Origin of the sequence: Arthrobacter sp. WCS2018Hpa-7, assembly GCF_031843805.1 — a bacterium.
Taxonomy (GTDB): domain Bacteria; phylum Actinomycetota; class Actinomycetes; order Actinomycetales; family Micrococcaceae; genus Arthrobacter.
This window is the reverse complement of the sequence record NZ_JAVTJB010000027.1, coordinates 1-55,227: the sequence shown is the minus strand read 5'-3', so window position 1 is coordinate 55,227 and position 55,227 is coordinate 1. Positions and strand designations below refer to the sequence as shown.

The window sequence follows — 55,227 nt, the reverse complement described above, 5'->3', positions numbered from 1 at the left end:
ACGCCGGCATGGACCGCCTCCACGGCGCCCCCGAAGCCCTCGCCGCCCTCAAGAAATTCGACTTCCCCGCCTCCCAAACCAGCTTCGACGCCGCCTTCAGCAGCAAAGACTAGCGCATGCCAGTTGACTTCGAAATAGCCTTCACGGCCACTACTCGCGCAGGAATGGAGAGAAAACTGGATGCTGCCCATGAAAAGGCCACGAAACGGGCGCTTCTTTTAGGGAAGCAGGGCATCATCATTACCCGCCATAGTGATTACGACTTCACGGTAGCCCTCACAGACAGCGTACCGTTCGGTACCACCCGGGAGCGCTACGCCCAAGAGTCAGGAGCCCCGCGTGACGACTAAAGACATCGGTTATGAGAGCTTGTTCAACGGCGATAATTTAGCTGGCTGGCGATCGATCCCGCGAATCTATGGAACGTCATACCCTGGCGGTCCGAAGGTTCTCGAACTATTTGACAGCCGTGGGATTGCCCGCCCAGTTGAGCCGGAGAAACACCCCGCGCATTGGTTTGTTGAAGACGGCATGCTGATCGGTGAACAAGAATTCCCTGGCAGTGGCTTTGGCGGTTATCTGGTGACCGAGCGGACCTTCGGTGACTTCGAACTGGTCCTGGAGATGCGGCCGGACTGGCCAGCGGACACAGGTGTGATGGTCCGGAGGAAACGCGACAGCTGGGAAGGCTTCCAGGTCTTGGTGGACCATCGCCCTTCCGGTGGCATCGGAGGGTTCTTCGGCAACGGCCTGGCAAGTTTCTCGGCTGTGCCGTTCGCTATCGACGCTGCGACTGACGCCGACGGCCGCCCGACCGGCCTCATTCCTGACGACCCCGCCACATCGGTGGAGCCTGTTACGGAAGATAAGCGTGCTCGTCTCAGCTATGCGGCCGACGTCGGGGATTTTCTCAACGTCTGGCGCTGGAATGACTGGAACGAACTGCGGATCCGCTGCGTCGGCGCCCTGCCGATCATCACTACATGGATCAATGGCCTAAAAATCGCCGAACTTAATACGGCCGCGCTTAACTCCCCCGATTATGATCCCCAAGCGGTTCTTGGCGTCCTCGGCGAACGCGGGCACATCGCCTTGGAAGTCCACGACAACGACTCCATGTTCGGTGAAACCCGCTGGGGCCGAGGCGCGCGGTGCCGCTGGCGCAATCTTCGTATCAAGGAGCTAGCCGGAGGATCCTTTACAAGCACAAAGCCAAAGTCGAAAGCCCAGGACAAAGCATGACCGCCGCAAAATCCGATGTCGTTATCCAGCCTCGTGAACTGCGACAAGGCCAACGGTCCGAAGTTTGGATCGCCTCCCCCGATTCCGACGATCCTACGCTGATATTCGAAAGTGCCGACACCCTGCTGGAAGCTCCCAATTGGACGCTTGACGGCAAGTCGCTGATCCTGAACGGAGCTGGGCACCTCTGGAACCTTGATATTCGTTCTGGCGTCCTCCAGCAGATACCACTTGGCGGCATCCCCGACCTGAATAACGATCATGTTCTTGCACCGGATGGGACAGGCATCTACCTGTCCGCAAATGACGGGCACATCTACTACGCATCCCTCGTGGGGGGCCCAACACGGCGAGTAACCACAGAGGACGGAGCATTTCATTTCCTCCACGGCGTCAGCCCGGACGGCACGGAGTTAGCGTTCGTCGCCATAGACGCAAGTGACTTCACGCTGCCAGGGCGACTCATGAAGTTGTCGTCCGACGGCGGTGCTGCCGCAGGGATTGACGTCGGACCAGGCCACTGTGACGGGCCAGAGTACTCACCTGACGGCAAGTGGCTGTACCTGAACACCGAATCATTCTCAACCTCTCCAGGCCATGCCCAGCTTGCCCGTATCCGTCTCGATGGAACAGGCTTCGAACAGGTGCTCGATAGTGACACCGTGGACTGGTTCCCTCATGTCTCCCCTGACGGGCAATACGCGAGCTACCTTCGCTTCCCCACCGGAACCGAAGGCCACCCGGCCGACCTGCCGGTAGCCGTCGTACTTGTCTCAACAGACGACTGGCAAACTCCGTTGCAAGCTTGGTCCGTGTTTGGCGGCCAAGGGACGATCAACGTCAACAGCTGGTCACCAGATTCCACGCGTTTGGCCTTCGTGGCCTATCCACTCGACACCATTTCTACCAACAACTGAAAGTGAACCATGATCAACACTTCTGCGCGCACCCTCCGATGGGGAATCCTTGGCACTGGCCTTATTGCAGGGATACAGACGAAAGATCTCATCGAGAACGACTTCACAGTTCAGGCTGTGGGCTCCCGCAACCTGGCATCGAGTCAGACGTTCAGTGCTGAGCACGGCATCGCCACCGCACATGGCAGCTACGAGTCGCTGGTGTCCGATCCCGAGGTGGATATCGTCTACGTCGCCACTCCTCATGTCTTCCATAACGCCAACGCCATGCTTGCACTTAACGCTGGGAAGCACGTCCTTGTCGAGAAACCGTTCACGGTCAACTCCAACGAAGCATCGGCACTCGCCAACTTGGCCGCAAGCAAGGGTCTGGTGGTTCTCGAGGCAATGTGGACGCGTTTCCTTCCCCACATGGTCCGACTCCGTGAGCTGATTCAAGCCGGCGACCTAGGCGAGGTGCGGAAGGTGACTGCGGATCACAACCAGTCCTTGCCCACAGACCCTACACATCGGCTCAACGACCGCGCTCTCGGAGGTGGCGCCCTATTGGACCTAGGCATCTACCCCGTATCTTTCGCTGTTGACCTCCTCGGCACCCCTGCGAAGATCCACGCCGACGCATCAATGACGCGCACCGGTGTCGACCGACAAACCTCCGTCGTTTTCTCCTACGACGGCGGCCAACAGGCTATCTTGGACTGCTCACTGGACTGCGCCGGCCCGAACCGCGCAGCAGTACTGGGCACCAAGGGATGGGTCGAGATCGACTCGGTCTGGTACGGCGCTACGGCCTTTACGAGGTACGATTCCTCGGGAAAAATTGTAGAACGCTTTGATGAGCCGGTGAAAAGCCGTGGGATGCAGTTTCAAGCTGCTGAAGTGGAACGCCTGGTTCGCGATCGCGTGACGGCTGGGACCATACTCCCGCCTTCCGACAGCGTCGCAGTCATGACGGTCATGGACGAGATACGCCGCCAAATTGGCCTGGTGTATGACGCTGACCAACGCGTCTCAATCTCCGACGCATGAAGCCTGTTGTACAACCCGAATCATCAGCGGTGGCGCGGTACAGGCGCCTGTGTTGTCTGACCGGCAACACAGGCGTCTCAAAGGGCACCCAGTTGTAGCAGTTCTGTGGACCGCTTCACGACTCTTAGTCATGGCGGCCCTAAATCATGGTGGCGGCACACGAACGTAACAATCGGCAGCGGATGACGCATATCCACTTGACTGATAGCATCAAACAACCGGATTTTCACAATCCGCTTTTATACATCCCCCTTGCAACAGCAAACGACGCCCGAAAGTGCTTGTGCTTGCAAGTGACCTGGGTTACAGTTTGGATCGCAATGACGTATAGTAGTTCATAATCCCGAACAAGTCAGTTCGAATCGGGTGAATAGACTGCACGTCCCTTTCTGTTTCTTCGACAAGACGGAGGCTCGCGATGGCGCGAAGCTATTCTCGGGGTATCACAGCATTAATCGTGGGTGTCACCCTGTCCTCGATGGTGCTCACCGGCTGCGACTCAGGCAGTCCTGGGGCTTCAACTGCGGGAGGTACGCAAGCCGCGTCCTCTCCTGAGCTCGAAGCCGTATTCAAGGGCAACGAAGGAACTCCACCCGTAACTTCACCGCCGCCTGCAAAGGGCAAGAGCGTTTGGTGGATTTCCTGTGGTCAGCAAACTCAATCGTGCGCCTCATACGCGGCCGCCGGCGAGGCTGCCGCGAAGGCTCTTGGGTGGGACTTCCATCTCGCCGACGGCAATCTGAACCAGGCAAACGGCTATGCGACTGCAATGCGTACAGCTTTGGCCGCCCGACCGGACGCCATTATTCAAGATGCTTTCTCCTGCACAACTGTTCAACCCGAACTGCAGCAGGCGAAGGAACTCGGCGTACCCGTGCTCGGTTTGGAGACGTTGGACTGTTCGGATGCCGGAACCGGCCCCTCATTGTTCACGATTCCGATGATCTATAGCGAAACCTATCCCGATAACAAAGCTTGGTGGACTGGCTGGGGCGCATGGTCTGCGAAGTTCCTGGCAGCTGATTCCGGTGGCACCGCCAAGGTAATCACATCGATGGGGCAAGGAGACCCGCAGTTTGACTTACTGAACGGTGGTTTCAAGAGCGAGCTTGCAAAGTGCTCAGGATGCTCCATTGCCACTGACGTCTCATGGACAGTCACAGATCTGGCTCCCAACGGCCCTTGGGTCACAGCACTGAGAAATGCCCTCATTAAGTATCCCGATGCCAACTACGTCTGGTGGCCTTTCGACACAAACGGCGTAGACGCTGGCGGTGCAAAGGCAGTCTTGCAGGGCGGCAGCAAACCCAAGGTCGTCTCTGGCATCGGTACGGCCCCCGCACTTGACTTGGTCCGATCCGGGCAGATGCACGCTGAAGGTGTTGCACGTTCGTCTGAGTGGCTCTCATGGGCCGCCATGGACCAAGTGAATCGATACTTCAACAAGCAACCGTCAGTCCCTCAGGGCGTCGGGTTCATTTCCATCGATAAGAACCACAACATGCCTGAGCAATCAGGTGACGGATACAAAACAGCCGTTCCCTTCGAGCAGCTCTACAAGAAAGCCTGGGGAGTCGGCTAACCGTGGTCAGGCTTGGCAACAACCGGTCGAAACCCGGATGGGGCGGCGCAGCCAGCGCCGGCCCATCCGGTCCCGACGAAGTGATTGGAACAAACGAAGTGACCGAACCACTTATTGTAGGCGTCCAGGGGACACAAACGGCATCTACCGAAGTTCCCCATGCACTGGTAATAAGGGGGCTGTCAAAAGTCTTTCCCGGGACTCAGGCGCTAAAGGACATCGATCTTGACGTCCGTTACGGTGAAGTTCACGCTTTATGCGGAGGAAATGGCTGCGGAAAGTCCACGCTGATCAAAATCCTCTCCGGGTTTGGCCCAGCCGACGCCGGGACCGTGAAAATTGGTGGCCACCAGCTCGAAGCATCTGACCTTGACGCTAAAACGTCCTACGAGCTCGGGTTTCGGGTTGTTCATCAAGATCCGCCACTTTACCCGGATTTGAGCGTCGCCGAAAACATCGCCCTGGGTGCCCGCTACCCAACCACCCCATCCGGGCGGGTCTCGTGGCGTAAGGTCAAGCAAAGGGCTGAGGAACTGATTCAGCGCTATGGCATCCAGACAACTGCCGAGACACTCGTCCGTGATCTCCCTGTCTCGGTCCGGACGCAGGTCGCCATTGCGACAGCCCTGCAGGACGTCGATGCCAAGCCCTGCGTAGTAGCGCTCGACGAGCCTACCGCTGCGCTGCCCGCCGCCGAAGTCCAGGTTCTACTCGCAGCCATGCGCAGCCTGGCGGCATTAGGTCACGCAATCCTGTTCGTCAGCCATCGTTTGGACGAGGTTCTAGCGGCAACTGATCGGGTAACAGTCATGCGCGATGGACGCGTTTACAGGGACCACCGCACCAGCAGCCTAACCGAGGCCGAACTCATTGAGTCGATCGTGGGACGCACTGCAGCGGAGCTTGAACCTCGCCGCTCGCAAGCCTCAGCATCCGGCGACCCCATTTTGACCGTAACGAACTTGGGAGCAGGTCCGGTTCGGCACGTGACTTTTGAGGTCCGTCGCGGAGAAGTCCTTGGGGTGGCAGGTCTACTCGGCTCTGGTCGCACGGAACTACTACGGGCGTTATATGGCGGCCTCAAGAAGGATGAAGGTGAGATCAAGTTGGAAGGCAACGTGGCCAATTTCAACAGCATGGATCAAGCCATCCGGGCCGGAGTGGTCATGATCCCTGAAGATCGACCCCGTGCAGGGGCATTCCTGGATATGACGGTCGATGAAAACATGGATGTCTCTGTTTTGGGCCGCTACTGGAAGGGCCTCGGGTTTCGCCGCGAGTCAATGCGTCGAGATGCCGAAGTCCTGCGCACAAGATTTGGCGTGAAGGCGGCCTCGGGAGCATCTCCCATGCGGACACTGTCCGGTGGCAACCAGCAGAAGGCCATTCTTGCTCGGTGGTTGCGCCGTGAGGAGACCTCCATTCTTTTACTGGATGAGCCCACGCAGGGTGTGGACGTGGGGGCACGCTCTGATATCTACGCTCTCGTCCGCCAGGTGACGGCCAACGGAGCCGCCGCGATTGTAGTCAGCTCTGACTTTGAGGAACTCGCGCAGTTTGTCGACAGGGCCGTGATTCTGCGAAACGGACGGCTAACCGCCTCCGTCCCTAGTGATGAGCTGACAGCCCACCGCCTTAACGAACTCGTCCACATGAAAAGTGGGGATAACAATGACTAGTACATCTGAGCGCGCAACCGAGCGCACCATCGGAGCCAACCGCAACGTTCGAAACTACCTGGAGAAGGCAGGACTACCTGGCTTCCTGGTACTACTTATCGCTCTCTTCGCATTGATGCCCAGCACGGGCGAGCATTTCCGCTCCCTGCCAAATATCCAGAACGTGCTCGGCTATCAGTCAGTGACGGGGCTGATAGCTCTTGCCATGGTGATACCGCTGGTCGCCGGCTACTTCGATCTTTCGGTCGCGGCCGTCGCTGGGCTGTCCAACGTGGCGGTTGCCAGCCTCGTTTCCCAGCATGGTCAACCAGTGTTTGTAGGCATCATTGCCGGAATTCTGGTTGGGTTGCTGGCGGGTGCAATAAATGCAGTCCTCGTTGCGGGAGCAAATTTGGATCCCTTTATTGCAACGCTGGGAACATATATTTTCTGGTCCGGAGCGTTGGCCCTCTATACCGGCGGCCAAACTATCTCCAGCAACATCCCGCTGGACTTTTCACTCTGGACCACACAGAGACTACTGGGTATTCCCCTTCCCTTCTGGCTCCTCCTCGTGGTGGCTGTTGCCTCCTGGTACTTCCTGAACCAAGTGCCTTTTGGACGGAAACTGACAGCAATTGGCAGCAACGAGCTCGCTGCGCAACTTGCTGGTATACGAACACGCCGGGCTGTGGCTTTGACCTATGTCGTGGCCGGAGCTTTGGCCGGCGTAGCAGGGGCACTCTTGACATCCACCAACGGCGGCGGTGACGCAACCAGCGCCATCTCCTACCTGTTCCCAGCCCTTGCGGCTGTCTTTCTCGGTAGGACCGCCATTCGCCCGGGACACTACAACGTATGGGGAACCATGTTCGGATTGTTCCTCGTCGCGGTGGCAGTCAACGGATTTACCCTCCTGGGCGTTGCGAGCAGCGTGACACAAATGTTCAACGGCGCGGCCCTCATCGTCAGTGTGGCCGTGGCCACCCTCAGTGTGAAGGCCCGCGAAAGAAAGGCAAGAGAGATGCAATATCAAAGTTTGAGGGCATCGGCATGAGCTCGGACATATCGGGTACATCGGAAACAGCTGACGATTCCATTACTGGCGTAACACTCCCTCGGCGGGTAGTGACAGGAGAACGTGCGGATGGACGGTCCATTATCAGTTCCGATGAGGTTGTCACCGACTGGACACATCGGCCCACGGGGCTTTCTGTCACGGAGATTTGGAGGGCTGACGCTCTCCCAGTCAAAGCCAACGCCGACGCCTCAGGTCAACCCGGCGTGATTGCTGCCCCCGCAGCCTCCGGGTTAGCCGTCCGTTTTGCAGTTTTCCCGCCGGACCACCAAATCGATGCACAGGGCATGGCCGACTACGAAGCATCAATGAAAGACCTCTACGGCGACCAAGGAACCGAGCGTCCGGGCAATGAGATAGCCGGAATGCACCGCACAGAGACTGTAGACATCCTCACAGTCGTTGAAGGGGAGATCTGGTCAATCATGGACGAAGGGGAAGCATTGCTCCGGAAAGGCGACTGCATGGTGCAGCGGGGCACACGGCATGCGTGGAGAAACCGATCCGACCGTCCGTGCACGGTGGTCGTTGTCGTTCTGCCCGCGTCGCTCTCGCAAACAGAATAAGCGGTCCCGTCCGGCCCTACGTGGAGCGGAGTTTCCTCCGTTGCGTGGAAGCTCCAAGCAGTAGAAACAACGAAGTTTTATTGAAAGGACGTAAACATGTCGCGCTTGGACAAAGTTGTCGACTACGCGGTAGAGCGCGATGTAGCACCATTCGTCGTTGCAATGATCGCGGGCCGCGATGGCATCAAGTGGGAGCATAGCGCAGGGCACGCAAACACCACCCATCTAGCCAGCCCAGATACCGTCTTCGGCCTATTTTCCATGACAAAGGCTATCGGCAGCCTGATGGCAATTATGGCTGTGGACCGGGGATTGATCACCTTGGACACACCGGTTGGTGATGTACTGCCTGACTTCGACCGACTCCAGGTACTGGAAGCAATGACACCGGAAGGACCCCGGTACCGGAAACCGAAGACGCGGGCCAACCTCCGGCACTTACTGACTCACACGAGCGGGATGGGCTACGAGGCCTTCTACCCTTTGATGGCTGAATACGCGCGGGTAACCGGCGCTCCATCCGATGTGACTGGAACCTTGGAGTCGTTGAATTATCCGCTGTTGTTTGAACCCGGTGAAGGATTTGCCTACGGCATATCGACTGATTGGGTGGGTGCCCTGATTTCGAAACTCGATGGGCGGCCTATCGAACAGTTCGTGCAGGAGGAGATTCTGAATCCGCTGGATATGACCAGCACCTTCTTTGAGCGGACCCAAACGGGAGACCGCCTTGCGAATCTCGTCCTCAAACATGAGGACGGAAGCTTTGAACCCCACGAAATGTTCCCAGCGCCGAATCCCGAAATTTACCACATGGGAAATGCTTTGTACGGCAGTGCGCGGGACTATATGTCTTTCCTTCAGCTTGTATTGAACCGCGGTGTGCACAACGGCAAACGTGTTGTAGGCGAAGCCGCCATGCAGCTGATGTTTGAGAACCAGCTGGGGGCGGTGAGTCTTCCGACGCCTGTACTCAAGTCGTATATTCCGAATATCTCTTACGATGTCGAACCGTGCCCTGGCCTACGAAAGACTCACACAGCTGCGTTCTTCCGCACCGAAGACGCAGTCCCGGGTATGCGCGCTGCAGGTTCGCTGACGTGGGCAGGGGTGTTGAACACCCACTACTGGATTGATCCGGATCGTGAAATTGCCGTCCTCTTCATGACGCAGATGATGCCTTTTTGCGATCCCGACTTCATGACGTGCTTCCAAGACTTCGAGAGAGCGGTGTGCGACGAATTTCCACCGAAGTCCCCAGGGGTTCAAGCAACCCTTCACTCAGCAGGTTGATCTCGGCCACCAGCACGGTGGCGATGTATACAAAGTAGAAGGAGTTAACGAATGAACGGGCTTCATGGGAAGACCATTGTGGTTACAGGAGCAGCTAGCGGAATAGGTGCCGCAACAGCGAGAAGGCTGCATGCTGAGGGAGCTTTCGTCGTTGCGACAGACCTCAGCAGGGACGCGGTCGAATCGGCCCTGGCCGATCTTGAACCGCAAGAGCGAGTCTTGGCGGTCGGAGCGGACATCACGGACTTCGATCAAGCCGCTGCGGTGATTGAGAGCGCCAAGTCGAAGTTCGGGTCGTTGTATGGGCTTGTCAACAGTGCTGGTATACGAGGAGTCGGAAGTGTCTTGGACACCACACCCGAAGAGTTGGATCGCGTCCTCTCCGTCAACCTTGCGGGAACTCTGTACGCCTGCAGGGCATTTGCGAATGCGTTGACTACGGATGGCCAGGAGGGGGCTATCGTCAACGTGAGTTCGTCTGCAGGCATTCGGGGAAACCCTAACCGGCTGCCTTACGCGGCATCGAAGTTTGCGGTTGTCGGCGCCACTCAAACCATGGCTTTGGAGCTCGCGGCGTCGGGAGTGAGAGTAAATTCGGTCGCACCTGGCATGATTCGGACACCTATGACAGCTCCCATGTTCAAGGATCCAGCCAACGTTGAGCGAATCAAAGCTGCTCACCCCCTTGGCCGTCCAGGCGAACCGGACGAAGTGGCTGCAGCCATTGCATTCCTCTTGTCATCCGACGCAAGCTTCATCACTGGAGCCATACTTCCTGTGGACGGAGGGCACACAGCAGGCGTGCCATCGTTCGGCGGACGCCAGTAGCCAGAGGATAGAAAAATATCAGCCTAGTCATCCATGACTGAGCACAGCCGGCCCGCATAGTCCAACTAAGGACTATGCGGGCCACACTTGTGAGTAGAAAGGGTCACCCTGAAGTATTCATGCTAACTGTCGCCGCACTCTCGCTCCCTAAATCAGACACGGACAAGAATCCTAGGCGTGCAGCTTTAGGCCACGGGAATCTCGGGGCTGCCTCTCGAGAAAACTTCGATCACAACACCCTGCGCCGTGATAGACCTTCAATTTCGGACAGAAATCGTGAATGCGGCACGAGTCCCAGGTCCTTGGCCACTGCGGCGGCGCTAGATACCCGGTTGAACGATGCCCTTGTCCTCTTAAATGTGCTCTCGCCTGAGGATCGCTTTGGATTTCGTGAGGATCCCTGAGGTCGGCTCCGGCCGAAAAGTGCTCTAGAGCTCCTCTGAGCGCCATTATCGGCTGAAACGTCGTCAGCCATAGTGTCAGCAGAGGGCGGATCCAGTCATGGATGCCCGTTGGTTATCACTCCTACCTCCACGCAAATGACTCAGCGGATGGCGACTTACGTCGCCATCCGCTGAGTCTGCGGTTCGATTAGTTGAACCGCTTCCCGTGGACGGCCCTCGGCCGTCGAGGTGCTTGTTGCGAGACAGTGCGTGCCGACTCCGGGAAATGTGTGCAGGCTTAGCGCGTGCCAGGAATCTGAAAGTTAAAGACTCCCGAATCGAACTTGTTGTATGCCTCGTAATCCACCAGGTCGTAGAGACGTGCCCTAGTCAGCATCTGCGGAACCCGTACCTCCTGGGTGCCGAGGCTCTTCAGCGTTTCGAGGACTTGTTCTGCGGCGCCCATGGCACTGCGGAGCAGGGTGACCGGGTAGATGACCATGTTCACGCCGACGCCTTGGAGCTGGTCGACGGTGAAGAGGTCGCTTTTGCCGAATTCGGTCATGTTGGCCAGGATGGGCACGTCCACGGCGTCGCGGATGGCCTGGAACTCGCTCAAGTCACGCATGGCTTCGGGGAAGATCGCGTCAGCGCCGGCATCCACCAGTGCTTTGGCACGGTCCTGCGCGGCCTGGATTCCTTCGACGGCGCGGATGTCGGTGCGGGCCATGATGAGGAAGTTCGGGTCGCGGCGTGCGTCTGCTGCGGCGCGGATGCGTTTGGTGGCGGTGTCGATGTCCACGACGTTCTTGCCGTCTAGGTGGCCGCATCGTTTGGGGTTGAATTGGTCCTCGATGTGGCAGCCGGCCAGGCCCGCGTTCTCCAGTTCCTGGATGGATCGGGCCACGTTCATGGGTTCACCGAAGCCGGTGTCCGCGTCCACCAGTGAGGGCAGGTCCGTCATCCGGGCGATCTGCCCGGCCCGGGTGGCTACCTCGGTGAGAGTTGTGAGGCCGATGTCAGGCAGGCCGAGATCGTTGGCCAGGACGGCGCCGGAGATGTAGACCCCGGCGAAGCCCTTCTCCTCGATCAGCCGGGCCGAGAGCGGATTGAACGCGCCCGGGAACTGCTGCACGGTCCCGGAGGCCAGGAGCTCCCGTAGCTTGACGCGTTTCTGTTCGGGGGTGACTTTGGAGTACAGCATTTAGAACAGTCCCTTGGGTGCTGCGGCGAGGTCGATCACGCCGGGCGCGGCAGTGATGTTCAGTTGGTCCAGTTCGCCTTCGCCCAGTTCAGTGACGCGCTCGACGGCGGCGAGGAACCTTTCGATTTCGGCTTCCTCCACCAAGCCGGCAGCGAGAGTGCGGAACTTGTTGACGTACTGCTCGCGGGCGAACGGCCGGGCACCGAGAGGGTGGGCGTCGGCCACCGCAATCTCGTCGGTGACAACCGACCCATCCGTGAGGGTGATGACAACCGTGCCGCCGAAGGCCTTCTCTGCGATGTCCAACGAGTGGTACCGGCGCGTCCATTCAGGGTCTTCCACGGTGGTGACCTTGTGCCAGAGTTCCACGGTGTCCGGACGGGCAGCACGTTCGGGGGCGTAGGAGTCCACGTGGTGCCAGGCGCCGTCCTGCAGGGCGACGGTGAAGATGTACGGGATGGAGTGGTCCAGGGTTTCGCGGGACGCAGTCGGATCGTACTTCTGGGGATCGTTCGCACCCGAGCCAATAACAACGTGCGTGTGGTGGCTGGTCTTGATGACCACCGAGACAACGTTCTCGGGGTTCTTAAGCTCGGGATACTCACCGTTCAACTTGCGGGCGAGGTCGATCCACGCCTGGGCCTGGTACTCGGCAGAGTGCTCCTTGGTGTAGGTGTCCAGGATGGCGCGCTTGGCTTCACCGGGCAGCGGCAGCGGAACCTCGTAGGAGGCGTCCGGGCCATCGAGCATCCAGGCGATCACACCGTCTTCGCCTTCATAGATCGGCACAGGAGAGGTCTGGCCGCGCATGGAACGGTCCACGGCTTCGACTGCCATTTTGCCCGCGAAGGCCGGGGCGTGGGCTTTCCAGGTGGAGATTTCGCCCTTGCGGGACTGCCGGGTGGCCGTGGTGGTGTGCAGGGCCTGGCCTACGGACTGGAAGATCGTTTCAACATCCAAGCCCAACAACGTGCCGATACCGGCCGCGGCGGAGGGGCCGAGGTGGGCGACGTGGTCGATCTTGTGCTTGTGCAGGCAGATGGCCTTGACCAGGTTCACCTGGATTTCATACCCGGTAGCGATGGCACGGACCAGATCCGCACCGTTGGATCCCACGTGCTGGGCAACGGCCAGGATCGGCGGGATGTTGTCACCCGGGTGGGAGTAGTCAGCGGCCAGGAATGTGTCGTGGTAATCGAGTTCACGCACGGCCACACCGTTGGCCCAAGCGGCCCACTCCGGGGAAACCTGCTCGCTGATACCAAACACTGCAGCACCCTTGCCATTGGCACTCGGCGCGTGCGTCAGTGCCTGCGCACGGGCCGCGACGATCGGCGCCCGGTTCAACGAGGCGATAGCCACCGAAGCGTTATCGATGATCCGGTTGATCACCATCTCGGTGACCTCAGGGGATACCTCGACGGTGTCAGCGGCGACCACAGCGATCTTATGCGCCAACTGCTCCTCGCGGTGCAGGTTCTCTTCGCTCTTGTATACACGTACCTTATGCGGCTCAACCATGAGTTGCCTTTCTAAATCCGGAATTATGCTGTTTTGACTTGATGTGGTTCAGGCTGTTGCTCAGATGGACCGAAGTAGCTGCCGCAGCGAGTGCTACATCGCCTTGAGCGATCGCACCAGCAATGGCGGCGTGCTCGGCCGCGGACTGTCGGAGCCGTGGCACATCCTCCGCCAGCAGCCGACGGAGCCGGACCATGTGTGTGCGTAATCCTTCGAGCGATCGCTCCAAGAACGGGCTACAGGCCGCTGCATCGATGGCTGTATCCAATTCGGTGGCAAGGTCGTAGTACCGCCGACGTTGCAGGGCATCGTCACCCAGGAGAAAGTGCGAGGCTGCGAAACGTTCCCTTAGAGTCGCGAAACGGTTCCTTTCACCGCGTTGAGCTGCCAAGGCCGCAGCCTTGGACTCCAACGCTTCGCGAAGCTCAAACAGCTCCTCCAGTCTCGTCAACGAGACATCACTGACAACAACGCCTCTCCCCCGCTGAGCCGTGGCGAGTCCGTCGGCAATCAGCCGCGAAAGGGCCTCCCGTAGCGGCGTACGTGATACGCCCAGCCGGGCCGCCTGCTGGACCTCCCCTAGCACCGTCCCGGGCACCAATTGCCACTCAATGATCTCCGCACGCAGCACAGCGTAGGCTCGTTCGCTTGCCTTCACGCAACCACCCCTTGCTGGACTGTCAACTGCATTCATTGATTTGATGACCTAACGTCCAATGACACGACGCAACATGGACAAGAGGCGGGATCCATGCGGAGGCGTTTCCTGCAGCTCGGCTACAGACCCTTCGGAATGGCCCGTCCATCCGTCCCAGAAGTACCAATACCCTTGGTCGTCCGGGTCCATATACCAACCAACCGACTCAATCACTGTCCACCCGGCCCACCCGCAGTCATTCCGCCACTTCCTCCGCACGCTTGGCCACAGCAGCCTCAGCAGCGTCAGGTGTGTACCCGTTGACGTGGCGCTCATCGGGACCGTTGTACTCTGACAAAGGCCGGATAAGGGCGTTCGAAGCAGCTTGCTCCATAATGTGCGCCGTCCAGCCTGTGATTCGTGCAGCAATAAACACCGGCGTAAATGTCAACGTGTCAAAGCCAATGAGGTTGTAAGCCGGCCCCGAAGGAAAATCGAGGTTCGGATAGATGCCCTTGCGGCCCACGAATTCTGATTCCAAGGAGTTATACAGCTCAGCCACATCAGGACGGTCGAAGTGTTCAACAAGAGTGTCCAGAGCGGCCTTCATGGTAGGCACCCGTGAATCACCACGCTTGTAGACCCGATGGCCGAAGCCCATGATCTTGCGTCTTGAGGCCAGGGCGTCATCCAACCAGCCGCTAACCTTGGCGGCGTCCCCAATCTCGTTAAAAATGTGAAGTACAGCCTCATTTGCTCCACCATGAAGCGGCCCCTTCAACGCTCCGATCGCGCTGACGACAGCTGAGTACAGGTCGCTCAGGGTGCTCGTGACGACACGCGCCGTGAAAGTTGAAGCGTTAAAGGAATGCTCGGCATACAGGATCATGGAACGGTTGAATGCATCGACGACAACCTCGTCGGCTTCCTCACCGAAGGTCATCCAGAGGAAGTTGGCTGCGTAGTCGAGATCGTCCCGGGGCTCGATCGGCTGCTGGCCCCTGCGGCGACGCTGACCATATGCAACGATTGCCGGCAGAGAGGCGAATAGACGAACGCTGCGTGCCAGGTTGTCCTCGGGGGTGCCGCTGGCTTCGAGCACGGACCCCGATCCTGCCAATTCCCGTGAGCCCAGGAGGCTGACTGCGGTGCGGACCTCGTCCATGGGATGGGCATCCAGCCGCACTAGGTCGATGGCAGCCTTGACATCGGGTTCCAATGCGCGGTGGATCCGCTCCTCTGCTCTAAGGTCTGCGAGTTGCTCGGCATTCGGCAGCTCTCCGTTCCATAGAAGGTGTGCCACAGCTTCAAATGGCTGCGTGGCCGCAAGCTCCTGAACAGGATAGCCGCGATAAAGCAGCGAATTGGTGTCGGGGTTTACCTTGCTGACGGCGGTGTAATCGACCGTGACTCCTGCAAGCCCCTTTTTGATGTCGGTCATGGGAACTCCTTGATGGTGTTTGGATTCAAGAGTTGATGCCGGCCACTTCAAACGAGGGCTGGCGGTTGGGATTAACGCCCGAATAGCGCCTTTGCCCCTAGAATGTAGCTCTCAAGCCCAAGGAGACCGGCCAGCTGGAAGATCTCCAGGATTTCGTCACGCGTCGCTCCAAGGTCAAGGGCATTACGAATGTGGCGACGTAGGCCGATTTCATAATTGTGAGTCACAGTGGAGTCAATACCAATGCAGATGAATTCCCGTTCCTTCGTGGAGAGTTTGCCGTTGTTCCACGACTCTGTGGATACAGCATCAAGGGCGTCGTAGTAATCCGGCATGAGCTTGGCGATAGCCTCGCGGTCGGCGTTCCAGAACCCCCGTGAGTCAATGAAAGCCTGCTTGGCTTCTTCAAAAGCTGCGCTAAGGCCTTCATCATCCGGCTGGTCTCCACGCTTGGCGAGCTCGTCCTGAAGGATGGGCACCGAAAAGTACAAGGCATGATTTGCCACCGCGACGATCGTCATGAGGACATCGATTACTTCACCGGCCGTCGCTCCTGCCGCCATGGCACGTTTGATGTGTCGTTCAACGGCATCCGTGTTCAGGCTGGTAGCCGAGGCGTGCATGCCTAGGAGTATCAGTTCCTTCATTCGAGGCTCCAAATGGGCACTCTTCATCGGTGTACGCCAATAGTTGGATGCAACCTCAAAGGAAGTCCACGCTGAGTCCCGGAAAGCCTCCACATCTGCTACTTCTGAAATGACGTCACCCAAGGATGTCAGGTCTGCCGTCAACGTTGTCGGCTTGGTTTGTTCTTCCATGTGTCTTACGGCCCTCTCGTTTCTGCGTGGGAACGCAGCTAGAAACCAATCTTTATCAATGCGCCGCCGTCAACGGGCAGCGAGGCACCGGTGATGAAGCCAGCTTCGTCGGATGCAAGGAACAATGCCGCGTTTGCGATATCCCAGCCCGTGCCTACATGGCCCTGCAATGGGATGAGTGTTCGGCGCTGGGCAATAATCTCTTCACGCGGAGTGCCGCTGAGCCTGGCTCGGGTGTCTACAGCCATGGCTGTTTCCACGCGTCCCGGCAGTATTGCGTTCGCCCGGATGCCGTATTGGGCGTTTCGCATTGCGAACTGCTGCGTAAACGCGATAAGTCCGGCCTTACTGGCCCTGTAGGCAACGTTAGGAGTTTCAGTCTCGATGGCTGACATCGAGGAGACGTTTAATACGACACCTGACCGTTGCTCCCGCATGATCGGCTCCACAATCTGCGCTGCCATGACAGCTCCCCGAAGATTGATCGCTAAGACTCGATCAAATGACTCTTCTGTGATTTTGTCCAACGGCCCATCGCCCGCGCCGACGCTAACGCCGACGTTGTAGTGGAGAATATCGATGCGTCCCCACCTCGACATGGCGAAATCGATGGCGTTGCGGAGCGAGTCCACGCTCCGGACGTCGGCTTCGAAAGGTTCACCCTCTCCCTGACCGGAAATCCTTAACGTCTCACGTGCTGAGTCGATGTCACGGTCTACCGCGAGAATGGACGCCCCTTCTTCAAGGAAGCGCAGAGCAGTCGCCCGCCCATTACCGATCGACTCTCCAGGGCTTTGTCCCGCCCCGATGACGACGGCGACTTTGTCGGCAAGTCTGTTCATGACATTCCTTTCGGGCCTACAACAACGTTGTTTGCTGGCTCTAATATCGGGACAAATGAAACGCCTGCAAGTTCGAGCTGCACCCTGGACGTCCCAAAAAGCTTTCCATAAGTGTACATCATTAGATACGTGCGTTCATCAATATGAACACGCAATTTCAAGGTTTTGAGGAAACTCCGCTTCCCTCTGCCATCATGCGGGCTGGGTTCAGATGCCTCGGATCAGTCGAGGTCAGTCCGAAGTTCTACGCCGGCCAGCTTTTCGACTACATTTGCGACAGCCTCCACATGGCTTTCTCGTCCCTCAATTCCCATGGCAACCTGGTACAACTCCCTGCTCAGGCTTCCGAAGAAGGTCGGAACACCCTGAGCTGCCCCCAGTGCTACTGCTAACTTCAGGTCCTTGTGGGCTAGTCCTATACTGAAGCCGCGCTCACGATCACCATTGAGGATCAAACTTCCCTGTTGCTCCAGGTACGCATTGCACCCGCCACCGGCGATTAGCACTTTGAGGGCGGTCGCAGGCGCAACGCCGTTGCTGGCGGCGAGGGTTAGGGCTTCCAGTGAAAGCCACCGCTGGGTGCACGACAAGAGATTGTTGACAAGCTTGATTGTGTGCCCTGCACCAATGCCGCCGACGTGCGTAATTGTTGGGCTGATGGATTTCAGTACCTCTACTGCGCGATCTTTCACATCCTCGTCGGCGCCGAGCATAATCGAGATAGTGCCTGCTAATGCGGCGGGGGCACCACCGCTCACTGGGGCGTCAACGAATGCTATGTCTTTCGACGCCAACCCAGCGGCGATTGCCCTGGTTGCTTCAGGATCACCGGAAGTCTGGTCAATAATAAGAGACCCGGGTGCAAGGGTTTCCGCCAGGCCACCTGAGCCAAAAATGACAGAGCGGACGTGTTCTGACGTGGGCAGGCACAACAAAACAGTCGTACAGGCGCGGCCAATTTCTGCAACACTGGTGCACTGCAGGGCGCCTTCGTCCGCCAACCTGGCTACGGCAATGGTGGACATGTCAAAAACATGTATCTGGCGCTGGCTTTGCAGGCGGCTGGCGAGTGCCCCGCCCATGTCGCCCAAGCCGATGTATCCGATCTTCACTTTTCCTCGTTTTCGATTGTGTGACTGGAGCAAGTCCCACCACTCGGGACTCATGGATGTGCGCTAGCTAGCCGGAGCTAAACCACTATCCTCGGGACACCGTGCCAAACAGCCTTGCTACGGCAGCAATGACGAGCGGCCGCGCGGCAAACCAAGCGCCTGTGACAACGGTCAGAGAGGCGATAAAAAACCAGAATCCAGTCCAGCTGACGCCATCGGTCGCCGCGTACATGTGGTTTAGATTCCGCAGGGCACCCGTCGCGAGGACCAGAGTTATGTGCGCTACGGTAAAGCCCACGAAGTAGATCATGGTGGGAAAGTGAAGGGCCCGGGCCATCTCAATTGAATAGGCCTTGCTGAGCTTCTTGGCACTAGCCGGCCATACCCCCGACATACGCACGCCGGTAACCGCCGCAAGGGGTGCCGCAATGAACACGGTCACAAAATAGCTGAGTTGCTGCAACGAATTGTAGTTAACCCAACCGTTTTCAGTGGGCCAGTTGAGTGACACATACTTCAGGGCCGCAGTCAGCGCGTTGGGAAAGACTTCCCAACTGGTGGGCACAATTCGCATCCACTGCCCGGTCGCGACGAGTAACACCACGAACACGAAGCCATTGACGAGCCAGAGCAGATCCAAGGACTGATGAAGCCAAAGTGCGAGGCTGATTTTTCTTGATTTGTTACGCCGCGACGCCCAAACAACGGGCGGGCGCTTTTGATAACGGACAGTAAGCCCTGTACGCACGATCATGACCAAGAAGAACATATTGAAGAAGTGCTGCCAGCTCAGCCAGGCCGGCAGTCCGATCGGAGCCAGCGCGGGCAGGTGGTACTCGCCGGGATATCTAGCGACGAAGTCCTGCATGAACTGCAATTCGAGGAGCCACCGGACAAACAGCACCGCCAAAGCCGCGGCAACAATTATGCCGAGCCCAAGGGCGGCGGGCCTTGACCATCGACGGCGAACTTCCGGCTTGTCGCGCGCCGGTTCCGTCGCAGCTCCGCCGCTCATATTCGTCTCAGCAGGACTTTCGTTAAGAGCATCATTGGGTAGGGAAACTGTCGCGGAATCCGCATTTCCCGAACCTGATGCATACCCAGATCTCTTCAGTTGCCCGGAATCCTGCGCATTTACGGCTCGCGTTGTATTTCCAGGCCCTTTGAGCGGAATGGAAGTGGCAAGATCCAGCCGAGCCCCAAATCCTTCCGGCGGCCAAGGCTCTCCGTTACCGCGCCTAGGAAGGCCGCGGCGCAAAGAGACACCAGTTGGCGGCGGACCGGAAGCGGCACGCCTGTCAGTAAGACGGCTGACTTTGGCCGGCGCCGCTACACCAGTCACCGCACCGGCGGCCGCGGGTTCAGCATCCTCGACATAGCCACGTTCTTTTGCAGCGGGAGCCGCCACCGGGTGTGAAATATTCGTGGGGGGCCACTGCACTCCTCCGGAGACGCGGGGAAGACCACGTCGGACCGGGGAGCCCTGCTCAATCACCGCAGTGGATTGTGGAGGTGCCTCCAGCGCAACCATCTGTGTTGTTTCCGCCTGCGGGCTCAGCACCACCGAGTCGGATGCAAATTTTCCGGCTTCGGGCCAGGATTCTCCACCGGAAAACCTGGGAAGCCCTCGCCGTATGGAATGCGTTCTCGACGCCATGGGCTAAGCCTTCTTCGCTTCCAAAGCCGAAATCAGCTGTGGCACAACGGTAAACAGATCACCGACGACTCCGTAGTCGGCAATCTCAAAAATCGGGGCCTCGGCGTCCTTATTGATGGCGACGATGGTTTTTGCCGTTTGCATCCCGGCTTTGTGCTGAACAGCCCCTGAAATGCCCACAGCCACATACAGTTGCGGCGATACTGAAACGCCGGTCTGCCCCACCTGGTGAGACTGCGGGACGTATCCCGCGTCCACGGCCGCGCGGGACGCCCCCACTGCCGCCCCCAGAACATCCGCCAGCTGCTCTACCAAGGCAAACTCGTCGCCGGAAGAGAAGCCCCGGCCGCCTGAAACGACCCTGGCAGCTCCACGCAAGTCGGGACGGGATGAATTTGTAGCTGCGGGCTCGAACCCCTCGATGTCCGCTGCCCGCCCTCCAGAAGGAACAGCGGTCAGCGCTTCTATCTTCTCCGGCCGACCAGCCGCTCGGGCTTCAATGGATCCTTGTCGAACTGTTACGACAACGGCCCCGAAAGTAGCAGCAGAGTCAATTTGGTACGACCCTCCATAAACGGAATGACTCGCAAAGATGCCTTCTTCATCGCGCGAAACACCGACCACGTCCATTGCCAACACCGCTCCCGTCCGTGCAGCATAACGGCCAGCTATGTCCCTGCCGTCCACGGAGTTCGCCATAAGTATCGCTTGGGGTTTCACCAGCTCTACAGCCGCTACCAAAGCATCCACCGAAGGCAGGGTGAGACCCTGCCCGGGGACGGCCGTCAAGACTCGCTCGGCCCCCAGCGAGCTGGCCTCGGATGCACTTGTGGCCTTGTCTGAAAGAACCAGAACCACAGGCGTCCCGAGGGAAGATGCGGCGCCCAGCAGTTCGGCCGATGACTTGGCCAGATCTCCTGTCGGGGTCGTATCCAACAGGACCAAGATTGAATCAGCAGCAAATTCTGACATTTTCGGATCTCCTAAGCGAGGCGGTTCTGCAGAAGGAAGTCAGCGAGCTTAAGGCCCGCATCGCCGTCGTCGACAATCTTTACGCCGGCGCCCCGCGCAGGCTTCTCGTTCGCTGCGATCATGATGGATCGAGGCGTTTTCGTTGGGTCTATGTCTACATCCAGATCAGCCAGACTGAGTGTCTCGTATGGCTTTCTCTTGGCTTCCCGGATGCCCTTGAGTCCTGGGAACCGAGCCTCGGGCATCGACTCGGTGATCGAAATGACTGCGGGGAGTTGAGCCGATACTTGCGCGACGCCGAACTCTGTTGCACGCTGACCGGCAATCTTGGACTCGTCAATCTGTACGCTGACCAACGCCGTTGCCTGGGGTACGCCCAGAAGCTCGGCAATCATCGCTGGAAGCACTCCCCCGGCCCCATCAGTGGACTGGTTTCCGGCGACGACCAAATCAAAGCCGGCTCGTTTGATGGAACTTGCGAGCACTTCGGCCGTCAGGCCAAGATCGGCTCCAACGAGGGCCTCGTCCGCAATATGCACAGCCGAGGTAGCTCCCATTGCAAGAGCCTTCCTCAGGGATGCCGACGCAGTCTCCGGCCCCATCAACATTGCAACGACTTCGGACCCGACGCCCGTGTCGGCGAAGCGCAGCGCCACCTCCAGTGCGCGCTCGGAAATTTCATCCATTACGGAGTCCGACGAAGAACGGTCGGTGAGGCCGGTTTCCAGAGACAACTTTCGGGCCCCGTACGTGTCCGGGACTTCCTTGACCAGGACGATGATCTTCATGGGGTTCCTTCCAACGCCAATGTCAGTATCGACGTAATTAGCTCAGGCCTTGCGCGAATCTCTAGCTAAGACTGTACCATATTAGGTATGGACGTACCATATTACGAATACAGTGCGGTCGAAGGAATGAGCCTGCGTTCGTCGCTGAGCCACTCACCTTCGGCCCGCGGGTACGGCCACGGAGCTGAGGCTGGCCTCGCTGCAGGATTCCGCTATCGGTCCGCGTATGCTTATATACGAGTCAGTAACTACGCTGCAGCTAAGGGAGGCCTTTAAAATGCCAGCAAGCCTCAACGGAGGAGCCGTGGCGGCCGAACATCGTACCGTCGGCCGCGTTATGACGATTCTGGAACTAGTCATAGCCAACGGTTCGCGCGCCATGAAGTTGGGCGATCTCTCCACGGCCCTCGACGCCCCCAAGTCCTCGCTGCATGCCCTGACGAAGGGGCTCGTCGCCACCGGCTATCTCCGCGAAGCCGACGGTGGCTATGTTGTCGGGCCAGCCATATCTAGCCTGATCTCAGCAGAGACCGTGACTGCGCAGTTTGCCTACCGACACATACTTTCCGAACTGTCGGAGCGCTGGAGTGAGACGGCAATGCTTTCAACACTCGTTGGGGACTCAGTCGTCTACATCGACTCAGTGGAACCGGAGATGTTCATCCGCGCGATTACCCCTCTTCATCGAAGGCTCGTACTCTGGCCGCGCAGTTCGGGCAAGATTTTCTTGGCCTTCATGGAGGAGAAACGCTTTGAAGGTTACCTGCGCCGTCACCATCCAGAGCCTTCCAACGCCGACTTCGTCCGGGCAGAGGTGGCCACGACCAGGGAAACGCAGATCGGAATAAACATCGGACAATCGGGTCAGGACCATATTGGCCTAGCCGTTCCGGTTGCTGTCGGAAATTCCCCGATCACCATGGCCATTGCGATGGCCGGCCCACGGTCCCGTATTGAAGGCAAAATGGACGAGATGGCTGCCGACATGTTGAGAGCGGCCAAGTCCATCTCCGGCTGAAACGCCTGCGATATTTTGTTGAAGCTACCCAAAAACGATGCCCGAATCCGTGATTGCAGATTCGGGCATCGCCTTCTTCGATGGCAACCGGACAACGCCTCTCACACGTCTCACGGCTTCTTAGCGACCCTGATACTCGGGAGGTCGCTTCTCAAGGAAGGCTCTCATTCCTTCTTTTTGGTCTTCCGAGTCGAACAGAATCTGAAAAGCTTTCCGCTCCAAGAGCAGGGCCGTTTCCAAGGGTACGTCTGCACCTGCGCGGACGACTTCCTTGATTGCCGCGACGGCCAAGGGGGGCATCTTAGCTATCAGCTTAGCCATCTCGGTGGCCTGAACCAGCGCTTCGCCCTCGGGCGCGAGCTCAGAAACCATGCCCATGCTGAGACCCTCGCTCGCCACGACATGTTTGCCCGTGAGTAGCAACCGCATGGCCTGGTAGCGGCCTACAGCCCGCAGCAGTCGTTGGGTACCTCCCGCTCCGGGGATCACTCCCAGCAGGATTTCCGGCTGACCGAATCGGGCGCTTTCCGAGGCGATGATGATGTCGCAACAAAGTGCCAATTCGCAGCCACCGCCCAAGGCATAACCCTCCACAGCAGCGATAAGGGGCTTCGGGCAAGCTCGCAATACCGTAAACATCCTGTCGGTAACACGAAGGGTGTGCTCAACGGGTGTCAGGTTCTCCATCTCCGCCACGTCTGTACCGGCAACGAAAGCGCCACCCGCGCCCGTTATGACAATGGAGCGAACTGAGCTGTCGGCACCCAAGGCTTCGACGGCACGCGCCACGTCTTCCTTGACTTCGATATTCAAGGCATTGCGGCGCTCGGGCCTATTAATGGTCAACAGGGCAACGCCGGGCGCTGCCCATTCGACGATGAGACTGCTGGTGCTCAGTTCAGACAACACGTCTTCAGCCTGGACATTGGTCAATTGTTCACATCCTTTGATCGGGAATAGTCAGGGTTGCGGAGCCGTTATCAGTCGTTGGAACTGATGACGAGGCCGTCGACGGCGACCACTCCTTCGCCTGTCGCCAGGACAAGCAAGGGATTGATCTCGGCATCGGAGATCAGGGCCTCAGGGTCGTGGGCCAGTTGTGATATTGCAACGACCGCGTCCGCGAGTGCATCGGTGTCACCCGTGGGAAGCCCACGGTAGCCGCGTACCACTGCCAGGCCTTTGACTTCGTCGATCATCGATCGCGCTTCCTCGAGACCAACAGGGGCAACCCGAACGGCAATGTCTTTGTACACTTCCGCGAGAATTCCGCCGACGCCAAGCACCACTACCGGGCCGACTTCAGGATCCCGCCGGAACCCGAGGATGACTTCCGCCAGTCCCGTCTCCATCTTCTGAACCAGAACTCCCTCGACCTTGGCATCGGGATGGCGTTTGGCTACGTTATCCCGGATGCGGGAAATGGCCTTGGCCAGTTCGTCACCATTGCGGATTCCGAGCACGACGCCGCCCGCATCAGTCTTATGCGGGACGTCCGCAGACAGGATTTTAGCGACCACCGGATACTCTATTTGCAGAGAAGATATTGTGGCACCATCCTCCTCCTGCACGACGACCGAGGATGCCGTCGGGATGGATAGCGAGGCGAATATTGCTGCCGAGTCACGCTCATTCGGGCGACGGCCATTGAGTCCCGAAATTGTGTCCGCGATGGCGGCCAACGCTTCGGTGTTAGAGGCCGGGGGCTCTGAGGGCTGCCTCCATTGGCTCCAGGCCCTGATCGCGTCGGCGCATGCTTCCGGCGTCCGGAATCCTGCGACACTGGCTTTACTCAATTGTTCAAGAGCCGCTGTGGCATGCGGAGCGAAGAAAGCGGCCAACGGCTTACCGGGGCTTGCAGCGCGCACCAATGGGCCCGCCGAAATTTCGGGCTGAAACTGTGCGGAGCTTCCTGCAATAGCCAGGACCAGATCGCAGTGGTCAGAAGCTACCAATTCATCAAGAACTGCACCGTAGACATCTGCGCGGGTACCCGCATGAGTCAGGTCGGTGAGTGGGCCACGCGGAATGTCGATTCCCTTCGCCGCAAGTGCGTCCACAACTTCATCGCTGGGAGAAACTACGTCAATGTTCATCAAGCCAAGACGGTCGACGACAGTTGCCGCGCCTCCACCCGTAGTAGACATGACGGCCACACGATGCTGCGCTGCCGGACGCTTGCCGGATACCAAGGCAGGAAGCTCAAACATGGTCTCCAGGTTATCGACGCGAAGAATTCCGTGGGCGCGGAAAAATGCGTCGCCCACTTCTGCTGACCCCGCCATCGCCCCCGTATGCGAAGCCGCAAGCCGTCGTCCGACGTCGGAACGTCCGAGTTTATAGGCGATGACTTGCTTACCCGATTCAACTGCACGCCGGGCTGCCGAAGCGAGGCGAGGGGCATCACGAATCGTCTCCAAGAACAGCAAAATCGTCTCGGTTTCCGGATCGTCCACAAGCCAGTCGGTGAGTTCGCCTACGGTGAGGTCACTTTCGTTGCCGATGGAGACGACTTTCGAAAAGCCCACACCGCGGCCAAGTCCTCGTGAAAGCAGTCCACCTGTCATGCTCCCGGATTGCGAAATAACGGCAAGCGGGCCAGAGGTGATTTCCAGCTGCTCAATGGCCGCATTGACTGAAAGCGCACTGGAGGGCTTGGTGCTGAGAACTCCGCTGCAGTTGGGGCCGAGGATACGAACTCCGCCTTTTCGAGCACGGGCAACCAATTCCTCCTGCCGGCGCAGGCCTTCGGGACCGGCCTCAGCAAAACCATCGGCATAGATTGTGGCTACCGGAACCTGACGCTCGATGCATTGTTCGATTGATTCAGCCACGGCTGCCGCCGGCACCATGATGAAGGCATGGTCGATGGTATCTGGCACGTCAAGGAGGCTGGGATATGCCTTGTCGCCGAAGATCTCATCACGGTTCGGGTTGATCGGCACAATCTTGCCTTCAAAGCCATGCCGCCTCAGAGATCTCTGCGGCCGTGAAGTATGCTTTTTTTCGTCGCTGGAAGCGCCAACGAGCGCTATGACCCTCGGCGAGAAGAGACCGTCAAAGACGCGGCGGTCTTGCTCGCTGAGACCTGCCTGTTCCAGGCTGCCTTTTAGTCGCGGCATCTCTATCGCCTCTGTGAGAATCGTCGACCGAACACAGATTCGGCGATGCGGTTGAGCAGCATCTCGATGGTGCCGCCAGCAATCATCCACCCTCGGGTGCGTCGCAGGCAGTATTCGACAAGCATCTCATCGCTGTACCCCATGCCACCGAGAACCTGAAGTGACTCGTTTGCGACATCGAAGCCAGTACGGTTACACATGACTTTGGCAATCGCTGTCTCTTCTGCGGAAGGGAATCCGGTGTCGGCATTGATCGCTGCACGATAAAGCAAGAGCTGGGCACCATCCAACTTGATTTTCATGTCCGCGAACTTCCACTGCAAACCTTGGAACTCGCACAGCGGACGGCCAAACTGCTTGCGCACGAGCGCGTGTTCCCTGGCCAGTTCGTAGGAATAACGGCCAAGCGCAAGAGCACGGGCGCTGTTGCCGATTCTCTCGACGTTGAAGCCACTAATCTGCTGCTTGAAGCCGCCTTCGCCCAACAGCACATTCTCAGCAGGAACGTAGACGTTGTCGAAGTACAGGGGGTTCCAGTCCTCTCCGCCCATGAAGCTCGCGGCCGCGCCGAAGCTAAGGCCCTCGGTGTCACGCTCGATGAGAACAGATCCGATGCCATCCGCCCCGGGGCCAAACCTGACATACACCAAAAACAGGGAGGAGTGGAGCCCGTGAGTGGTGAAGATCTTCGTGCCGTTGATCCGGAAGCCGTCACCATCGGGAGTAGCCGTCGTCGTTAGCTCGGTCACTGCGGAACCGGCGTCGGGTTCCGTCATGGCAACGCAGATTAGTCCACTACCATCCAGCAGCGGGGCAAGGAAGCGCTTCTTCTGCTCCGGAGTTGCGAAGTTTGCGAGGACGCGGAGCGCACCAAAGTTGCCAGCTTGAACGACATCTGCGCTGCGGGGACAAACAGCAGCGATTTGTTCGATGGCGATGACCGCGTCCATGAGCGAACCGCCGCCGCCTCCGTCCTCCTCGTCAACAGTAATGCCGATGAGGCCATTGTCGGCCATTTTTTTGGCAACGTCCCATGGGTAGTCACTGCTGTGTGCGCGCTCGACAGCGCCAGATGCGAGTTCGCGTTGCGCGAAGGCGCGGACCGAATCGCGGAAGTCCTTCTGCTCGGTCGTGAGTTCAAAGTCCATTGCGTTTCCTTTGTCAGGGCTTGAAGTGGTTGATAAATCGAGGTAAGTGAAGGTATGTCACCTGGGTGGCATCCTGATGGCGCCGTCCAAGCGGATGGTCTCGCCGTTGATGTATTCGTTCTCAAGCACGGAGACTGCCATGTGGGCAAAATCTTCGGGATTTCCCAACCGTGATGGATGGGGAACAGCTGCGGCGAGACCTTCGCGAATGTCGCTGCGGAGCCGCGCCAACATCGGGGTGTCGAAGGTACCGGGAGCGATCGTATTGACGCGGATTCCGCGGCTTGCCAAGTCGCGTGCCGCTACTAGGGTGAGTCCGTGGACAGCCGCCTTGGACGACGTATAAGCCGCCTGTCCTATCTGTCCGTCGAAGGCCGCAACTGATGCAGTAAGCACGATCGCGCCGCGATCTCCGTCGGCTACGTCGTTAGCGGCCATTCGTGCAGCACTGAGCCGCAGCACGTTGTAAGTGCCGAACAAGTTGATTTTGACGACGTTCTGGAAGCTATCAAAGTCGCCCGGATTGCCATCACGGTCCACAATGCGGAGGCGATCCCCTCCACGGCCGGCGCAGTGGACGACTCCTCGAAGGGGGCCATTCTGCTCGGCGACGTCCAGAGCTGCCGAAACCTGGTTTTCCTCCAGCATGTCGGCCCCAATGAAAGTAGCTCTATCCCCCAGCTGAGCGGCGGCCTCTTCGCCTGGAGATCCCGGCAAGTCCAGCAGTACGACACTGGCCCCTTTACTTACGAGGCGTGCCGCTGTAGCAAATCCAAGTCCGGACGCCCCACCGGTTATCAGCGTTGATGTTCCTTCAAGTTTCAAAGGATCGGTCCTTTCAGATTCAGCTCGCAAGTTCCACGAGCGTCGCGTTGGCAGTGCCGCCAGCCTCGCAGATGGCTTGGAGTCCGTAACGGATGCCCTTATCGCGCATATGGTTTATGAGACGGGTCATGAGAATGGCCCCGGATGCCCCTAGTGGGTGGCCTACAGCGATGGCCCCGCCAAGGGGGTTGAGCCTGTCAGGGTCCGCACCAGTCTCGGCCAGCCAAGCCAAGGGCACGGTTGCGAATGCCTCATTGACTTCGTATGCACCGATTTCGTCCAAGCGGACACCGCTGCGGGCCAGGAGCTTCGCCGTCGCAGGAATGGGGGCTGACAGGACTAGCGTAGGATCATCGCCTGCTACGACTCCACTATGCAGTCGAACGATCGGCGTCAACCCTAGTTCTGCTGCACGTTCAGGGGTCGTGACGATAACTCCGGCGGCTCCATCGGAAATCTGTGATGCGTTGCCAGCCGTTACTACACCATTTTCGCTGAAGGCCGGGTTGAGCCCCGCCAGTGCCTCCAGAGAGGAATTTCGGCGGATTCCTTCGTCATAGCGAAGGTTTGGTGCCGCCGGAACTGGAACCAACTGGCTGTCGAATGCACCTGCGTCGGTAGCGGCTGCGGCTTTCATATGGGATGCCAGCGCGAATTCATCGAGCTGTTCCCGGCTGATCTTCCAGCGTTCAGCCATCATTTCCGCGCCGGCTCCCTGCTCGAATCCCGCATGGTTGTAGCGCGCGTTCATGGCCGGCCCGTATGGCTCACCAACAGCACGGGTGGCTCCGAGGGGAACACGTGTCATGGTTTCAACACCGCCCGCGATTGCCAGGTCGTATCGGCCCGACATGACGCCCATCGCCGCGAATTCAATAGCCTGATGGCTGGAGCCGCAAGCCCTATTGATGGTCACACCCGGAATGGATTCTGGCCACCCGGCTGCCAGCAGGGCAAACCGACCGACATTTCCCGACTGGTCACCCAGCTGGGTTACGCAGCCCCACACAACGTCATCGACCACTTCCGGATCCAGGCCTGTACGTTCAAGCAAGCTGTTCAGAACATGCGCCGACATGTCCACAGGGTGAACATTCGCCAGCAGGCCCTTCCGCCGTCCAATCGGTGTGCGGACTGCCTCAACTATTACGGCTTCGCGCATTTTGTCCTCCTATTACGGCTCGGGTCAGAGCCCGCCCATGCAGATGTATTTGACTTCCAGGTAGTCTTCAAGGCCGTGGTGGGAGCCTTCCCGACCGAAGCCCGATTCCTTGATGCCTCCGAAGGGGACCGCCTCATTGGCCATCAGTCCGACGTTGATTCCCACCATGCCGGTCTCGATGCCTTCAGCGAAGCGCCAAATCCTGCCGATGTCGCGTGTGTAAACGTAGGACGCGAGACCCAACTCGGTGTCATTGGCCGCTGCGAGTACCTCGTCCTCATCCGTAAAGCGGAAAATAGATGCGAGCGGCCCGAATGTCTCCTCACGTGAGACGTTGGCGTTCTCGGTGACATCAACCATGACAGTTGGTTCAAAGAACGATCGGCCGAGCGAGTGCCGCTTTCCACCGGCGATGACCCGCGCGCCCTTCGCCACTGCGTCTGCAATGTGGGCTTCTACTTTCTCCACAGCATCCACGCCTATCAGCGGTCCCATCGTGACGCCCGGGTCCGACCCGTCCCCCACAATCAAAGACTTGACGCCATCCGCCAATCGCGACGAGAACTCTTCGTAAACGGCTTCGTGAACGTAGAAACGGTTTGTTCCGACGCATGCCTGACCCGAATTACGGAACTTGGAAGCCAAGGCACCTTCGACGGCTTGCTCCAGATCGGCGTCGTCGAAAACAATGAACGGGGCGTTGCCGCCCAGCTCGAGAGCGAGCTTTTTGATAGTGCTTGAACTCTGGCCCATAAGAATGCGACCAACGCCGGTCGACCCTGTGAAAGACAACTTGCGCACAACCGGGTTTGTGGTCAGTTCCAGCCCCATGTCCTTCGAGTGACCAGTAATGACATTCAGTACACCTTCAGGGATTCCCGCCCGGCGTGCCAACTCCGCCAAAACCAGCGCCGAATAGGGCGTTTCACTGGCCGGACGAACGATCATGGTGCATCCTGCGGCGAGGGCCGCAGCTGCCTTGCGGGTCACGATCGTGTTTGGGAAGTTCCACGGCGTAATTGCAGCGCAAACCCCAATCGGCTGCTTGATCACCACAACGCGGCGGTCCTGCGCCGGAGCGGGAATGGTCTCCCCGTAGGCCCTTCGGGCCTCTTCAGCAAACCACTCGATGAACTGCGCCCCATTGACCACCTCAGAGAGTGCTTCCTTATAAGGTTTGCCCTGCTCTGCAGTAAGGATGCGCGCCAGATCCTCACGGTTCTCCATCACCAGATCGAACCAACGACGCAGGAGGCGGCCTCGTTCCTTTGCCAGCATTCCCCTCCATCCAGGCAAGGCCTTCTCAGCAGCCTCGACGGCACGGCGCGTTTCCGCCGCCCTGAAGAACGGGACGGAACCAATTTCCGCTCCGGTGGCCGGGTTTAAGACAGGGATACTTTCACCCGAATCGGACGCGATCCATTCGCCACCTACCAAGCACAGTTGGCGGAGGAGGTTGGGATCATTGAGGCGCAGTTCAGACACGATTTACTCTCCTGTTGTAGAGGTATCTACGGGGCCCGGCTTCCAGGTCTCGTTGAAGTTCGCGGGGTACGGGTACCAGATCGCCCGCCACTGGGGCGTGGACAGTTCCGTATCAACGTTGATGAGCGTGGGACGGCCCGAAGCCAGGGCCTTTTCCAGCGCAGGTTTGTAATCCTCCGCTTTGTCCACCCTGATGGCTTCAGCGCCCATGGCCTGGGCCATGGCAGCATAGTCGGGTCCCCACAGTTCTTCCTCGCCTACCTTGCGGTAGTCACACATGGACTCCCTGCCGTAGACCTTGAGCATAGTTTCGCGCTCGATCTGGAACGACCTGTTGTCCATGACTACCCAGACAATGGGGAGGTTGAGTTCAACTGCTGTAGGAACCACAGTGGCACGCATTAGGAATGCGCCGTCGCCAAGCAGCGCGATCGCGGGGCCGTTGTTGCTAGCGATGCTGGCACCGAGCACCGATGCCGCGCTCCAACCCATGCGGTGCATGAATCCGGAGTGGACAACGTTCCTCGAGGAGGCCGGCAAGAACGACGGGCCGAAGCTCAGCATGTTGCCGGTGTCGAAGTGGATGGAGGCGTCGGGGCAGTTTTCGGCAACTACCGCAGCCGTGTCCCAAGTGACCCTCGCATAGTGCAGCGGCGAGATGTCCGAGGTGCGCATGTACTCGGTTTCCGCCAACCACTCTGTGCGCTTGGAATCGAGCAGCGAAGTCCATTCTTTCTGCTCGCTGACCCCGGCGGCACGAGCAGCCACGGTCAGTGCCTCAAGTGCGAGCCGGGCATCGGACGTAATGGCGACCTCGGTCGGGTAAGCGCGGCCAAGCTCGCTGGTGTCGATGTCCACGTGGATCAGCTTGGTGTTCGTAGGGATGTCGAACAGAGTCCAGCCACCGGTGTCGATGTCGGTAAAGTGCGTTCCGATCCCCAACACTACGTCGCTGTGGCGGGCACCGTAGTTGCCCTGGCCCGTGCCGGCTCGGCCGATGCAGCCAAGGGAAAGCCGGTGGTCTTCGGGGAATGCTGCCTTACCTGTTGGCGTCATAGCCACCGGAATGCCGGTGGCTTCCGCAAACTCAAACAGTGCATCGTACGCGCCTGAGTTCGCGATACCACTTCCGACCACAATGGATGGGCGTTCGGCCGCCTTCAGCAACTCGATTGCCCTGGCAACCCCCTCGGGAGCCGCTGAGGGTCGGTGGCAGACCATGTAGGGCCGGGGATCGGGAAGATCGTCATCGATCAGGGTGTTCTGGATGTCGAAAGGAATTGCCATGACAACCGGTCCGGGACGCCCGGAGTGTGCCGTTTGATATGCCTTCAGGAACATGTCGATCACCGTGTCCGGCCTGGTGGCCATCAGCGACTTCTTGCTGATCGGCCGCATCACACCTGCCCAGTCCTCTGGGCTGTCGCGGTAAAATTCCTCGATGCCGCCGCGATCGAACCAGTGTGTGGCACCGACGCCCGCAAGAATCAGCATGCCGATCGACTCGTAGTACGCTGTGGCGATCGGAGGCACGGTATTCATGTTGCCTGGGCCGACACTTGTGGTCACGATGGGCAGCGGGGGCTTGCGCTTACGGCGCCAGTATCCGTCTGCCAATTCGATTGCATGGTCTTCGCTTCGCACAGCGACGCTGCGGATGTTGGTCTCGTGCACTAGTGCGTCAAGCAAGGCCCAGTTGCCGTGCCCATTCAGACCGAAGACCACTTCGGTTTCCATTTGTTCCAACAGGCGAGCGATTGCCTGTGCGACGGTAATTTGTCCCATGAACTTTCTTCCTCAATCAGTTATGAACCGGCCCAAGTGGGCAGGTCACTGGACGTTGCCTACAAGTCGGCTCTCGAAGAGCCCTACGCGTGTCGGCAATTCTTTTGCCGACTGCAGCGAATCGATTCGCTGCAGTGCATCAAAGAGCTCTTGGGCCTCATGGTCCGAGTGCGTCTTTTCTGTGCATTCCCGGAACTTCCCCCAGAGCTGTTCCCTGGTCAGGGGTTCATCCGCCTGACCAGGCACACTAAGAATTGGACCGCTCTCGATCACTTCACCGCTCCGCAGAGTCATTTTCACGGACTCGGACGGAGAGAACACTGGGTCCCGCTCATCGACTTCATCGACAGGGATTAGTTTGACCTTGGGATAAAACGCCTGAAGGTCTGAGCGAAGAACAACCTCGTCGGCTAGCTCCGGGACGCCCATCTTTCCCAGGATTACAGCAGCCGCGATACCGTATTGACCACTGAACTCCGCCTCCCAGCGGTTCTGGGGTTGCTCGTAAACGAGCACAGTGACCTGTGAACGGCCCATTCGGACTTCAACAGACTCCACCTCTTCCGGATCGATCTTTCGGCCTCCCAACATCCGGACCGTCCCATTGAACGATCGGTGCAGGAAGTAGCAAGTCGGATGAAGCTTGAACTGCAGCTTGTGCTTGGGCAGATACCATTCCTTGCCAAGCTTCGACTCGGAAGTCAGGTCCGGCTGGCGGTCGGTGGAGAACGCCATAAGGAATCCTTGCCGGTTTTCCATTGCATCTAGCCCCGCGCTCATTCCCGCTGCGGCCAGCCGCGAAGCCTCAAGGCCAAACCGGGCGGCCATTCCGGCGTGGTAACCCTTCATCATCGAACCGAAGTTCGAAAAGATCCCACCTGCATAGCTCCCGGCAATGGCTACAGCTGCAGCAGCCTTCTCGGCCGGCAACTTGCGCAGCACAGCGCCAGCCGCCGCAACGGCCATCACCCCAAACACTGAGGTTGGGTGCCAACCCTTGGCGTGGTACTGGCGGTCACGACGCCAGAGTTCGCACCAGACTTCGTAACCGGCGATGTACGCGGTGACCATTTCCTGACCTGTGGACCCCAGAACCTCGGCCTCGGCCAGGATTGCTGGGACGAGAACGGCGCTTGGGTGGCCGGACATTGACTGGTCATCGTAATCCAGTGAGTGGGCGATGGCGCCACCAAGCAACGCTGCGGCGGGGGCGGAGACGAGTCGGTCGGACAAACATGCCCGGGCCTCCCCGACGCCAGACGGTTCCACAAGGGTCTGACGAACAATCTCCGTCACTGGCTGATCGATGCCGACCATTACGACTGCCACTGTGTCAGTGAAGGCATCGCGAACCATGGGCAGAACCTCAGGGGGGAGGTCCTTGAATTTAACATTCGCCAAGAACTGGCCAATGTCGGCGGTCAGTGAGCTCACGGTTCTCCTTTGATCACGTTTTGGCTCAGCGCCTCGGTCGAACCTATCGGTTCGCCAACTAGGCGCGTTCCGTATTCTGTACGGCTATTCGCATTTACCAACGTAAATGTACTTACGGAAAGGGATATCGTCAAGCTCTCCATGCGCGGGAGCGGCTCCATGGCCCACTGCAGTGGGCTTAGTAAGCCGGCGCTTGCAGCTGTCCAGAGGCGCCGAAGAGAGCGTTTGCTCCGAGGATGTAGCCCTCCAGCCCAAGAAGTGCCGCAAGTTGGAAAACGTGCAGAATCTCGGCCCCCGAGGCGCCGAGGCTGATCGCGTTGCGAATATGCAGCCGTAAGCCTGCTTCGAACGCGTGATTGACGGTGCAATCCGTTGCAATGCAGATCAACTCCCGCTCCTTATTACTGAGCTGGCCGGATCCCGAAGACGCCACCGACAAATCTGTCAACGCCAGGACGTATTCGGGTAGGAACGTAGCCAATCGATCACGGTCGGAATTCCAAAAGCCCCGGGCGGCGATGAAGCGACCCTTGACCTCTTCGAATTCCGGATGCGCGTCCGGAATCTGAATGCTCACCCCGGCCCGGGTCAGCTCTTCCTCGAGGACGGGAACGGATTTATACAGGGCATGGTTCGCCAAGCCCACAATGATGATTAGAGTGTCCAGCACGTCTTCCTCGGTCGCCCCGGCGAGCCTGGCGCGCTTGACCTGACGCCCAATCGCTTCAGCATTCAAGGCCGAGGCTGAGGCGTGCATGGCCAGTAGTATCAGCTCTTGCATTCTGGGCGTCAGGGCCCCAGCCTCCACCGGCACCCTCCAAAACCTTGCGGCGGCATCGTAGACTTCGGGCGAAATTCCCTTAATCTGCTCTGCCACCGACGCACTGGAAAAGGCGTGGCTCAATGACGACATATCTTCTTCGGCGGACGTGGGCGTCATGATTGATGACTGCTCCTTACCGGAGACTGCCCGTCCGGCGGCCCTGCGCCACTGGAGACAACGGCGCCTCCGGACATTCAGGATATCAGATGTTCATTCCCAAATACGAATCTTATTGAGGATTCCCACGGCCAACCGAAGACCTCTTACTGCGAGGCGTCACGTCTTGGCTCGTTTTCTTGTTTCGAGATAGCGTATACTCGTGCGTAAATACGAACGCGTAGTGGAGCGGCTTGGGTTCTGGTTTGCATAGACCCTTGGGCGCCCATAATTGGAGAGTTCACCATGAAGACCAATAATGACCGGATTATCTCCCTTGCTCCTCTGACAGTATTGCCATGCTCGCCAGTTCAACAGATCGACGTCGCCGCAGCTTCAGGATTCAACGCAGTCAGTCTGCGCCTTCTGCCGGTGATGGAGTCAGACATCGATGTTATGGCCGACAAAGCCCTGCAAGCGGCCATTGAGCAACATCTGTCGACAACCGGCCTTCGCGTTCTCGACGTCGAAGTCGCCCGGGCTACGTCTGCACTTGATGTTCCGGCCCTCATACCCACACTCGAGTTCGCCGGTTCGATCGGCGCTCAGCGATTTGCGATCACGGCAGAAGCTGAAGGGTACTATGACGCTGCAACTGAGGCCGGCGTAGTGCGTCGCATAGCGGAACTATGTGAGGCTGGGGAACGCTTCGGAGTTGGCGTCATGCTCGAGTTCATGGCGTACCGCAGCATACGATCCCTCGAACACGCCGCGAACATAGTTGCCACAGTCGGCCACCCCGGACTGGGTATCACCATCGACGCCCTTCATCTGTTCCGCTCGGGTGGAACAGCCAAGGATATTCTGGGGATCCCTCGGCAGGCTCTCGCCTGCGTCCAATTATGTGACGCACCAGCCGCAGCTCCGAGCGATCTCGCCGGGGAGGCTCGCAGCGGACGGTTGTACCCTGGAGATGGCGACCTTCCGCTGGGCGAGCTCTTGCGAGCACTCCCGTCCGACCTCCCTATCAGCATCGAAGTGCCAGCTACTGAGAACGCCTCAATGACCGTCCTGGAACGCGCCACAAGGGCCGCCGCATCACTCCAGCCTCTCGTGTCTGCGTGAACACTACGGTCCAACATGCCATGGCGCTCCCGGCAGAAGTCCCCCGAATCCAACTCCGATCGACGGTCGTGGTTTGGATCGTCTCTGTGTAGGCGCGAGCCAGAGTCCCCCGCCAGCGCCCATCCGAGTGGAGCGGTGACGACACCTCTCGGGTCTGACCTCAGCACCAACGCCCAAAGCGGGCAAGCAGCCGCCGACAAAGTCGTGCGTCCTTTACATGAGGCTCGGCGATTATGACCCCTTCGTCAGCGAGCTAGCCCAAGCAGGACGCTGGCCGATTCGCTTCTCTGGTCATGGCGATCTGGGGAACATTCCCACATACGAAGAGGCGCTAACCTTCCTCGAGGCCGTGAAGGGAGCTGGACAGCGGTAGGGGCACTCTTGAGCCACCTATCTCGGCGTGCCAGTGCTCAAACTCAACGGATTGCATACATCCACCTTGTTAGGGTGGACCTATGCCGAAACAAACCATGCGCAAGGATGCAGCGCTTAACCGGGAGCGACTTTTAGCCGCGGGACGAGAGCTCTTTGCCGAACGTGGACTCGATGCCACACTGAACGACGTCGCCCATCGGGCCGGCGTCGGGGTTGGGACCGCCTATAGACGGTTTGCCAATAAAGAGGAATTGATTGAGGCGCTTTGGCTTCAACAAGTTCAAGAGCTCGAATCAATACTCCACGAAGCTCTGGCAGTGCCCGACCCGTGGGATGGCCTGGTGTTTTATCTTGAACGTTCACTCGCCGTGCAGACCAGAGATCAAGGCATGGCCCAGATACTGGCGGGACGCCGCAAATCGGGACCAGAAAGGCATGACTGGCAGGGCGACCGACTGGCGCCATTGGTCAATCAAGTCGTAGAAAGAGCACACCACGGCGGTGTCCTTCGCAGCGATGTGACTGGAACGGACTTGATCTTTGCCCAGATAGGCCTGACGGCCATTTCCGGAACAGTGCGTGAGGGGACCACCGTAGCCGGGCGCCCCGATGCAGTCGAGCTTTACCGGCGGTATCTTTGGATACTACTTGACGGCCTTCGTACGTCTTCGACCGCTAACTCGACGCTGCCAGTAGCCGCTCTCAAGACCGAAGAAACACATGCGCTGCTTGGCCCCCGCACGGCCCCCACAGTTGGCTAAGTTTCGGAAGAGTGTCTCTATCAATACGGTAATAACATCAGCCGAGTGACGAAGTGCGGCAGTCACCTTGGCTGGGCCGTGTGAAGGAAGTGCCGCGGCCGGCCTCTTGAGCGCGCAAATACTCTTCCTCGGACAGTTCGTCCTCCCAGACCACCCCAGCGAACGTCACTGCGGTGTGCATCATTGAATGTGATGAAGTTGCTCCGTGCCAGTGCCTCGTATTGGGCGGCGTCCAGACGATATCGCCGGCAGAGATTCTAATAGTCTGGTCATCATCCCCCACGAGTCCTTCACCGTGTTCAACTATCAGCAGTTGCCCACCCGGATGTGTGTGCCAGTAGGTCCGACCGCAAGGGGTGAAGAAAACTTTTCCCAGGGAGAACCCGTCGTCTTGCTGAAGCAATAAGTCCCGCCACAACTCACCGGTATATGGGCCAATTGAACGGGCGGTTGGTCCGCCATCTCCCCTACGAACGACAGTTAGCATGGTTGTTCCTTCACTTGATTGGCCAAAGGGGCCGATGAATGTGTGACGGGATGAGCCAAGAAGCTCTTCCCTTGCGTGGTTATTAGCCGCGCGAGCCCTCAACTCCGGAGATTGATACGTGCTCCGTGCTGCGAATTTTTACACCGCATAGATCCTCAAGAATTGTGCACACTACTGGGTGATAGTTCGCTGCTCGTCCGGCTGCCCTGGCAGCCTGGTAACTCTGGTCCGCCAAGGCGCCAAATTTCAGAGGGACCTTCAGATCATCGGCCAACTCGAAAGCAAGGGCCAGGTCTTTCCTCATGAAGTCCACGGAGAACAGGTCGTGCTCGCCAAAGTCGCCCTTGAGCACGTGCTCCTTATAGTGCTTACGCATGCCATGGTTGAAGCCCACCCCCTCGATGACGGAGTCAACGAGCTTCTCCGGGTCAACACCGAACTTCACACCCAGTACGAGCGCCTCGGCATTAGCATTGATACATATGGCAAGAATCAGATTATTCACAATCTTTGCAACCTCACCGGAACCGACGTCGCCCATATGCCGTATTTCACCTAAGGCTGCAAGAACAGGCCTGCACTTCTCCACAACGTCTTCTCTGCCGCCGACCACCAGCGCAAGGCGACCAGCACGGACGACGTGGGGACCGCCGTTCATGGGGGCACCGATAACCTCAACGTTGCGGGTGCCGAGTACGTCTGCAATCTTCCGTGTAGTCACTGGAGAGATGGTCCCCATATTCACGAAAACCGTGCCTGGACGGGCAGTCTCAATAACCCCGCCTTCGCCAATGGCGACAGCTTCCACCTGAGCCGAATACGGCAGGAACGCTAGAATCACGTCGCTTTGTCCGGCCAAGTCCTTGACCGATGAAGCCTGGATCGCTTGAGGGTGCGCCGCCATTTGTTCGATTCGGGGGTCATAAAGAACCAGATCAAAGCCTTGTTCTTCGAGTCGACTCGCTGCGTTACCGCCCATTGCGCCAAGCCCAATGATCCCTACTTTGGTATTCACGCTACCTCCAAGGTCGGACCCCACCAATGGAAGGGCATTCATCCCAGCTCGCCGTTGCGGGGCTCCGATAAGGGTCATATCGGACTTTATGACTCGCCGCCCATCCAAGTTGTTCATATATAAGAACAACTATATTTTATCACGAACAGAGGTTGCCGCATCGGCGACATTGGGATCGACTGGCCCTTTCTTACCGGCCAGCGCCCGCCTCGACACACTCCGGCTCCACAAATGAACGCATACTCCCGTGGCGGCAGCCACAAAAGCTGCACCCAGGATGGCCGACGTTGTGGAGACATGGTCGGAAACCAGGCCGAGGACAAGCCCTGAAACGGGCCGCACGCCAGAGAAGGCCATCACCCATATGGCCATGATCCGTCCGAGGAATTGAGCCGGCGCTCGCTGCTGTACTACGACACCAAACGCCGTGATGCCCATCACCATACTGGCGCCGCCCAGAATAAGCATGGCTGTGGCAAATCCAAGCGACGGAACCAACCCCACCAGGGCCAATGACACCCCGAGGATGACCATGGATAAGAGCCCAACGGATTGCGGCCTCAGGAACGTGGTGAAAACTCGGTAAGTGAGGATACCTGCGAGACCACCTAGACCGAATGCGCCTGTCACCCAACCTGCGCCGACGGTCCCAATGCCCAGCAGGCTCCCAATGTTCGGTGCCAGCGTGACAGACGCCTCAGCCGCCGCGCTGATAGCTGCAGCAGCGCAGATAGCAGCCAGCAGGGGTTTGTCATTCCACACGTGCTTCGTTACGTCCCGCAGTCGTCGTGGACCGCCCGTGGTGATACTTGGTGTTCCAAGTCGTCGGATAAGGAGGAAAACGCTTGCTGAAACAAAACATATCCCAGCCAAAATTGCCAGCGTCAAGATCGGTCCGACCGCGGAACCGAGCCAAGCCCCAACCAAGGGACCGAGCGTTCGACCCAACGCAGAGGGAAGGAAGTTGAGGGACATGGCCGTTGCGTGTTCGTTCGGACGCGACAACCTCGGGGGTACTGCTTGCAGGGCGGCCGACGCCAACGCGATCCCAACGCCGCAGATTACTGAGGACGCCAGCAACGGCATCTCAACGGGAATTAGGTTCGCCAGTGCCGGGATTTCGAGCCAAATGGCGAGGCTGATGCTGCCGGTTCCCGCACAGAGACCACCTAATACAATGGGAATCCGCGGACCACGTTTGTCCGCCATGCTTCCGCTCAATATGGCGAGGAAGACTTGAGGCAGTAGTTGCGCAGCCAACACAAGCCCGACCCATGCAGCTGAGCCGGTGCGCTCAAACGTGAGGACAACAAAAAGCATGGTCTGCGCCCAGAACGCCGTGACCAGAATCGTCTTGCCGATGAGGGCCGAGCCAAACTCCAGGCTGAGGATCAGTTGAAGAGCATTTCGCGGGCCCTCCTGGTGCGGTTTCAAGGGGGACATTGACTTACGCCGCACGATCGATGACCTTCTCTGGTTTGTCTCGGATAAAAAGCGGTTCAACGTGGACCCAAAAAAAACTTCCAGGGGCACGTCAAAGTTCTCCCCTGCCAGCGGTGGCAGAACACAAGTCCTGCCACCGCTTCAGCTCAATTCTCTGACGGCTGCCTCCGCTGGTTAGACATAGACGTCGGCCGACCCCTGTTAGGAATTTTCCGCAAAAACCTCGCGAGCGACTTTGAATGACGCGAGGCCCGCGGGCATGCCTGCATAAACGGCAACCTGTAACAGGCACTCTCGGATCTCTGTTCGAGTAAGCCCATTGGCAATTCCCGCACGGATGTGACCCGCTAGAGCATCAGGCCGCGACATCACCGCCAGCATGCCGATGTTCAGGATGCTTCTGCTGCGCCTGTCCAGCTCCGGGCGGGCCCAGATTTCACCCCAGCAGTACTCCGTCACAAGATCCTGCATTGGACCCGAAAACTCGTCCGCCTCGGCCAAGATCTTGTCAATGACGTCATCGCCATTGATCTCACGCCTAATGCGCAGGCCCTCTTCGTAGCGATCACCGCTCACTTACGGGCCTCCTTAAGGCCTTCAGCGAAGCTGTTCGGGAGGCCATACGACTTCGTCTCGGTGTAAGCTTCGAGACCTTCGTGGCCTGCTTCTCGGCCTATGCCGCTGTCCTTAAATCCGCCCACAGGGGCATGGAATCCTGCAGGGCTTCCATTGATTTCTACCGTTCCTGTTCGAATACGGGATGCCAGGTTCAAGCCACGGGCAATGTCGCTGGTGAACACGGAGCCGCTCAAACCATAGGGTGAGTGGTTGGCCAAATCCACTGCCATGTCCTCGTCTTCATATTTCAGAATAGCCAGAACTGGTCCGAAGACTTCCTCGAGCGCGATCCTCATGTCTGGCTTGACATCCGTAAAGACCGTGGGCTCAACAAACCAGCCTCGATCTGGCACTGACCGCCCCCCACCGATTACAGGTGTAGCACCTTCACCCTTGGCCGCTTCAATGTAGCCCTGAACAACATCACGCTGTCGGGCCGTGGCCATGGGGCCAATTTGCGTTGATGGGTCACGTGGATCGCCAACCGGCATCGACTCGATGAGGCCCTGCAACCTGTCAATAAATTCGTCATGACGGCGGTTCGATACCAGAATGCGCGTTTTAAGACTGCAAATCTGTCCGCTGTTGCGAAGCGAGCCCATCCGCAAAGCCTCGACTGTTGCGTCCATATCGGCATCGTCGAGGATTACCGCAGCCGATTTTCCTCCAAGTTCAAGCGTGACCCGTGTCAAGTTTTGCCCACAAATGGACGCCAGCCGGCGCCCCACGGCAGTAGAACCCGTGAAGGTAAGTTTGTCGATCCCGGGATGGCTTACGAGATACTCGCTGACTTGCCGGCTGGCAGGGACGACGTTAAGTACACCGGGCGGCAAACCAGCCTCGTCGAACAGCTGGGCGAGTGCCATGGTCGACAGCGGCGTCTCGGACGCAGGCTTGAGTATAACGGTGCACCCCGTCAACAAGGCTGGTGCAACCTTCTGGATCGCGACAGTCAAGGGAACGTTCCACGGAACAACCGCGGCCACGACGCCCAATGGCTCGCGCGTAACTAGTGCGCTACCCGACGAAGAAGTCCGAACGTCGCGGAAAGGGAAAGTCTCGATCAGCTCGAGGTAGGAGTCAAGGAGGGCAAGGGGGGCACCGAGCTGAATCGCGCTCGACTGCGTGATGGGACTTCCCATCTCGTCAGTAATGAGGCCCGCCAAGTCTTCGCGACGTTCAGCGATCAAACCCCTAACTCGACGTAGAATCTCCGCGCGTTCCTGCGGCGCCATTCCAGGCCACGGGCCCTTGTCAAATGCGTGACGCGCTGCCTCAACAGCGAGGTCGATGTCGGCAATAGAGGCCGCTGGCACAAAACCAATGACCTCTTCCGTTGCTGGAGAAATCACCTCTAAGCGATCAGAACTTGAGGATCTGATCCACTGCCCATTGATGAAGAGGGTTTCGTAGTTGCGTTTGATTGTCATAGTTCCTCAATTTGGCTGCAAACTCATCGGCGATGAGAATCAATCAGTGGTTAACCAGTGCTTCGTCTTGGTAGAGCAGGGTCTGTTTGGCTGGTGTGCGGACTTTCACTTTCTCCCCTAGCTCAAGATCGGAGTCTTCCGCATGCTGTGCGTACCAGAGGCTCCCGTCCACATCGATGACATACTGGCGGCGGCCTCCCTCGCCGAGAACAACCTGCGCGAGCGTTCCCTCAACCTCAATCTCGCCGTCCGGCAGGGCCAGTCCGGACTCCGCCCGACGAACATGCGTATCCCGGGCCCGGACGAATAGTTGAAGTTGGCCTTCATCTGTCACAGCTTCTGCCAGGCCTTGGCTGGCCAGAATTACGCCGCCGCCATGGCGCAGCTGACCGTCAACCTTGAAAACAGTGAGCTTATTGCGGACGCCCAAAAAGTTGGCTGCGTAAGGCGAGACAGGCCGTGCATAGACCTCGGCAGGAGGACCGATCTGCTCGATCCTTCCTTCCCTCATCAAGACCACCCTGTCCCCCATTTCAAGCGCTTCCTCTTGATCATGGGTAATGTGAATTGCGGTGTAACCCAAGTCACGATGCAACCGCAATAGTTCTGTCCGAAGGGATACTCTGAGCAAGGCATCCAAGGCACTCAAGGGTTCGTCCAGCAGGAGTACTTCGGGTTCGTACACGAGAGCGCGTGCAAGCGCGATTCGCTGCTGCTGACCGCCACTCAGCTCAGCCGGAAGCCGCTTTGCCAGTGGTGTGCATTCGAGAGTTTCCAAGACCTTAGCCACGCGTGCCAGTCGCTTCGCTTTGGGCACCTTCCGCATTTTAAGCGGGTACTCTACGTTTTGCTCAACTGTCATGTGAGGCCAGAGCGCATAGCTCTGGAAAACCATCCCAACGTTGCGGTGGTTCACCTTCTTGTCAATTGACTTCTCAGAGTCGTAGACGGGTTGGCCGCCGATGCTGATGGTACCGGAGGTCGGGCTCTCAAGCCCGGCGATGCAGCGGATGAGCGTCGATTTTCCACAGCCGCTGGGCCCGACTATGACGACGTACTCCCCCTGCTGGACATCAATGTTGAGATCCTTCACTGCGTCTACAGTCCTGCCCTTTGCCGCAAACGACTTACCTACTCCAATAAGTGAGGCGCTAATCGGCCTGCCCGTTGCGATTCCATCCATATTCGCGACCTTCTCGTCGACGTGTGAAGCACTCATAGTTAGAAACTCTCCAAAGCAGACTTGCCACCGATTCGCACCGTGATAGCGAGAATTGCGGCTGTGATAAGTGTCATGATCAGGGACATGACAGCAACCTCGGGGGCGGCACCTTCCTGTCCCAGTTGATACAGAAAGGTGCCCATGACTTGCTGACCTGGCGATTGAACCATCACAGAAACGGCAAAATCGTTGGATAGCATGACAAAGGCAAGGGCAAGTGCCGCCGCGATGCCTCGACGGGCGACCGGCATAGCGATGGTAATGACCATCCGAAGCTGACTTGCTCCGGTGACCCTGGACGCCTCGAAAAGGGACTTGTCGACTCCGATTAAGCTCGAGTACTGGGACCGCAAAGCGAATGGCAGTGCTATGAACGCATACCCGATCACGAAAAGTGCCAGCGAACCATAAAGCGAGAATGGCGGCCGGATAAAGACAAACACGATCACCATGCCGAGCAGAGCGCGAGGGACTGCAAGCGGCGCAATGAAGAGGAAGTCCAGGGTCTTCACCACCGCCCTGGGCGCTCTAATGATCCCGCTCAGTGCTAGGGCGGTTATGAACCCAAGTGGGAGCACGATGACAACGGCCAGGAACGATGCCACGAGGCTGTTGACAATAGACTCGACGACTTCTGGATCACTTCCGATCGTAATGAAGTTGTCCAGTGTGAACGAGAGCCGAGTTAGATCCCCGTCCCAAAATGGTGAGAAGGCGACGAGGGTTATAGCGACCAGTGGAAGGCCAACGACGATTACGGCCCACGCTAGGACAAATGCGACGGCCCCGCCCGAATTCTTCCTTGTTATGCCCCGCCCGGAACTCTGCGTAATGTAGCGGCGCTGGTCTCCCACGATTCGACGCTGGATGAAGATGGCCATGATGCCGAACACAAGGAGCGGAAGACCTAAGGCTGCAGTAAGGGGGTAATCGATCGGGAACCCCTCACGAAGGTGGAATATCTCGGTGGAAATGACTTTGATGTTGTCTCTGGTTCCGAGGAACAAAGGAGCTGTGAATTGCCCCATGCCGATGAGGAAGGCGACTACTATGCCGGCCATGAGGCCGGGGCGCAGGAGCGGGAAGGAAATGGTCATGAAGCTGCGCAATCCAGAGGCTCCAGCGACTCGGGCGGCCGCTTCCACTGAACCGTTGATTTCCAAAAGACGCGGGAACACGAAGGCAAAGATCATTCCAGCCATGTCGACGGCAGTGAAGAGAATAATCCCCGGAACACTGTAGATGTCGATGGGTCCGATGTTAATTTTGCCCAAAAGTGCGTTGATATAGCCGACGGCAGGGTCACAGAGGAATATCCACCCGTATACGAAGGCAACCGGAGGGATCACCAGGGGAATTTGGGGAACGAGCGCGGCAAAAGCACGCATGCGTAACGGGACTCTCATCGCTGCCGCAGCGAGGGCGACGGCCGCAATAGCTCCAATTGCCGTGGATCCCGCTGCCAAGGTGACTGTCATAGCCAGGGTGGACCAGATATCCGGGATGGCGAGCACGCGCGCGAACGCGGATCCGCCGTCGTCAAACAGACGAGCAAAGAACAGCATGACCGGCCAGGCAACGATGAGCGCCAATGCGACGGCGAAGACATACCAGATCGTTGAGCTTCGGATCCCTACACGGGCGATATCTCGGCGCGGTGTGCCGCCGGTGTGGCGGCGCTTGCCATTCTCCGTTTTGTCCACCCGCTGAGACTCAGCTGTCGAGCTAGTCATCCACTTTCTCCTTCTCGTTTCTGTGCAGCACGGCGGCTAGCCCGTGACACCGCGGCTACGCCACAGTGGGGCTCGCCCCACTGCGGACTACCCACCAAAGCGAGGCGTCCAATACTGAGCAATCCAGGCGTTCCACTTTTCGTTGGTCCATTCCTTCGGGTCGTAACTCTTCACCGAGTCCCAAGGGATGGAGCCGTCCACAGAGATTGCTGTGGCAGCAGGCGAGACGTTCTTCACGAACGAAGCGGCACCATCCTTACTCATGAGCCAATTCGTGAAGACCGTTGCCGCATTAGGATGCGGGGCCGTTCCCATGACAGCAGCGTTGTACTGGGGGCCACTAGCTGCCTTGGTGGGAACTGTTTCGGTAATTCGTGCGCCCTTAGCAACGAGCGGTGTGGTTACGCTGGCCAGGCCAGGCAAGGCGTACTCGAAAGATCCGGCGCCCAACGCTTGTCCCAGAGGCGTGTTGCTTGCCTCGACTGTGTGGCTGGTTGCGGCCAACTTGTCCAGGATCTCGTCACCAAACTCCTGCCGCAAAGTCTCGTAGGCAAATGCTGCGGCCACCGAAGAGTGAGGGTTCAAAAGCCCATACTTGGCATCGGGTTTCGCTGCGAGAAGAGACGCGACGTCAGTGAAGGTGGGTTGATCCGATTGGCTGGAGATGGTGTACGGGATAGCAAGCACGGTGGCGTAGCTCTTTCCACCAAGTAGTTTTTCCCAACCAGCACTTGTCTGGTCGGGGGCGACCGTGAGTGATGCGAACTTGTCGGCGTCGTAGCGATCCGAGAACCATCCTGGGGATGCGTGCACAACCACGTCCGCACTCTTTACGCCGGCCTCGATCTCCTGATCCAATTTGGGGATCAAATCGGCTGTGCCAGCGAACGTGGCTTTTACCTTGATCTTTGGATAAGCCTTCTCGAAATCGGCAATGATCTTGTCCGAACTTCCCACAGAGAAGTACCAGTTGACCGTACCTTCTTGGTTAGCGGCGTCCAGCGTCTTATTCCAAGTGGCACTGTCTACCGTGCTCGGAGGGCCGGTAGTAACGCTGGTCGCTGGGCTGGATCCGCCGCCGCAGGCAGTGAGTCCGAAGGTAGCCAACCCGATAGCACCCACGATTGCCGTGGCGCGGGAACGAAGCCTGGTTCCACGCAGTTTTGAAAGGGACACCGTGTCTCTCCTTTGAGATCGATAAGAAACGTGCTGGGTTAGATTGCTGACCAATAATCGTAATAACGTACACCCGTACCGTAACCGGAACGCTGGCGACAGGTCAATAGCATCCGGCACCGAGGGGATTCGCGGGAGGCTTGCATTTCACTCGACTGGCGAGACGATGCCGACTCAACCCACGAGCCTCCGATCACGTCGCGGTCGACCCTGACGGAAACCGGCTAGTGAACCCTGCACTACAAGCGCGCGAGACCGTCCTTTTGAGCTTAATCGACTCCCGACTCGAGTTCGCGACGTACCCTAACTCTCCAGGTGCCGCAAGCATTGACTCAAGCGCACCCTTCGTAATAACGTACAGGCATTCAGAAATAGGATCAACGAGTCCACGGCGACGACGTTGAAGGCAACGTCAAATCCTCTGTCCTTGGCCAAAGCCGTTCAAGGATTCGAGAGTTCCTCGCCAACGAAGGAGAGTAGCCGCAATGAAAGTTGGATACATCGGGCTTGGCCGCATGGGACGCGGTATGGCTCTAAACCTTATTAAGGCTGGCTATGAAGTTACTGTCTTCGATCTCTCCAGCGAAGCTGTAGCTGCTCTAACGTCCTCCGGCGCCAAAGCCGCAGCAAGTATCGCGGATCTGACCGAGACAACCGATGTTGTGTTCACTTCACTGCCGGGGCCCACAGAAGTCGAAGCCGTGGTGTTCGGTAAGAATGGCATCCTCGACAACATTGGCCCCGGAAAGGTCTTGTTTGACCTATCCACCAGCTCTCGCGACATGGCTCTGCGAATAAGCAAAGCCTTCGCTGAGAAGGGCGCGACCATGCTCGACGCGCCGGTCAGCGGCGGCCCTGCCGGCGCCCAGTCAGGTGACATGGCATTTTGGGTCGGCGGCGACCAGGAGACCTACGAACGCTTTCTTCCCGTGCTGAAGGCCATGGGCGACAAACCCCGCCGAGTGGGTGAAATCGGCATGGGAACGGTGGTGAAGCTCGTCAACAACGTGACTGGACCGATGTTTCTCTTGGCAATGTCGGAGGCCTTCTCCGTTGGCGTCAAAGCAGGAGTCGATCCCCTGGAGCTATGGGATGCGTTACGGCTCGGCGTTCTGGGCAAAGGCTCCGCCTTGAACATGCTAACGAAGCAGTTCCTGCCGGGACAATTCGATCCGCCGGCTTTCGCCCTGAAACTCATGTATAAGGATGTGAACCTGGCAACCGAGCTCGCAAAAGAACTCGGGGTCCCAATGAGGCTCGCTTCACTGACGCACGCCGAGATGGCGGAGGCACTCAGCAAAGGACAGGGTGATTTGGATGGCCGCATCTACCTTCAGCTGCAGCTTGAGCGGGCAGGCGTCAAGATCGCTGTAGACCCGGAAAAGCTGGCCGAGCGCGCAGCCAATCCCGTCGGAAAAACAGATTAGAACAAAGGAAACACGCACACATGTCAGCGCTTGCTTCGAAGAAACTTGACTTCCCCATAAGTATCACCGACCAAGACGGCCTTCAATTCGCTGGTCATTTCTTTCCCTCCGGTGGGCGAGGCCGCGGGGTACTACAGGTCCTTGTACATGGAATCTCGTATGATCATCGCTACTGGAACGCCGGATTGGTAAACGGTCGGGACTACTCGTACGTGACCTATATGGCCTCGCAGGGTTTCGACTTATTGGCGATCGACTTGCCCGGTACCGGCGCCAGTGACAAGCCCGATGGGCATTCAGTCTCGTTGGAAGCCGTGGGATCTGCCCTCAGCAGCTTGGTCGAGCGCCTAAAGGAGCCGGGGGTCATTCCCGGAAAGACTTTTGATCATATCGCCCTGATCGGCCACTCAATGGGCGCCTCCCTCTCTGTCTACTCCGAAGCCAGATGGCCCGCCGCGGATTCATTGGTTGTGACAGCGACAGGGTTTTTCCCCGGCCGCCCACGTTCGGCTTGGGCTCCCGGTGCGAGGGAAGCGCTTCTAAGCGATCCCTACGCTGTGGTGCCTAAAGAAGGCCGACTCAAGTTTTACCATCAGCAACAGGCCGATCCGGATGTCATCTCATATGACAACGACGTTCTTAGGACACCGATACCCAGCGGACTCTGGACGGACTGCATAGCCCTTCAGGACGATCCCGACGCCGGCTTCGCCAAGGTCACATGCCCTGTCTTTATTCAGCTGGGCGAGTTTGACCCTATACTTCCTGGGCGATTCGCCGCAGATGAAAAGGCGCTCTATGCCTCGTCAACTGAAGTTGTGGTCGATCCGATCCCGGATATTGGTCATTCGTTTAATCTCCACTTAAACGCTCAGCGGAGCTGGTCAGGAATCAGTGAGTTCCTGCAGCAGCGAAATACCTAGAGGCGGATCACGTGCGCGGAATCGTCTTCCACGGTGAGCGACAACTCTCTGTCTCAACGTTTGGAGATCCAACCCCCGGTCCTCGCGACGTCGTCGTCGAGGTTCAGGCGTCGGGTATGTGCGGGTCAGACCTACATACATATCGTGGCACCAGAATCGAGAATCCAGTCATTGGAGGCCATGAGCCCGCAGGCATCGTAGTTGCCGTCGGTTCCGCGGTTGCAAAGGCCTGGCTAGGCAAGTCTGTCATGGTCCACCACTATCTCGGATGCGAATCCTGTGATCAATGCCGTTCAGGATGGACACAACTGTGCCGTTCTGGCGCATTGGCGATGGGAGCCACTGCCCCGGGCGCACACGCCGAATTCATCCGAGTCCCGGTCACTGCCGTGATTAGAATGCCCGAAGGCCTGTCGTTTCTCGCAGCTGCATCCATCAGCTGCGGTACGGGCACGGCATGGGCGGCTTTGGGCAGACTCCAACTGCGAGGCGACGACACGATCGCCATTTTCGGTCAGGGTCCTGTGGGCCTTGCAGCAACACAATTGGCGACAGCGCTGGGTGCCCGGGTGATAGCGCTGGACATCTCAAACTCTCGACTCGAACGGGCTCGTGAGTTCGGGGCAGTTGCCTGCATAGATCCCTCCAAGGTGGCTTCCGTATCAGACGCGGTCCGGGATGCCAACGGTGGGCGAGGAGTTTCGAAGAGTTTGGAGACCTCTGGTGCTTCAAGTGCTGCACGTCAGGTGCTGGATGTCCTCGACGTGTGGGGATCCGCGTGCTGGGTCGGCGTTGGTTCCACGATCAAGTTTGACCTCAGCGAACATCTGTATCGGCAAATCAGCATGATGACGTCCTGGACCATGGCCATCCCCGGAATGGAGGAATGCGCAAATTTCGTTGTCCAGCGGCAGGTTGACGTGGATGCCCTGTTCACTCACCGGTGGAACCTGGCTGAGGCGAAAGCAGCCTACGAGCTGTTCGAGGCGCAGACATCAGGAAAGGGTGTCTTCACCCCGACCGGCAGCTAGGCGCCGTCATGGTAGTTCGCGCTGCCGCGAAGCAGACAATCAGTATTTAGGCCGACATGAGGAGGAGCTGATGACAGCACTAGTTATTGGGGTAGGCGAAGTAGACACAGTGTTCACGGGACCGCGACGAGTCGCGTTCTGCCACGCCGGCGTTGAGCTCAGTATGCAACGACGTGTCCTTGGCTGGACGCCCACAGAAGGAGATTACGTCGAACTTCGGCAATCGGGTTTGGTCACACGCAGGGGCATTATTGAATCTGTCATGTTCGACAAGTCGAGCTTCTGGCTCGCAGCAGAGGGCGTAGACCCTCGGATTTTCGTCGATGTCGAGTACGAAGATCATGAAATTTGGTCACCGGAATCGACACAGCAGCCACATCCGCAATCGTCGGCGAGGCACCATCTTACGGACGTCGTCGTCCCCTGATGAGACACCTCCCATTTGAAACCGCCGAAGAGACGATCCGACCTGTCGTGCAAACGGCCACGGGCACGCTTAGGGGCTATTTTCGAGACTCGGTCTCGGTATTCAAAGGGGTTCCGTATGCTGCCGACACCGGAGGAAGAAACAGGTTCCGTCCGCCGCGGCCCGTGAACTGGCCCGGAATTCGGGAAGCCGTCCACTACGGCCCCACGGCTCCCCAGCTGCATCCTGGAACCGTGGGGGTGCCAAACCATCTCGCTTGGATTTTCGACGCTGAGCCTCGCAGCGAGGACTGTCTAGTACTCAACATCTACGCACCCAGAGAACCTCTCAATGGGCCGTTGCCTGTGATGGTCTTCTTTCATGGTGGTGGATTCATGAACGGCTCGGCTAGTCCGCCGGGGCTGGATGGCACGAACCTCGCTAAACAAGGGGTCGTGGTGGTGACGATCAATCACCGGCTCAACATCCTCGGGCACCTCTACTTGGGCGGTCATCACAGAGATTATCAGGACTCCGGAAATGTCGGGCTCTTGGACGCATTGTCAGCGCTCCACTGGATCCAAACAAACATTTGTCAGTTCGGTGGGGACCCTCGTTGCGTTACGATCTTTGGCCAATCGGGAGGTGGTTCGAAGGTAGCGGCACTTATGGCTATGCCAGAGGCAACCGGGTTGTTTCATCGCGCAATTATCCAGAGCGCTTCGTCAATGCTCCGTTTCGCAACATTGGAAGAAGCGGAAGAAAATACACACAACGTCCTCAAGGCTCTCCAGTTGGGCAAACGCCAAGTAGAAAAGCTGCACGATCTTCCGATCGAGGTTCTCTTGGCGGCTGTACCGGCAGCTATTCGTGCCTGCGGTCAGAGGGATCACTTCCGCCCCGTGATCGACGGGCACACCCTGCCCGGACAGCCTTTTGCGCGAGGGATCCAAACCTGCTCGGATGTGCCCGTCCTCTTGGGATGGTGTGAAACGGAGCAACGGGCCGCGCTATCACTCACCCCTAAGATATTCGAAATATCACACGCCGAATGCCTGCAGAAGGTATCTCACTTTCTAGACGTTCCTGAGGACAAAGCAGCCACGGTCCTGGACACTTATGCTGCAGAACGGCCCGACGACTCGCCGGGTGATCTTCTGGCAATGGTCTACGGAGACCACCGCTACCGCCGCACAGTCACTACGGCTGCCGATGTGCTGTCCGTATCTGCCACATCCCCTGCATACGTGTATTTGCTCAAGTGGCGGTCCCCCGCCATGGAAGGGCTCCTTAGGGCACCCCACATGCTGTGCTTACCGTTTGTATTCCGCAACGTCGAGTCCGCGAGGCTGTTTGTCGGAACGGCGCCCGACCTTTCCAGGCTCCAGGAGGAGATGTCCGGCAGTTGGGTGGCATTTGCCAAGACCGGTAACCCCAGCACCCCCGGCTTCGGCTCTTGGCCGGAATATGATCCCACTAATCGACCCACGATGGTGTTCGATCAGGTGTCCCGCGTCACTAGGGACCCGGCGAGTGCCGAGCGCCTGATCCTTGAAAAACTAGCGCCCTATAAACCGGCCGAAGGTGAGGGGGGCCGTCGGGGCTAGGCCCCCAGCGACCTTGACTGACCTTCTATTTGCTATCTACGGCAAATGCCAGGAATCGAATTCACAAGGGACCAAACCCATAGGAGATTCAATGAACGCCCCCGTCACTACGGCAGTCGCCCAGCATATTGTCGCCGCGCAGAATACGCTTCTGTCGCCGAATGTTGCCGACCGGGCAAAGCAACACCTTCTGGACAGCCTTGTGGCAATGCTGAGTGGCGCGACTCTTAACCCTGGGAAACTCGCCATCCAATACGCTGCCTCCCGGGGTGGCAAAGGTGAAGCCACCATCATCGGCGGGGGGCTGACGAACCCGGAACTCGCAGCCTTCACCAACGCCATCTGCGCTCACGCGGATGAAACGGATGATGTCAATAATCGCGCACGAATCCACCCAGGTTCCTCAATTGTTCCTGCGGCCGTCGCAATGGCCGAGAGTTTTGATTCTTCAGGCTCGTCTCTGCTGACCGCCGTATCGCTGGGCTACGACATAGCAGCATCCGTCAACATCGGTGCTTGGGCAAGCATGAAGGCCATGGACCATTCGCCCCGGATTAGTCATGGATTGGGACAAACTTTCGGAGCAGCCGCGTCAGCCGCGTACTTAGCGGGTCTGACGATGGAACAGAATCGCCATGTTCTGTCCTACGCCGCACAGCAGGTGTCTGGAATTGCCACCATCTATCGGGATAAAGAACACGTAGGAAAGGCCTTTGCAACGTCAGCCGCACAGGCGCACGCCGGCGTGCGCGCAGTCGAGTTAGTCCGTTTCGGGTTTACTGGAGTCCCGGACGTCTTCGACGTGTCCCCCAATACCTTTGACGCTTTTGGCGAAGACGGCAGTACCGACCGGATGCTTCGAGACTTGGCAGACACACGACACGTCACTCAAACCGACATCAAGCAGTACCCCGTAGGTGGCCCTATCCAGCCCGCAGCGCAGGCTCTGGAGCATTTGATTCGTACAGAAAAGCTGAATGCCGAGAACGTTGAATTTATTGATGTTCACTTGCCCACGGCCTTCGCTTTCGTCGTCAACAGCCGCCCGATGCCTGACATAAACCTGCAGTACGTCCTGAGCATCCTCCTTCTCGAGGGCCAGATAACCTTCGAGAACTCTCACGACTATGGGCGGTTCGAATCCCGGCCCGTGCAGGAGCTGATGCGCAAAATCAAGCTCGTCCCCGACCCCGACTTGGATGTCACCGATGAATACGTCGCAACCAACGGACGGACTTGGCGTGCGGCGGTGAAAGTCAGGACAAAGGACGGGCGCGACCTCTCGGAGCGCGTCGATGCTTGCCTCGGAACCCACAGGAATCCGATTTCATGGGAGCGATTGGCGGCCAAGGCCCATATGGCACTTCTGGGTGCTATGAGCGAAGGGAAAATAGACGACCTCATCAAGTGGGTCCAGGACGTCGACACGGCGACCAGCGCTCGGGATCTCAGGGCTTTCCTTGCCCCCGACACAGGCGCGTAGAGTCTGTTAGCCGACGGGAAGGTCTCATTAACGCCAAGCCAGTCGTCTGTCCTTCGAGCATTGACGACTACGGGTCCTAGCATTGAGGTGCGACCAAATTGCCAGCCCAGATTTACTATTCACTGCACAACTCGACGGTCCGTCGCTGGCCTCGGGAGCTGAAACCTTCCTCACGGAGATGAGACTGCGCTCAGTGATCTCGCTCAGTGGATGTCCGCATGGGTGGCTGGATTGCCGAAAGCAGTTTGTCTGCTTCGACGGCGGCGCTCCAGCCGGGACGTCGGCGGGATCGGTGAATGCCGAAATCTTGAACAGCCTCTCATCATTGAGAGCCTAAATGGATGTTCTGTATCCATCGTGTTAGTGTCAAATAAATGGATGCAAGTTATCCGCCTATTGGGTTAGTGCAATCCTACCCGTGCCGACTTCTCACCGCACGAGCGGCTCATTCTCTCTCTTTCCCAGACATTGCCGCTTCGTATCGCAGAGGAGCCGAGGATCGGATTGAAAGCCGGTCAGAAACGTGGGGGTTGTCAGTGCCACCAGTCTCGAAGGAGAGCCCCTTTCCTCTGCCGACCCCCTCCGCATTTCCAACGGGGCCGTTGCCCCCGGGCATGACTGAAGTCGTCATCAAGCCCGAGCAGGACACGGAAATGGCACTTTATGAAGCCATCCTCACGGTGAGACCCGCCGCAATCCATTACGGCATGGGCATTATGATCACTCAGATTGGCGTTGATCGATTTGTCGTCCGGGCTCACCCGCAGGTCCCGCTAGGACTGGTACGTCACTAGCGACTCCTCCACCTCTACCACTGCCCGTCGCTGCGCTTCACGGACCGTTCAACAGGAATTAGGATCCGGCAGGAACGCGCCCCGTCAAGAGAACGCCTGGCCCGGTGAAATGATCCACGTCGATGTAAAGTAGCTCGGCAGGATCCCGGACGGTGTAGGCCACCGCAGCTCGGGCCGGGTGGCCGGGCAAGCCAATGCCCGTGCCCGGAATTTCACTGCAGGTACCCACGAAAACCACCATTCTTCGTGGGTTCACGTTCATTCAACATGAAGTGGATGATGAAGCACGTCTACTCCGAGATCCTCTCCGACGAGACCAAGGAAACCGCCTCGACCTTAATGAACAACGCCATTGTCGCGTTGGCGCCACAGCGCGAAGATCCAACGGCAAAGTCGAACGCCCCAACGGCATCCTCCTCGAAGAATGGGCCTACACCCGGCCCTAGACCTCACAAAACGACCGGCAGGCCTGTTGCCCATCTTCATCGAGCACTGCAATCGCGCCAGGCCATAACCGCGACCAAAGGCGCCGCACCAGCCAGCCGCGTCACCCACTTACCGGGTTTAGTGCAACTAGCTCCCGCCTCTGGCCAAAAGAGTGCGCTCGCGATAACGCAGACAACACTGGGCACGACGCCGACTGAGCACCCACATCCGAATGGCACACGCTCCGGGTCTCGTCTAACACCACTTTGACGCGCATGGGAACCGTGCTGTGAACCGGCGTCATGTCGCTATGGCCACTCACATGCCATGAGCAGATGTAGGCGGAAGAAGGGAGGAGCCAATTACTGCCAACCATCACAATAGGGAACATATCCAACAGCAACACCGCGTGCAAGAAGGCGCCTCATGGCTTTTCTCCTTTCATACGCCCATGAACCACCGACCCTGGAGCTACATGACGAGTCCACACCTGAACACTTGTGCGTGGGAAGTATCTGGCGGACTGTACGCATTGGGGAAACGCCCTCGCTCCCTTCGGTACCCACGACCGACTCCCGTAAAGCCGGGCCACGCAGATCGCGGCTTCACCACGAAGCTTCTCCGGCCGGGATCGAACTTCAATCTTCTTTGGTCAACTTATGGCTATTGCCTCGACGTTGGTTCCAGTAACTGGCATAGACCAGTCGCAGGACAAACCACCATGCATAAAACACGTGCGCTGTCTGGTGAGAAGCATCCTCCAACAGACCGTGCGCGGCGACGTTACGTATGTTCGGTCCCACGGGCCCGCATTAAAGTGCCCTAAGTTCGTAGGCAAGATCCACGCCGAGAACAGCAACTGACTCATCCATCTGCATCAGAGCACCGAGGCCAATTTCGTTTTCGATACCTGATGCGTCAATGGTGCTGGTGCTGATCCGAGCTTCACGGAATGCTTGTCGAACCATATTCTCGACCTGTGGCGTTAGGACATACAGGGCACTAGTGAAATCAACGTTGTACCCGTGCAGTAGGCCGCGCGCGACGGTCGTGATGCGGTCCCGTGGAACCAGTGAAGAGCCGAATGCGATGCTCTGAAAGTCCCGCAGCGTAAGCGTGTGCTCATTCGAAAGCTGATTAAAAGCCGGCCCCAGCATGCCGCAAACAAGTAGCCGCACATGCACCTCGAGAGTTTGCACCATCTGGTCCCAAAGGCGCGACTCAAGCCACCCTCCGGATTGACCTCCCCCGCGAACCGGGAACGGAACTCCCCTACGCC

General features: G+C 58.3%; 49 protein-coding genes and 1 pseudogene. 21 read left to right on the top strand and 29 right to left on the bottom strand.

From position 1 onward, the window contains the following. The 11 genes and pseudogenes from RQH14_RS20890 to RQH14_RS20840 all read left to right on the top strand — a co-directional run. A pseudogene (locus tag RQH14_RS20890) lies at nt 1–113 on the top strand (sugar phosphate isomerase/epimerase); the annotation flags it as partial. Nucleotides 114–116: 3 nt separating this feature from the next. Next, nucleotides 117–350, top strand: a complete 234-nt coding sequence (locus tag RQH14_RS20885) for a hypothetical protein (protein ID WP_311215044.1) — start codon at nt 117–119, stop codon at nt 348–350. Continuing rightward, nucleotides 340–1,242 carry a DUF1080 domain-containing protein gene (locus RQH14_RS20880; protein WP_311215043.1) on the top strand — a complete coding sequence of 301 codons (903 nt, stop codon included), beginning with the start codon at nt 340–342 and terminating at the stop codon, nt 1,240–1,242. Before RQH14_RS20885 ends, RQH14_RS20880 begins: the two co-directional genes overlap by 11 nt. Beyond that, a complete protein-coding gene (locus tag RQH14_RS20875; protein WP_311215041.1) occupies nt 1,239–2,159 on the top strand; it encodes a biopolymer transporter Tol in 921 nt (306 codons plus the stop codon). The genes RQH14_RS20880 and RQH14_RS20875 overlap by 4 nt, the downstream gene beginning before the upstream one ends. Nucleotides 2,160–2,168: 9 nt before the next feature. Continuing rightward, the gene (locus RQH14_RS20870) at nt 2,169–3,188 is read left to right on the top strand and encodes a Gfo/Idh/MocA family oxidoreductase (protein ID WP_311215040.1); all 1,020 of its coding nucleotides are present in this window, start codon (nt 2,169–2,171) and stop codon (nt 3,186–3,188) included. Nucleotides 3,189–3,606: 418 nt separating this feature from the next. Next, nucleotides 3,607–4,770, top strand: a complete 1,164-nt coding sequence (locus tag RQH14_RS20865; protein ID WP_311215039.1) for a substrate-binding domain-containing protein — start codon at nt 3,607–3,609, stop codon at nt 4,768–4,770. Nucleotides 4,771–4,772: 2 nt separating this feature from the next. Further along, the gene (locus RQH14_RS20860) at nt 4,773–6,449 is read left to right on the top strand and encodes a sugar ABC transporter ATP-binding protein (protein ID WP_311215038.1); all 1,677 of its coding nucleotides are present in this window, start codon (nt 4,773–4,775) and stop codon (nt 6,447–6,449) included. After that, nucleotides 6,442–7,485: an ABC transporter permease gene (locus tag RQH14_RS20855; RefSeq protein ID WP_311215037.1), complete on the top strand. Its 1,044-nt coding sequence runs from the start codon at nt 6,442–6,444 to the stop codon at nt 7,483–7,485. Before RQH14_RS20860 ends, RQH14_RS20855 begins: the two co-directional genes overlap by 8 nt. After that, nucleotides 7,482–8,072: a cupin domain-containing protein gene (locus tag RQH14_RS20850; protein WP_311215036.1), complete on the top strand. Its 591-nt coding sequence runs from the start codon at nt 7,482–7,484 to the stop codon at nt 8,070–8,072. Before RQH14_RS20855 ends, RQH14_RS20850 begins: the two co-directional genes overlap by 4 nt. A 96-nt stretch (nt 8,073–8,168) precedes the next feature. Then, nucleotides 8,169–9,365 carry a serine hydrolase domain-containing protein gene (locus RQH14_RS20845; protein ID WP_311215035.1) on the top strand — a complete coding sequence of 399 codons (1,197 nt, stop codon included), beginning with the start codon at nt 8,169–8,171 and terminating at the stop codon, nt 9,363–9,365. A gap of 51 nt (nt 9,366–9,416) precedes the next feature. After that, complete coding sequence (locus RQH14_RS20840) at nt 9,417–10,193, top strand: SDR family NAD(P)-dependent oxidoreductase (protein ID WP_311215034.1); 777 nt, start codon at nt 9,417–9,419, stop codon at nt 10,191–10,193. Between the two features lie 681 nt (nt 10,194–10,874). Here the strand turns inward: RQH14_RS20840 and prpB are convergent. The 10 genes from prpB to RQH14_RS20790 all read right to left on the bottom strand — a co-directional run bounded on the left by prpB (nt 10,875) and on the right by RQH14_RS20790 (nt 21,568). After that, the gene (prpB, locus tag RQH14_RS20835; RefSeq protein ID WP_311215033.1) at nt 10,875–11,780 is read right to left on the bottom strand and encodes a methylisocitrate lyase; all 906 of its coding nucleotides are present in this window, start codon (nt 11,778–11,780) and stop codon (nt 10,875–10,877) included. Continuing rightward, nucleotides 11,781–13,301 (bottom strand): MmgE/PrpD family protein, encoded by a 1,521-nt coding sequence (locus RQH14_RS20830; RefSeq protein ID WP_311215032.1) that lies wholly within the window; start codon nt 13,299–13,301, stop codon nt 11,781–11,783. It lies immediately after the preceding gene. After that, complete coding sequence (locus RQH14_RS20825) at nt 13,294–13,959, bottom strand: GntR family transcriptional regulator (RefSeq protein WP_311215031.1); 666 nt, start codon at nt 13,957–13,959, stop codon at nt 13,294–13,296. The genes RQH14_RS20830 and RQH14_RS20825 overlap by 8 nt, the downstream gene beginning before the upstream one ends. A 235-nt stretch (nt 13,960–14,194) precedes the next feature. After that, complete coding sequence (locus tag RQH14_RS20820) at nt 14,195–15,379, bottom strand: bifunctional 2-methylcitrate synthase/citrate synthase (RefSeq protein ID WP_311215030.1); 1,185 nt, start codon at nt 15,377–15,379, stop codon at nt 14,195–14,197. 71 nt (nt 15,380–15,450) lie between these two features. Beyond that, nucleotides 15,451–16,197, bottom strand: coding sequence for a carboxymuconolactone decarboxylase family protein (locus RQH14_RS20815; protein WP_311215029.1), 747 nt, complete (start codon nt 16,195–16,197; stop codon nt 15,451–15,453). A 38-nt stretch (nt 16,198–16,235) separates the two neighbouring features. Next, nucleotides 16,236–17,039: an SDR family oxidoreductase gene (locus tag RQH14_RS20810; RefSeq protein WP_311215028.1), complete on the bottom strand. Its 804-nt coding sequence runs from the start codon at nt 17,037–17,039 to the stop codon at nt 16,236–16,238. Between the two features lie 221 nt (nt 17,040–17,260). After that, on the bottom strand, nt 17,261–18,151 hold the full coding sequence (locus RQH14_RS20805) for an NAD(P)-dependent oxidoreductase (RefSeq protein WP_311215027.1): 891 nt from the start codon (nt 18,149–18,151) through the stop codon (nt 17,261–17,263). A gap of 85 nt (nt 18,152–18,236) precedes the next feature. After that, nucleotides 18,237–19,808, bottom strand: a complete 1,572-nt coding sequence (locus tag RQH14_RS20800; RefSeq protein ID WP_311215026.1) for a cytochrome b/b6 domain-containing protein — start codon at nt 19,806–19,808, stop codon at nt 18,237–18,239. A gap of 3 nt (nt 19,809–19,811) precedes the next feature. After that, the gene (locus RQH14_RS20795; protein ID WP_311215025.1) at nt 19,812–20,780 is read right to left on the bottom strand and encodes an electron transfer flavoprotein subunit alpha/FixB family protein; all 969 of its coding nucleotides are present in this window, start codon (nt 20,778–20,780) and stop codon (nt 19,812–19,814) included. Nucleotides 20,781–20,791: 11 nt separating this feature from the next. Then, nucleotides 20,792–21,568, bottom strand: a complete 777-nt coding sequence (locus RQH14_RS20790; RefSeq protein WP_311215024.1) for an electron transfer flavoprotein subunit beta/FixA family protein — start codon at nt 21,566–21,568, stop codon at nt 20,792–20,794. A 337-nt stretch (nt 21,569–21,905) separates the two neighbouring features. Between RQH14_RS20790 and RQH14_RS20785 the strand changes: the two genes are divergently transcribed. Continuing rightward, nucleotides 21,906–22,586, top strand: a complete 681-nt coding sequence (locus RQH14_RS20785; protein WP_311215023.1) for a helix-turn-helix domain-containing protein — start codon at nt 21,906–21,908, stop codon at nt 22,584–22,586. 120 nt (nt 22,587–22,706) lie between these two features. On the opposite strand, the gene RQH14_RS20780 is transcribed toward RQH14_RS20785, so the two are convergent. From RQH14_RS20780 to RQH14_RS20740, 9 genes are all read right to left on the bottom strand, one after another. Beyond that, a complete protein-coding gene (locus RQH14_RS20780) occupies nt 22,707–23,519 on the bottom strand; it encodes an enoyl-CoA hydratase-related protein (protein ID WP_311215022.1) in 813 nt (270 codons plus the stop codon). A 47-nt stretch (nt 23,520–23,566) separates the two neighbouring features. Further along, entirely contained in the window at nt 23,567–25,798 is a 2,232-nt protein-coding gene (locus RQH14_RS20775; RefSeq protein ID WP_311215021.1) for an acetate--CoA ligase family protein, read from the bottom strand. Then, complete coding sequence (locus RQH14_RS20770; protein ID WP_311215020.1) at nt 25,711–26,856, bottom strand: acyl-CoA dehydrogenase; 1,146 nt, start codon at nt 26,854–26,856, stop codon at nt 25,711–25,713. Before RQH14_RS20770 ends, RQH14_RS20775 begins: the two co-directional genes overlap by 88 nt. A gap of 57 nt (nt 26,857–26,913) precedes the next feature. Next, the gene (locus tag RQH14_RS20765; protein ID WP_311215019.1) at nt 26,914–27,681 is read right to left on the bottom strand and encodes an SDR family NAD(P)-dependent oxidoreductase; all 768 of its coding nucleotides are present in this window, start codon (nt 27,679–27,681) and stop codon (nt 26,914–26,916) included. Between the two features lie 19 nt (nt 27,682–27,700). Further along, complete coding sequence (locus RQH14_RS20760) at nt 27,701–28,843, bottom strand: thiolase family protein (protein ID WP_311215018.1); 1,143 nt, start codon at nt 28,841–28,843, stop codon at nt 27,701–27,703. Nucleotides 28,844–28,867: 24 nt separating this feature from the next. Further along, the gene (locus RQH14_RS20755; RefSeq protein ID WP_311215017.1) at nt 28,868–30,328 is read right to left on the bottom strand and encodes an NAD-dependent succinate-semialdehyde dehydrogenase; all 1,461 of its coding nucleotides are present in this window, start codon (nt 30,326–30,328) and stop codon (nt 28,868–28,870) included. 3 nt (nt 30,329–30,331) lie between these two features. Continuing rightward, the gene (locus RQH14_RS20750; protein ID WP_311215016.1) at nt 30,332–32,113 is read right to left on the bottom strand and encodes a thiamine pyrophosphate-binding protein; all 1,782 of its coding nucleotides are present in this window, start codon (nt 32,111–32,113) and stop codon (nt 30,332–30,334) included. A gap of 45 nt (nt 32,114–32,158) precedes the next feature. Next, on the bottom strand, nt 32,159–33,547 hold the full coding sequence (locus tag RQH14_RS20745) for an MmgE/PrpD family protein (protein ID WP_311215015.1): 1,389 nt from the start codon (nt 33,545–33,547) through the stop codon (nt 32,159–32,161). A gap of 178 nt (nt 33,548–33,725) precedes the next feature. Next, nucleotides 33,726–34,487, bottom strand: a complete 762-nt coding sequence (locus RQH14_RS20740) for a carboxymuconolactone decarboxylase family protein (protein WP_311215014.1) — start codon at nt 34,485–34,487, stop codon at nt 33,726–33,728. 285 nt (nt 34,488–34,772) lie between these two features. On the opposite strand from RQH14_RS20740, the gene RQH14_RS20735 reads away from it, so the two are divergent. Together RQH14_RS20735 and RQH14_RS20730 are read left to right on the top strand one after the other, a co-directional pair. After that, nucleotides 34,773–35,591: a TIM barrel protein gene (locus tag RQH14_RS20735; protein WP_311215013.1), complete on the top strand. Its 819-nt coding sequence runs from the start codon at nt 34,773–34,775 to the stop codon at nt 35,589–35,591. A 455-nt stretch (nt 35,592–36,046) separates the two neighbouring features. Beyond that, nucleotides 36,047–36,727, top strand: coding sequence for a TetR/AcrR family transcriptional regulator (locus RQH14_RS20730; protein ID WP_311215012.1), 681 nt, complete (start codon nt 36,047–36,049; stop codon nt 36,725–36,727). 37 nt (nt 36,728–36,764) lie between these two features. On the opposite strand, the gene RQH14_RS23195 is transcribed toward RQH14_RS20730, so the two are convergent. The 8 genes from RQH14_RS23195 to RQH14_RS20695 form a co-directional block, all read right to left on the bottom strand. Further along, entirely contained in the window at nt 36,765–37,214 is a 450-nt protein-coding gene (locus RQH14_RS23195; protein WP_396136334.1) for a cupin domain-containing protein, read from the bottom strand. An 82-nt stretch (nt 37,215–37,296) separates the two neighbouring features. Next, nucleotides 37,297–38,229 (bottom strand): NAD(P)-dependent oxidoreductase, encoded by a 933-nt coding sequence (locus RQH14_RS20725; RefSeq protein ID WP_311215011.1) that lies wholly within the window; start codon nt 38,227–38,229, stop codon nt 37,297–37,299. Between the two features lie 129 nt (nt 38,230–38,358). Continuing rightward, complete coding sequence (locus tag RQH14_RS20720; RefSeq protein WP_311215010.1) at nt 38,359–39,762, bottom strand: MFS transporter; 1,404 nt, start codon at nt 39,760–39,762, stop codon at nt 38,359–38,361. A gap of 111 nt (nt 39,763–39,873) precedes the next feature. After that, on the bottom strand, nt 39,874–40,248 hold the full coding sequence (locus tag RQH14_RS20715) for a carboxymuconolactone decarboxylase family protein (protein ID WP_311215009.1): 375 nt from the start codon (nt 40,246–40,248) through the stop codon (nt 39,874–39,876). Further along, nucleotides 40,245–41,720 (bottom strand): aldehyde dehydrogenase, encoded by a 1,476-nt coding sequence (locus tag RQH14_RS20710; protein ID WP_311215008.1) that lies wholly within the window; start codon nt 41,718–41,720, stop codon nt 40,245–40,247. The genes RQH14_RS20715 and RQH14_RS20710 overlap by 4 nt, the downstream gene beginning before the upstream one ends. A 43-nt stretch (nt 41,721–41,763) precedes the next feature. Beyond that, a complete protein-coding gene (locus RQH14_RS20705) occupies nt 41,764–42,939 on the bottom strand; it encodes an ABC transporter ATP-binding protein (protein ID WP_311215007.1) in 1,176 nt (391 codons plus the stop codon). Between the two features lie 2 nt (nt 42,940–42,941). Next, nucleotides 42,942–44,675: an iron ABC transporter permease gene (locus tag RQH14_RS20700; RefSeq protein ID WP_311215006.1), complete on the bottom strand. Its 1,734-nt coding sequence runs from the start codon at nt 44,673–44,675 to the stop codon at nt 42,942–42,944. 87 nt (nt 44,676–44,762) lie between these two features. After that, nucleotides 44,763–45,851 (bottom strand): extracellular solute-binding protein, encoded by a 1,089-nt coding sequence (locus RQH14_RS20695; protein WP_311215005.1) that lies wholly within the window; start codon nt 45,849–45,851, stop codon nt 44,763–44,765. Nucleotides 45,852–46,267: 416 nt separating this feature from the next. Here RQH14_RS20695 and RQH14_RS20690 point away from each other — a divergent pair, with 416 nt between their 5' ends. The 7 genes from RQH14_RS20690 (at nt 46,268) to RQH14_RS20660 (ending at nt 53,522) form a co-directional block, all read left to right on the top strand. Continuing rightward, nucleotides 46,268–47,278, top strand: coding sequence for an NAD(P)-dependent oxidoreductase (locus RQH14_RS20690; protein ID WP_311215045.1), 1,011 nt, complete (start codon nt 46,268–46,270; stop codon nt 47,276–47,278). 20 nt (nt 47,279–47,298) lie between these two features. Next, the gene (locus tag RQH14_RS20685) at nt 47,299–48,201 is read left to right on the top strand and encodes an alpha/beta fold hydrolase (RefSeq protein WP_311215004.1); all 903 of its coding nucleotides are present in this window, start codon (nt 47,299–47,301) and stop codon (nt 48,199–48,201) included. A gap of 11 nt (nt 48,202–48,212) precedes the next feature. Next, nucleotides 48,213–49,232, top strand: coding sequence for an alcohol dehydrogenase catalytic domain-containing protein (locus RQH14_RS20680; RefSeq protein WP_311215003.1), 1,020 nt, complete (start codon nt 48,213–48,215; stop codon nt 49,230–49,232). Nucleotides 49,233–49,302: 70 nt separating this feature from the next. Next, entirely contained in the window at nt 49,303–49,659 is a 357-nt protein-coding gene (locus RQH14_RS20675) for a hypothetical protein (RefSeq protein ID WP_311215002.1), read from the top strand. Beyond that, the gene (locus tag RQH14_RS20670) at nt 49,659–51,245 is read left to right on the top strand and encodes a carboxylesterase family protein (RefSeq protein ID WP_311215001.1); all 1,587 of its coding nucleotides are present in this window, start codon (nt 49,659–49,661) and stop codon (nt 51,243–51,245) included. The genes RQH14_RS20675 and RQH14_RS20670 overlap by 1 nt, the downstream gene beginning before the upstream one ends. Before the next feature lie 91 nt (nt 51,246–51,336). Further along, entirely contained in the window at nt 51,337–52,728 is a 1,392-nt protein-coding gene (locus RQH14_RS20665) for an MmgE/PrpD family protein (protein WP_311215000.1), read from the top strand. 614 nt (nt 52,729–53,342) lie between these two features. After that, a complete protein-coding gene (locus tag RQH14_RS20660; RefSeq protein WP_311214999.1) occupies nt 53,343–53,522 on the top strand; it encodes a hypothetical protein in 180 nt (59 codons plus the stop codon). Between the two features lie 1,064 nt (nt 53,523–54,586). Here RQH14_RS20660 and RQH14_RS23190 read toward each other — a convergent pair. After that, on the bottom strand, nt 54,587–54,751 hold the full coding sequence (locus RQH14_RS23190; RefSeq protein ID WP_396136335.1) for a DUF4209 domain-containing protein: 165 nt from the start codon (nt 54,749–54,751) through the stop codon (nt 54,587–54,589). Nucleotides 54,752–54,760: 9 nt separating this feature from the next. Beyond that, nucleotides 54,761–55,227, bottom strand: a 467-nt coding sequence (locus RQH14_RS20655; protein WP_311214998.1) for a hypothetical protein, incomplete at its 5' end; no start/stop codon positions are given.

Excerpts from the sequence above, each read along its gene's own strand:
- RQH14_RS20845 (WP_311215035.1), top strand. The coding sequence starts at position 8,169 with ATGTCGCGCTTGGACAAAGTTGTCGACTACGCGGTAGAGCGCGATGTA.
- RQH14_RS20710 (WP_311215008.1), bottom strand. The coding sequence starts at position 41,720 with ATGACAATCAAACGCAACTACGAAACCCTCTTCATCAATGGGCAGTGG.
- RQH14_RS20830 (WP_311215032.1), bottom strand. The coding sequence starts at position 13,301 with ATGGTTGAGCCGCATAAGGTACGTGTATACAAGAGCGAAGAGAACCTG.
- RQH14_RS20760 (WP_311215018.1), bottom strand. The coding sequence starts at position 28,843 with ATGCGCGAAGCCGTAATAGTTGAGGCAGTCCGCACACCGATTGGACGG.
- RQH14_RS20685 (WP_311215004.1), top strand. The coding sequence starts at position 47,299 with ATGTCAGCGCTTGCTTCGAAGAAACTTGACTTCCCCATAAGTATCACC.
- RQH14_RS20875 (WP_311215041.1), top strand. The coding sequence starts at position 1,239 with ATGACCGCCGCAAAATCCGATGTCGTTATCCAGCCTCGTGAACTGCGA.
- RQH14_RS20865 (WP_311215039.1), top strand. The coding sequence starts at position 3,607 with ATGGCGCGAAGCTATTCTCGGGGTATCACAGCATTAATCGTGGGTGTC.
- RQH14_RS20660 (WP_311214999.1), top strand. The coding sequence starts at position 53,343 with ATGACTGAAGTCGTCATCAAGCCCGAGCAGGACACGGAAATGGCACTT.
- RQH14_RS20870 (WP_311215040.1), top strand. The coding sequence starts at position 2,169 with ATGATCAACACTTCTGCGCGCACCCTCCGATGGGGAATCCTTGGCACT.
- RQH14_RS20850 (WP_311215036.1), top strand. The coding sequence starts at position 7,482 with ATGAGCTCGGACATATCGGGTACATCGGAAACAGCTGACGATTCCATT.
- RQH14_RS20665 (WP_311215000.1), top strand. The coding sequence starts at position 51,337 with ATGAACGCCCCCGTCACTACGGCAGTCGCCCAGCATATTGTCGCCGCG.
- RQH14_RS20800 (WP_311215026.1), bottom strand. The coding sequence starts at position 19,808 with ATGGCGTCGAGAACGCATTCCATACGGCGAGGGCTTCCCAGGTTTTCC.
- RQH14_RS20735 (WP_311215013.1), top strand. The coding sequence starts at position 34,773 with ATGAAGACCAATAATGACCGGATTATCTCCCTTGCTCCTCTGACAGTA.
- RQH14_RS20785 (WP_311215023.1), top strand. The coding sequence starts at position 21,906 with ATGACGATTCTGGAACTAGTCATAGCCAACGGTTCGCGCGCCATGAAG.
- RQH14_RS20795 (WP_311215025.1), bottom strand. The coding sequence starts at position 20,780 with ATGTCAGAATTTGCTGCTGATTCAATCTTGGTCCTGTTGGATACGACC.
- RQH14_RS20815 (WP_311215029.1), bottom strand. The coding sequence starts at position 16,197 with ATGGAAGAACAAACCAAGCCGACAACGTTGACGGCAGACCTGACATCC.
- RQH14_RS20790 (WP_311215024.1), bottom strand. The coding sequence starts at position 21,568 with ATGAAGATCATCGTCCTGGTCAAGGAAGTCCCGGACACGTACGGGGCC.
- RQH14_RS20855 (WP_311215037.1), top strand. The coding sequence starts at position 6,442 with ATGACTAGTACATCTGAGCGCGCAACCGAGCGCACCATCGGAGCCAAC.
- RQH14_RS20675 (WP_311215002.1), top strand. The coding sequence starts at position 49,303 with ATGACAGCACTAGTTATTGGGGTAGGCGAAGTAGACACAGTGTTCACG.
- RQH14_RS20700 (WP_311215006.1), bottom strand. The coding sequence starts at position 44,675 with ATGACTAGCTCGACAGCTGAGTCTCAGCGGGTGGACAAAACGGAGAAT.
- RQH14_RS20705 (WP_311215007.1), bottom strand. The coding sequence starts at position 42,939 with ATGAGTGCTTCACACGTCGACGAGAAGGTCGCGAATATGGATGGAATC.
- RQH14_RS20885 (WP_311215044.1), top strand. The coding sequence starts at position 117 with ATGCCAGTTGACTTCGAAATAGCCTTCACGGCCACTACTCGCGCAGGA.
- RQH14_RS20750 (WP_311215016.1), bottom strand. The coding sequence starts at position 32,113 with ATGGGACAAATTACCGTCGCACAGGCAATCGCTCGCCTGTTGGAACAA.
- RQH14_RS20740 (WP_311215014.1), bottom strand. The coding sequence starts at position 34,487 with ATGACGCCCACGTCCGCCGAAGAAGATATGTCGTCATTGAGCCACGCC.
- RQH14_RS20840 (WP_311215034.1), top strand. The coding sequence starts at position 9,417 with ATGAACGGGCTTCATGGGAAGACCATTGTGGTTACAGGAGCAGCTAGC.
- RQH14_RS20820 (WP_311215030.1), bottom strand. The coding sequence starts at position 15,379 with ATGACCGACATCAAAAAGGGGCTTGCAGGAGTCACGGTCGATTACACC.
- RQH14_RS20810 (WP_311215028.1), bottom strand. The coding sequence starts at position 17,039 with ATGAACAGACTTGCCGACAAAGTCGCCGTCGTCATCGGGGCGGGACAA.
- RQH14_RS20730 (WP_311215012.1), top strand. The coding sequence starts at position 36,047 with ATGCCGAAACAAACCATGCGCAAGGATGCAGCGCTTAACCGGGAGCGA.
- RQH14_RS20670 (WP_311215001.1), top strand. The coding sequence starts at position 49,659 with ATGAGACACCTCCCATTTGAAACCGCCGAAGAGACGATCCGACCTGTC.
- RQH14_RS20770 (WP_311215020.1), bottom strand. The coding sequence starts at position 26,856 with ATGGACTTTGAACTCACGACCGAGCAGAAGGACTTCCGCGATTCGGTC.
- prpB (WP_311215033.1), bottom strand. The coding sequence starts at position 11,780 with ATGCTGTACTCCAAAGTCACCCCCGAACAGAAACGCGTCAAGCTACGG.
- RQH14_RS23195 (WP_396136334.1), bottom strand. The coding sequence starts at position 37,214 with ATGCTAACTGTCGTTCGTAGGGGAGATGGCGGACCAACCGCCCGTTCA.